This window comes from Roseovarius mucosus DSM 17069 (genome assembly GCF_000768555.3).
Lineage (GTDB): Bacteria > Pseudomonadota > Alphaproteobacteria > Rhodobacterales > Rhodobacteraceae > Roseovarius > Roseovarius mucosus.
In genome coordinates this window covers 112589-167737 of the sequence record NZ_KN293991.1, presented here as the reverse complement: position 1 = coordinate 167737, position 55149 = coordinate 112589, and the positions used below count along the sequence as shown (strand labels likewise).

The 55149-nt window shown below is 63.3% G+C and carries 55 protein-coding genes, 1 tRNA gene and 1 pseudogene (2 of these 57 only partly in view); 29 read left to right on the top strand and 28 right to left on the bottom strand.

What is annotated here, in order from left to right:
• The 5 genes and pseudogenes from hslO to ROSMUC_RS18515 form a co-directional block, all read left to right on the top strand.
• On the top strand, positions 1 to 670 hold the 3' portion of the coding sequence (gene hslO, locus ROSMUC_RS18535) for an Hsp33 family molecular chaperone HslO (RefSeq protein ID WP_037276140.1). The gene continues 329 nt to the left of window position 1, outside the view; only the last 670 of its 999 coding nucleotides appear in the window; the start codon falls outside the window, past its left edge; its stop codon occupies positions 668 to 670.
• Positions 645 to 1250 (top strand): CoA pyrophosphatase, encoded by a 606-nt coding sequence (locus ROSMUC_RS18530; RefSeq protein ID WP_102106027.1) that lies wholly within the window; start codon positions 645 to 647, stop codon positions 1248 to 1250. Before hslO ends, ROSMUC_RS18530 begins: the two co-directional genes overlap by 26 nt.
• Positions 1247 to 2393, top strand: a pseudogene (locus ROSMUC_RS18525) (CCA tRNA nucleotidyltransferase). Before ROSMUC_RS18530 ends, ROSMUC_RS18525 begins: the two are co-directional and overlap by 4 nt.
• A 42-nt stretch (positions 2394 to 2435) precedes the next feature.
• Positions 2436 to 3659, top strand: coding sequence for a class I SAM-dependent RNA methyltransferase (locus ROSMUC_RS18520; protein WP_037276137.1), 1224 nt, complete (start codon positions 2436 to 2438; stop codon positions 3657 to 3659).
• A gap of 74 nt (positions 3660 to 3733) precedes the next feature.
• Positions 3734 to 4237, top strand: a complete 504-nt coding sequence (locus ROSMUC_RS18515) for a L,D-transpeptidase family protein (protein WP_037276136.1) — start codon at positions 3734 to 3736, stop codon at positions 4235 to 4237.
• On the opposite strand, the gene dalA is transcribed toward ROSMUC_RS18515, so the two are convergent.
• Positions 4238 to 4750, bottom strand: coding sequence for a divisome-associated lipoprotein DalA (gene dalA, locus ROSMUC_RS18510; RefSeq protein WP_037276134.1), 513 nt, complete (start codon positions 4748 to 4750; stop codon positions 4238 to 4240).
• 171 nt (positions 4751 to 4921) lie between these two features.
• On the opposite strand from dalA, the gene ROSMUC_RS18505 reads away from it, so the two are divergent.
• Both ROSMUC_RS18505 and ROSMUC_RS18500 read left to right on the top strand, forming a co-directional pair.
• Entirely contained in the window at positions 4922 to 5524 is a 603-nt protein-coding gene (locus ROSMUC_RS18505) for a L,D-transpeptidase (RefSeq protein ID WP_037276133.1), read from the top strand.
• 144 nt (positions 5525 to 5668) lie between these two features.
• Positions 5669 to 5857 (top strand): hypothetical protein, encoded by a 189-nt coding sequence (locus tag ROSMUC_RS18500; protein WP_008282723.1) that lies wholly within the window; start codon positions 5669 to 5671, stop codon positions 5855 to 5857.
• 71 nt (positions 5858 to 5928) lie between these two features.
• On the opposite strand, the gene hemH is transcribed toward ROSMUC_RS18500, so the two are convergent.
• A complete protein-coding gene (gene hemH, locus ROSMUC_RS18495) occupies positions 5929 to 6993 on the bottom strand; it encodes a ferrochelatase (protein ID WP_037276129.1) in 1065 nt (354 codons plus the stop codon).
• 59 nt (positions 6994 to 7052) lie between these two features.
• Positions 7053 to 7871 (bottom strand): methyltransferase domain-containing protein, encoded by an 819-nt coding sequence (locus ROSMUC_RS18490; protein WP_037276125.1) that lies wholly within the window; start codon positions 7869 to 7871, stop codon positions 7053 to 7055.
• 14 nt (positions 7872 to 7885) lie between these two features.
• Here ROSMUC_RS18490 and ROSMUC_RS18485 point away from each other — a divergent pair, with 14 nt between their 5' ends.
• The 4 genes from ROSMUC_RS18485 to ROSMUC_RS18470 are packed head-to-tail and all read left to right on the top strand — an operon-like array spanning position 7886 to position 10190.
• Positions 7886 to 8617, top strand: a complete 732-nt coding sequence (locus ROSMUC_RS18485; RefSeq protein WP_245875236.1) for a ComF family protein — start codon at positions 7886 to 7888, stop codon at positions 8615 to 8617.
• 32 nt (positions 8618 to 8649) lie between these two features.
• Entirely contained in the window at positions 8650 to 8907 is a 258-nt protein-coding gene (gene grxC / locus ROSMUC_RS18480; protein WP_008282716.1) for a glutaredoxin 3, read from the top strand.
• 5 nt (positions 8908 to 8912) lie between these two features.
• Positions 8913 to 9743 (top strand): carbon-nitrogen hydrolase family protein, encoded by an 831-nt coding sequence (locus ROSMUC_RS18475; protein WP_037276846.1) that lies wholly within the window; start codon positions 8913 to 8915, stop codon positions 9741 to 9743.
• Complete coding sequence (locus ROSMUC_RS18470; protein ID WP_037276123.1) at positions 9744 to 10190, top strand: MarR family winged helix-turn-helix transcriptional regulator; 447 nt, start codon at positions 9744 to 9746, stop codon at positions 10188 to 10190.
• 171 nt (positions 10191 to 10361) lie between these two features.
• Here the strand turns inward: ROSMUC_RS18470 and ubiG are convergent, their stop codons facing one another.
• Complete coding sequence (gene ubiG, locus ROSMUC_RS18465) at positions 10362 to 11105, bottom strand: bifunctional 2-polyprenyl-6-hydroxyphenol methylase/3-demethylubiquinol 3-O-methyltransferase UbiG (RefSeq protein ID WP_037276844.1); 744 nt, start codon at positions 11103 to 11105, stop codon at positions 10362 to 10364.
• A gap of 48 nt (positions 11106 to 11153) precedes the next feature.
• Here ubiG and pip point away from each other — a divergent pair, with 48 nt between their 5' ends.
• Together pip and zapE are read left to right on the top strand one after the other, a co-directional pair.
• Positions 11154 to 12131, top strand: coding sequence for a prolyl aminopeptidase (gene pip, locus ROSMUC_RS18460; RefSeq protein ID WP_037276120.1), 978 nt, complete (start codon positions 11154 to 11156; stop codon positions 12129 to 12131).
• 4 nt (positions 12132 to 12135) lie between these two features.
• Positions 12136 to 13197 (top strand): cell division protein ZapE, encoded by a 1062-nt coding sequence (gene zapE / locus ROSMUC_RS18455; RefSeq protein WP_037276119.1) that lies wholly within the window; start codon positions 12136 to 12138, stop codon positions 13195 to 13197.
• Here the strand turns inward: zapE and ROSMUC_RS18450 are convergent.
• From ROSMUC_RS18450 to tsaD, 4 genes are read right to left on the bottom strand one after another with little or no spacing between them, the layout of a single operon-like run.
• Positions 13194 to 13613, bottom strand: coding sequence for an EVE domain-containing protein (locus ROSMUC_RS18450; protein WP_037276117.1), 420 nt, complete (start codon positions 13611 to 13613; stop codon positions 13194 to 13196). The genes zapE and ROSMUC_RS18450 overlap by 4 nt on opposite strands.
• On the bottom strand, positions 13613 to 13882 hold the full coding sequence (locus ROSMUC_RS18445; RefSeq protein WP_037276842.1) for a YciI family protein: 270 nt from the start codon (positions 13880 to 13882) through the stop codon (positions 13613 to 13615). Before ROSMUC_RS18445 ends, ROSMUC_RS18450 begins: the two co-directional genes overlap by 1 nt.
• Positions 13882 to 14838, bottom strand: coding sequence for an NAD(P)H-dependent glycerol-3-phosphate dehydrogenase (locus ROSMUC_RS18440; RefSeq protein WP_037276115.1), 957 nt, complete (start codon positions 14836 to 14838; stop codon positions 13882 to 13884). The genes ROSMUC_RS18445 and ROSMUC_RS18440 overlap by 1 nt, the downstream gene beginning before the upstream one ends.
• Positions 14835 to 15932, bottom strand: coding sequence for a tRNA (adenosine(37)-N6)-threonylcarbamoyltransferase complex transferase subunit TsaD (gene tsaD, locus ROSMUC_RS18435; RefSeq protein ID WP_037276840.1), 1098 nt, complete (start codon positions 15930 to 15932; stop codon positions 14835 to 14837). Before tsaD ends, ROSMUC_RS18440 begins: the two co-directional genes overlap by 4 nt.
• A gap of 73 nt (positions 15933 to 16005) precedes the next feature.
• Here tsaD and ROSMUC_RS18430 point away from each other — a divergent pair, with 73 nt between their 5' ends.
• From ROSMUC_RS18430 to ROSMUC_RS18415, 4 genes are all read left to right on the top strand, one after another.
• Positions 16006 to 16737, top strand: coding sequence for a uroporphyrinogen-III synthase (locus tag ROSMUC_RS18430; protein ID WP_037276113.1), 732 nt, complete (start codon positions 16006 to 16008; stop codon positions 16735 to 16737).
• 48 nt (positions 16738 to 16785) lie between these two features.
• Positions 16786 to 18003 carry a COG4223 family protein gene (locus ROSMUC_RS18425; protein WP_037276110.1) on the top strand — a complete coding sequence of 406 codons (1218 nt, stop codon included), beginning with the start codon at positions 16786 to 16788 and terminating at the stop codon, positions 18001 to 18003.
• A gap of 19 nt (positions 18004 to 18022) precedes the next feature.
• On the top strand, positions 18023 to 19495 hold the full coding sequence (locus ROSMUC_RS18420) for a heme biosynthesis protein HemY (RefSeq protein WP_037276108.1): 1473 nt from the start codon (positions 18023 to 18025) through the stop codon (positions 19493 to 19495).
• Positions 19496 to 19539: 44 nt separating this feature from the next.
• A tRNA-Thr gene (locus ROSMUC_RS18415) sits at positions 19540 to 19615 on the top strand.
• A gap of 96 nt (positions 19616 to 19711) precedes the next feature.
• Here the strand turns inward: ROSMUC_RS18415 and ROSMUC_RS18410 are convergent.
• The gene (locus tag ROSMUC_RS18410) at positions 19712 to 20779 is read right to left on the bottom strand and encodes an alpha/beta hydrolase (RefSeq protein ID WP_102106045.1); all 1068 of its coding nucleotides are present in this window, start codon (positions 20777 to 20779) and stop codon (positions 19712 to 19714) included.
• Between the two features lie 238 nt (positions 20780 to 21017).
• On the bottom strand, positions 21018 to 21482 hold the full coding sequence (locus tag ROSMUC_RS18405) for an FxsA family protein (RefSeq protein ID WP_037276104.1): 465 nt from the start codon (positions 21480 to 21482) through the stop codon (positions 21018 to 21020).
• Between the two features lie 109 nt (positions 21483 to 21591).
• Between ROSMUC_RS18405 and ROSMUC_RS18400 the strand changes: the two genes are divergently transcribed.
• The 3 genes from ROSMUC_RS18400 to ROSMUC_RS18390 are packed head-to-tail and all read left to right on the top strand — an operon-like array spanning position 21592 to position 23887.
• A complete protein-coding gene (locus ROSMUC_RS18400) occupies positions 21592 to 22251 on the top strand; it encodes a Tim44/TimA family putative adaptor protein (RefSeq protein WP_037276101.1) in 660 nt (219 codons plus the stop codon).
• On the top strand, positions 22248 to 23288 hold the full coding sequence (gene mltA, locus ROSMUC_RS18395) for a murein transglycosylase A (protein WP_037276091.1): 1041 nt from the start codon (positions 22248 to 22250) through the stop codon (positions 23286 to 23288). The genes ROSMUC_RS18400 and mltA overlap by 4 nt, the downstream gene beginning before the upstream one ends.
• On the top strand, positions 23285 to 23887 hold the full coding sequence (locus tag ROSMUC_RS18390; RefSeq protein WP_037276089.1) for a Smr/MutS family protein: 603 nt from the start codon (positions 23285 to 23287) through the stop codon (positions 23885 to 23887). Before mltA ends, ROSMUC_RS18390 begins: the two co-directional genes overlap by 4 nt.
• Positions 23888 to 23917: 30 nt before the next feature.
• On the opposite strand, the gene ROSMUC_RS18385 is transcribed toward ROSMUC_RS18390, so the two are convergent.
• On the bottom strand, positions 23918 to 24877 hold the full coding sequence (locus tag ROSMUC_RS18385; RefSeq protein WP_037276088.1) for an L-malyl-CoA/beta-methylmalyl-CoA lyase: 960 nt from the start codon (positions 24875 to 24877) through the stop codon (positions 23918 to 23920).
• Positions 24878 to 25129: 252 nt separating this feature from the next.
• Between ROSMUC_RS18385 and dgcN the strand changes: the two genes are divergently transcribed.
• The 5 genes from dgcN to ROSMUC_RS18360 all read left to right on the top strand — a co-directional run bounded on the left by dgcN (position 25130) and on the right by ROSMUC_RS18360 (position 29500).
• Positions 25130 to 26131, top strand: a complete 1002-nt coding sequence (gene dgcN / locus ROSMUC_RS18380; RefSeq protein ID WP_037276087.1) for an N-acetyltransferase DgcN — start codon at positions 25130 to 25132, stop codon at positions 26129 to 26131.
• 30 nt (positions 26132 to 26161) lie between these two features.
• Positions 26162 to 27127 carry an N-acetyl-D-Glu racemase DgcA gene (gene dgcA / locus ROSMUC_RS18375; protein WP_037276084.1) on the top strand — a complete coding sequence of 322 codons (966 nt, stop codon included), beginning with the start codon at positions 26162 to 26164 and terminating at the stop codon, positions 27125 to 27127.
• Positions 27128 to 27131: 4 nt separating this feature from the next.
• Positions 27132 to 27992: a D-amino-acid transaminase gene (locus ROSMUC_RS18370; RefSeq protein ID WP_037276838.1), complete on the top strand. Its 861-nt coding sequence runs from the start codon at positions 27132 to 27134 to the stop codon at positions 27990 to 27992.
• 96 nt (positions 27993 to 28088) lie between these two features.
• Complete coding sequence (locus tag ROSMUC_RS18365) at positions 28089 to 28580, top strand: VOC family protein (RefSeq protein WP_037276082.1); 492 nt, start codon at positions 28089 to 28091, stop codon at positions 28578 to 28580.
• Positions 28581 to 28636: 56 nt separating this feature from the next.
• A complete protein-coding gene (locus tag ROSMUC_RS18360) occupies positions 28637 to 29500 on the top strand; it encodes a branched-chain amino acid aminotransferase (RefSeq protein ID WP_037276079.1) in 864 nt (287 codons plus the stop codon).
• Here ROSMUC_RS18360 and ROSMUC_RS18355 read toward each other — a convergent pair.
• From ROSMUC_RS18355 to gyrB, 4 genes are all read right to left on the bottom strand, one after another.
• Complete coding sequence (locus ROSMUC_RS18355; protein ID WP_052115447.1) at positions 29485 to 30300, bottom strand: ABC transporter ATP-binding protein; 816 nt, start codon at positions 30298 to 30300, stop codon at positions 29485 to 29487. The two genes, ROSMUC_RS18360 and ROSMUC_RS18355, sit on opposite strands and share 16 nt — an antisense overlap.
• Positions 30297 to 31319 carry a FecCD family ABC transporter permease gene (locus ROSMUC_RS18350; RefSeq protein ID WP_102106025.1) on the bottom strand — a complete coding sequence of 341 codons (1023 nt, stop codon included), beginning with the start codon at positions 31317 to 31319 and terminating at the stop codon, positions 30297 to 30299. The genes ROSMUC_RS18355 and ROSMUC_RS18350 overlap by 4 nt, the downstream gene beginning before the upstream one ends.
• A complete protein-coding gene (locus tag ROSMUC_RS18345) occupies positions 31292 to 32320 on the bottom strand; it encodes an iron ABC transporter substrate-binding protein (RefSeq protein WP_037276077.1) in 1029 nt (342 codons plus the stop codon). The genes ROSMUC_RS18350 and ROSMUC_RS18345 overlap by 28 nt, the downstream gene beginning before the upstream one ends.
• 74 nt (positions 32321 to 32394) lie before the next feature.
• Positions 32395 to 34812 (bottom strand): DNA topoisomerase (ATP-hydrolyzing) subunit B, encoded by a 2418-nt coding sequence (gyrB, locus tag ROSMUC_RS18340; protein WP_037276076.1) that lies wholly within the window; start codon positions 34810 to 34812, stop codon positions 32395 to 32397.
• 131 nt (positions 34813 to 34943) lie between these two features.
• Here gyrB and ROSMUC_RS18335 point away from each other — a divergent pair, with 131 nt between their 5' ends.
• The 3 genes from ROSMUC_RS18335 to ROSMUC_RS18325 all read left to right on the top strand — a co-directional run bounded on the left by ROSMUC_RS18335 (position 34944) and on the right by ROSMUC_RS18325 (position 36795).
• Complete coding sequence (locus ROSMUC_RS18335) at positions 34944 to 36161, top strand: MFS transporter (protein WP_037276072.1); 1218 nt, start codon at positions 34944 to 34946, stop codon at positions 36159 to 36161.
• A 92-nt stretch (positions 36162 to 36253) separates the two neighbouring features.
• A complete protein-coding gene (locus tag ROSMUC_RS18330; RefSeq protein ID WP_037276069.1) occupies positions 36254 to 36499 on the top strand; it encodes a type II toxin-antitoxin system CcdA family antitoxin in 246 nt (81 codons plus the stop codon).
• On the top strand, positions 36499 to 36795 hold the full coding sequence (locus ROSMUC_RS18325) for a CcdB family protein (RefSeq protein WP_037276066.1): 297 nt from the start codon (positions 36499 to 36501) through the stop codon (positions 36793 to 36795). Before ROSMUC_RS18330 ends, ROSMUC_RS18325 begins: the two co-directional genes overlap by 1 nt.
• 11 nt (positions 36796 to 36806) lie before the next feature.
• Here the strand turns inward: ROSMUC_RS18325 and ROSMUC_RS18320 are convergent, their stop codons facing one another.
• From ROSMUC_RS18320 to ald, 4 genes are all read right to left on the bottom strand, one after another.
• Complete coding sequence (locus tag ROSMUC_RS18320) at positions 36807 to 38894, bottom strand: dipeptide ABC transporter ATP-binding protein (protein WP_037276832.1); 2088 nt, start codon at positions 38892 to 38894, stop codon at positions 36807 to 36809.
• A 56-nt stretch (positions 38895 to 38950) separates the two neighbouring features.
• Positions 38951 to 40135 (bottom strand): ABC transporter permease, encoded by a 1185-nt coding sequence (locus tag ROSMUC_RS18315; RefSeq protein WP_037276064.1) that lies wholly within the window; start codon positions 40133 to 40135, stop codon positions 38951 to 38953.
• Between the two features lie 15 nt (positions 40136 to 40150).
• Positions 40151 to 41197, bottom strand: a complete 1047-nt coding sequence (locus ROSMUC_RS18310) for an ABC transporter permease (RefSeq protein ID WP_037276062.1) — start codon at positions 41195 to 41197, stop codon at positions 40151 to 40153.
• Between the two features lie 122 nt (positions 41198 to 41319).
• On the bottom strand, positions 41320 to 42432 hold the full coding sequence (gene ald / locus ROSMUC_RS18305) for an alanine dehydrogenase (RefSeq protein WP_037276060.1): 1113 nt from the start codon (positions 42430 to 42432) through the stop codon (positions 41320 to 41322).
• A gap of 139 nt (positions 42433 to 42571) precedes the next feature.
• On the opposite strand from ald, the gene ROSMUC_RS18300 reads away from it, so the two are divergent.
• Positions 42572 to 43030 carry an Lrp/AsnC family transcriptional regulator gene (locus tag ROSMUC_RS18300; protein WP_037276058.1) on the top strand — a complete coding sequence of 153 codons (459 nt, stop codon included), beginning with the start codon at positions 42572 to 42574 and terminating at the stop codon, positions 43028 to 43030.
• Positions 43031 to 43034: 4 nt separating this feature from the next.
• Here the strand turns inward: ROSMUC_RS18300 and tdh are convergent, their stop codons facing one another.
• From tdh to ROSMUC_RS18255, 9 genes are all read right to left on the bottom strand, one after another.
• Entirely contained in the window at positions 43035 to 44057 is a 1023-nt protein-coding gene (gene tdh / locus ROSMUC_RS18295) for an L-threonine 3-dehydrogenase (protein ID WP_206018487.1), read from the bottom strand.
• Between the two features lie 11 nt (positions 44058 to 44068).
• Positions 44069 to 45262 carry a glycine C-acetyltransferase gene (kbl, locus tag ROSMUC_RS18290; protein ID WP_037276054.1) on the bottom strand — a complete coding sequence of 398 codons (1194 nt, stop codon included), beginning with the start codon at positions 45260 to 45262 and terminating at the stop codon, positions 44069 to 44071.
• Positions 45263 to 45345: 83 nt separating this feature from the next.
• Positions 45346 to 47346 carry a hydantoinase/oxoprolinase N-terminal domain-containing protein gene (locus tag ROSMUC_RS18285; protein ID WP_037276053.1) on the bottom strand — a complete coding sequence of 667 codons (2001 nt, stop codon included), beginning with the start codon at positions 47344 to 47346 and terminating at the stop codon, positions 45346 to 45348.
• A gap of 50 nt (positions 47347 to 47396) precedes the next feature.
• Positions 47397 to 48449, bottom strand: coding sequence for a tRNA epoxyqueuosine(34) reductase QueG (gene queG / locus ROSMUC_RS18280; protein WP_037276830.1), 1053 nt, complete (start codon positions 48447 to 48449; stop codon positions 47397 to 47399).
• A 36-nt stretch (positions 48450 to 48485) separates the two neighbouring features.
• On the bottom strand, positions 48486 to 49151 hold the full coding sequence (gene fzlA, locus ROSMUC_RS18275) for an FtsZ-binding protein FzlA (protein ID WP_037276049.1): 666 nt from the start codon (positions 49149 to 49151) through the stop codon (positions 48486 to 48488).
• A gap of 57 nt (positions 49152 to 49208) precedes the next feature.
• Positions 49209 to 49916, bottom strand: a complete 708-nt coding sequence (mtgA, locus tag ROSMUC_RS18270) for a monofunctional biosynthetic peptidoglycan transglycosylase (protein ID WP_037276046.1) — start codon at positions 49914 to 49916, stop codon at positions 49209 to 49211.
• A 111-nt stretch (positions 49917 to 50027) separates the two neighbouring features.
• Positions 50028 to 54560 (bottom strand): glutamate synthase large subunit, encoded by a 4533-nt coding sequence (gene gltB / locus ROSMUC_RS18265; protein ID WP_037276828.1) that lies wholly within the window; start codon positions 54558 to 54560, stop codon positions 50028 to 50030.
• A gap of 5 nt (positions 54561 to 54565) precedes the next feature.
• Complete coding sequence (locus ROSMUC_RS18260; RefSeq protein WP_037276042.1) at positions 54566 to 54991, bottom strand: GFA family protein; 426 nt, start codon at positions 54989 to 54991, stop codon at positions 54566 to 54568.
• A protein-coding gene (locus ROSMUC_RS18255) for a GFA family protein (protein ID WP_037276039.1) crosses the window boundary here: on the bottom strand, positions 54988 to 55149 show its 3' portion. Its footprint extends 261 nt past the window's final position; only the last 162 of its 423 coding nucleotides appear in the window; the start codon falls outside the window, past its right edge — the gene reads right to left on this strand; the stop codon is at positions 54988 to 54990. Before ROSMUC_RS18255 ends, ROSMUC_RS18260 begins: the two co-directional genes overlap by 4 nt.

Sequence of the window (55149 nt, the reverse complement as noted above, 5' to 3'; positions counted from 1 at the left end):
CTTGAGCCACGCGCGTCCCTTCGATCAGTTGGGCGAAGGGTATTTCGCGGTGATGCTGGATCAGGGGCAGGGCACGACGCCCTATCAGGGGATCACGCCCATCGCCGGAGAGGCGCTGCGCCACTGTGCCGAGGCGTATTTTGCCCAATCCGAGCAATTGCCGACGCGCTTTGCGCTGAGTTTCGGGAAATGGACCGAGGCGGGCGGCGTCGAACACTGGCGCGCGGGTGGTGTCATGTTGCAGCATATGCCCAAGGCGTCGCCCTTTGCCAATGACGGCGGATCGGGCGATGGTGGGCTCTTGCAGGCCGAGGATATTCTGGACGGCGACGATGCCGAGAATTGGAATCGTGCCAATGTCCTGCTCGATACGGTTGAGGATCTGGAGCTGATCGGGCCGTCGGTGGCTCCGACGGATTTGCTGGTGCGGCTGTTTCACGAAGAAGGGCCGCGCGTTTTCGATATGCAGGCGGTTCGGTTTGGCTGCACCTGTTCGGAGGAGCGCGTGCGCAGCAGCCTGTCGATCTATTCCGCGCGCGATATTGCGACCATGACGACGCAAGAGGGCCTTGTGACCGCCGATTGCCAGTTTTGCGGGGCACATTACCGGTTGGATCCGGCGACAGTCGGGTTTGAGGCCAAGGATGACGAGGCCGGGGGCGGTGACTGATCCGCTCGATCGGGTGCTGGCTGCGCTGCGGGCCGCGCGGGCGCCCTCGTCGGATTATGATCTCAATCCCGGTGTCGTCTTGCCCGAGGGGCGCAAGCTGCGGGCGGCGGCGGTGCTGATACCGGTGCGCGAGGGGCGCGTGATCCTGACCAAGCGGTCCTCGAAACTGCGGCATCATCCCGGGCAAATCGCCTTTCCGGGGGGCAAACAGGATGCGGGTGATCCCGATATTACCGCCACGGCGCTGCGCGAAGCGGAGGAGGAAATCGGGATCGACCGGCGCAACGTTGAGGTGTTGGGGTTTCTGCCCCGGCATGAGACTGTGACCGGCTTTGACGTGACGCCGGTTCTGGCGCGGTTGCATGGGCCGTTTCAGCCCCGTGCCGAGCAGGGCGAGGTCGATGAGGTCTTTGACGTGCCGCTGGCGCATGTGCTCGAGTTGGGCCGGTATAGGGTCGAGAAACGCCGCTGGCGTGGGGATTGGCGGCGCTATTATGCGGTGCCCTATGGCCCCTATTACATCTGGGGGGCAACGGCGCGAATCTTGCGCAATCTTGCGGATCTGGCGGGGCCGGAATGAAGGTTTCGGGCGCTTGGATCGAGGCCAAGGCGACGCAGGCGGTCTGTGCGATGCTGACCGGTGCGGGGTATCAGGCGCTGTTTGTCGGTGGCTGCGTGCGCAACGCGCTCTTGGGGGCGCCGGTGGGGGATATCGACATTGCCACTGATGCGCGGCCAGAAATGGTGGTGGAACTGGCCGAGGGGGCTGGGCTGAAGCCGGTGCCGACGGGGATCGAGCATGGCACGATTACGGTGGTTTCGGGTCACATTGGCCATGAGGTCACGACCTTTCGCAAGGATGTGCAGAGCTTTGGCCGGCATGCGGTGGTGGCCTTTGCCGACGATCTGCACACGGATGCCCGGCGGCGGGATTTTACCATGAACGCGCTTTATGCGCGGCCCGATGGCGATGTGGTCGATCCTTTGGGCGGGTTGGAGGATCTACGGGCGCGGCGGGTCCGGTTCATCGAGGATGCGGATCAGCGAATTCGCGAGGATTACCTGCGAATCCTGCGGTTTTTCCGATTTCACGCCTGGTATGGCGACCCCGAGGGGGGGGCTTGATGCCGAGGGGCTGGCGGCCTGTGCTGGCAATGTCGAGGGCTTGGCGCGCCTCTCGCGTGAACGCGTGGGGGCGGAGATGCGCAAGCTCTTGGGCGCGCCCGATCCGGCCCCTTCGGTGGCGGCGATGCAGGTGGCGGGGGTGTTACACGGGGTTTTGCCGGGGAGCGATGCGCGGGCCTTGGCCCTGTTGGTGTATCTGGAATCAGAGACAAACGCAGCCCCGGATGCGATTCTGCGGCTCGCCGCGCTGGGTGGCGAAGCGGTGGCAGAGCGGTTGCGCCTGTCGCGGGCCGAGGCGCGGCGGCTGGACCTCTTGCGCAGGGCGGCGGCGGAAACGACGCAGGCGGCGGAATTGGGGTATCGCCACGGCGTCGAAGAGGGGCGCGCGATCCTGTTGCTGCGTGCGGCGCTCTTGGAGATGCCCTGGAGTGCGCGCCTTGCCGAGGATCTGGACCAAGGGGCCAAGGCACGATTTCCGGTGACGGCGGCGGACCTGATGCCAGAGTACTCCGGCCCCGCGCTGGGCGAGCGGTTGCAGGCGTTGGAGCGGCGCTGGATCGAGTCGAATTTTACGCTGACGCGCGATGATCTGCTCTGAGCGGGCTTTCACCGCAGGGCGACGCAGGCTAAAGGCGCAGGCATGAGCGAACATGACATCATACGATTGGGGCATCAGGGCGACGGCATTGCCGAAGGGCCGGTTTATGCGCCCCTGACCCTGCCCGGCGAGCGGGTATCGGGCACGCTGAACGGTCAGACCCTGACCGACGTGCGCATCATCACGCCGTCCTCGGATCGGGTGAGTGCGCCCTGTCGGCATTTTCGGTCCTGCGGCGGCTGTCAGGTGCAACATGCGTCGGACGGGTTTGTCGCGGTCTGGAAAGTGGAGGTGGTGCGCGCGGCGCTGGCGGCACATGGCATCGCCGCTGAGTTCCTGCCAATCCATGTGTCGCCGCCGCAATCCCGGCGGCGGGCGGTCTTTGCCGCCAAACGCACGAAAAAGGGCGCGATGGCCGGGTTTCATGCGCGCGGCAGCGACGTGATCATCGAGGTGCCGGACTGTCATTTGCTGCATCCCGAGGTGTTGCGCGGGTTGAGCGTGGCCTGCGATCTGGCCGCGACGGGCACAAGCCGCAAGGCGGCGCTGGCGGTCAGCGTCACGCGGTCCCTTGTCGGGCTGGATGTGGCGGTGGCCGAGGGCAAACCGCTGGATGGGCCGCTGCGGATTGCACTGGCGGCGCTGGCCGAGCGGCATGATCTGGCGCGGCTGGCCTGGGGCGATGAGGTGGTGGTGACGCGGCGCGCGCCGGTGCAGGCCTTTGGTGCAGCGCGGGTGGTGCCGCCGCCGGGCGCGTTTCTGCAAGCGACACCAGAGGGCGAAGCGGCACTTTTGGCTGAAACAGAGACTATTCTTGCCGGGGCGCGGCGGATCGTCGATCTATTTTCCGGATGCGGCACCTTTGCCTTGCCTTTGGCGCAGCGGGCGCAGGTACATGCGGTCGAGGGCGAGGCCGCGATGCTGGCAGCGCTGGATGCCGGGCGGCGTGGGGTGGCGGGGCTGCATCCGCTGAGCACCGAGGTGCGGGATCTCTTTCGCCGCCCACTCTTGCCGGATGAGTTGGCGCGCTTCGATGCGGCGGTGATTGATCCGCCGCGTGCCGGGGCAGAGGCGCAGATTGCCGAGATTGCCCGCGCCAGCCTGCCGCGTCTGGCCTATGTGTCCTGCAATCCGGTGACATTTGCCCGCGATGCCAAGGTGTTGATCGGCGCGGGCTATGCGATGGGGCCGGTGCGGGTGGTCGATCAATTCCGCTGGTCGGCGCATGTGGAATTGGTGGCCGGTTTCACCCTGAACAAGGTGTGATCCTGACAAATCCCTCTACCACCATACCCCTGATTTGAGGTATGAAACGCGCGAGCAGCAAGTGGAAGACAACAATGATCTCCAACCGACGTTTCGTAATGCTGGCGGGGCTGAGTGCCCTTGTCGCATGTAGCAGGCAGGACTCCAAATTCCGGACATATCGTGGCCCCGAGGTGACGCGCATCATCGTGAACAAGGGCGAGCGCGAGATGTTCCTCTTGCACCATGATCGCCCGCTCAAGCGGTATCGGGTCGATCTTGGCTTTGCGCCGCAGGGCCACAAGCAGTTCGAGGGCGATGGGCGCACGCCGGAGGGCGAGTATCATATCGACCGGCGCAATCCCAACAGCGCGTTTCACCTGTCCTTGGGCATTTCGTATCCGAATGAGGCTGATATTGCCTATGCCAAGGCGCATGGCAAATCACCTGGCGGCGATATTTTCATTCATGGAGAGCCCAATGCGCTGGCCATGTTCAGCCCCGATTGGACGGCTGGCTGTATCTCGGTCAAGAATCGCGAGATGGAGGATGTCTATGCCATGGTCCGCGACGGGACGCCGATCACGCTTAATGCGTGATCACCCCCCAAGGATCATCGTCCACCAGATCTTGCCGCCGGGCTCCTGAAGCCAGGAAAAGCCCATCTTGCGCGCGTCGGGGTCGAGAATCACGCGGCGCGTGCCCTCTTCCTCCATCCAGGCGGCGAGGGTCTGAAGCTCTGTCTCATAGGTTTCCGAAATGGTTTCGCCCACGAGATGGCCGGAATAGCCGACGCGGCGCACCCGGTCGAGCGGCGAAGAGCCGTCTGAGCCAAAGTGCCAAGGGCGGTTTTGCACCGACATATCGCGGGAATGGGTGGCGGCGGCGGCCGTCAGGGCCGAATCAAGCGTAAGCGGCGCCTGACCGGCGGCCTGACGCAGGGAATTGACCGAATCGAGCATGCGGAACTGGATTTCCGAGGTCTCGCCAGCCTTGATTCGGTAGACGCGCGGCAGCGGTTTACCATCCGAGCCCAGTTGCGGCGGGGGCGGTGCGGCGCAGGCGGACAAAGCCAAAAGAGCCGAAACCAGCAGGATATAAAGACGCGCCATGATGCAGAACCACCCGAATATTGTTTCGATGTCTGCTTTAGCCCGGCTTGCGTTGCGATTCAAACCCACATGCGCAGAACCTTGCGCGCTGTGACTTTCTTGATTTGTGGCCGCAGGCTTGGCATCCTATAGGTCAAGGATCATCGGCTTGTCTGACTGGAGTTCTTCACCATGACCCATGACTCTCGGATTTCCTGGAACCGGCGCATGTTCTTGACTGGCGCTGCGGCGTTGATGGGGGCACCGGCGCTGGCGCAGAGCGTGGATGGCGCTGGTACCGTCGAGATGGAGCGCCCGCTGGAGGAAACGGTGCGGCGCAATATTTCCGGTTTCCGTATGCTGGATTGGCGCCCGTATTTCTCGAACCTGAACAACGGCGCCATTCTGGTCGATATCGATTCGCGCGCGGTGCATTTCTGGAGCGCGGACCAGTCTGTGTACAAGCTTTACCCGTCCTCTGTGCCGCTGACCGAGGATCTGACGCGGCGTGGGCGCACCGCGGTTGTGCAAAAGGTTGAGGGGCCAAGCTGGCGTCCGACGCCGTCGATGCTCAAGCGCAATCCGGAATGGCCCGCCTTTGTGCCGCCAGGGCCGGATAACCCGCTGGGCACCCATGCGCTCTATCTGAGCTGGACCTATTACCGGATTCACGGCACCCATGACACGCGCAAAATCGGGCGGCGGTCGTCGAATGGCTGTGTGGGGCTCTATAATGAGCACATCGCGGAATTGTTCTCTTTGACCAAAGTTGGCACGCAGGTGTTGCTAATTTGACGAAATATTGGCGATTTATGGAGCGAAGGACCCAAGATATAATTGCATTCGTTCCGGATTGCTGATTAGAAAATCTTACGAGGTTAAGTCTTGGGTGCTTGGCGTTGTCTTTTGCAGCGTCTTGCCAATATCTGGAGGATAATCATGAAGAAACTCGTTCTCGCTGCTGCCCTGAGCGCCGCTGCTTCGACCGCTTTCGCAGGCAACCTGTCGGAGCCCGTCATCGAGGCACCGGTTGTTGTTGAAGAAACCGCCGCAAGCTCGTCCGCCGCAGGCGTTTGGGTTCCGCTGGTTCTGCTGGCAATCGTCGCAGCTGTTATCGCTGCTGACTAAGCCCGGCAACGGCACCAAAAGAAAAGGCAGTGGGAAACCACTGCCTTTTTTTGTGTGTGCTTCGGCGTGGGTCAGTCGAGCCAACCCTTGAGGTTGTTTTCGACGATGGAGGACAGCGCCGTGATATGCGCGTCGTCGTCGTTGAGGCAGGGGATATAGGTGAAGTCTTCGCCGCCCGCTTCTTCAAAGCTCTCGCGAATTTCCTCGTTGATCTCTTCCAGCGTCTCAATGCAATCGGCGGAAAAGGCGGGGGCCATCACGGCGATACGTTTCTTGCAGTCTTCTCGGGCCAGGCGCGCGACCTCGTCCACGGTATAGGGCTTGAGCCATTCTTCGGGGCCAAAGACCGACTGGAAGGTCGTGGTGATCTCGGTATCGGCCCAGCCCAGCCGTTCCTTGAGCAGGCGGGTCGTTTTCTGGCACTGGCAGTGATAGGGATCACCCTGCATCAGATAGCGCTTCGGCATCCCGTGATAGGACACGACTAGGATTTCAGGCCGCTTTTCGACCTTCGCATAGGCGCGCTCGACCGATTGCGCGAGCGCCTCGATATAGAGCGGGTTCTCGAAATAGGGTTCGACCACGCGCGCGATGGGCTGCCATGTCTCATCCATCAGGGCGCGAAAGAACTGGTCGTTCGCGGTGGCCGATGTGGCCCCGGCGTAATGCGGATAGAGCGGGAAGAAGAGGATGCGGGTGCAGCCCGCCTCGACCATTTGGCGCACCTTGGATTTGGTCGAAGGATTGCCGTAGCGCATGCAGAAATCGACCATGACCTGATCGCCATAGCGTTCCTGCATCGCGGCGGCCATTTTGGTGGTCTGGTCTCGGGTGATGGTCATCAGGGGGCTTTCGCCCTTTTCCTCGTTCCAGATGGATTTATAGGCGTGCCCGCTGGTAAAGGGCCGCTTGGTCAGGATGATGAGCTGCAAGAGCGGTTGCCATTTCCACGGGCTGTAGTCGATCACCCGGCGGTCCGACAGGAACTCGTTGAGATAGCGGCGCATCGGCCAGTAGGAGTAGTGATCCGGCGTCCCGAGATTGGCCAAGAGCACGCCGGTTTTCGCGCGCGGCACCTTGGGGTGATCGGCGGCGGCATGTTCTGGGCGGGCGGCATCATGGCTGGCATCAAGCATGGCTTGGTCATTCCTGTGAGTTCCGGGACAGGGGTGACATATAGGCTGTGCCCGAAAGGTCAATCTTTGAGCGGGTTTTCCACCGCCCCAAGCGCATCGGCGAGCCGCGCGCTGGCTGATCCGGGGCGCAGCGGCTGGGGCTGGCTGGCGTCGGGGGACCAGCCGGTGAGGAAGATCATCTCGAACGTGGCGGGGATGCGCCCGTCGTTGGTGCCAAAGGCTTGTGCATATATGTCGCAGGCGCGGCGGAGCATACGCGGCCGGGTCAGAGTGCGGGGGCGTGCCGTCATGGCGTTGGATTCGCCCATGGCGCGCAGGTCGCGCATGAGGGCCAGAGGATCGGCATAGCTGGTGCGGAGCGGCATTGTGTCGGCCACCGGCAGGGTGAGGCCCGCGCGCTGCATCAACCCACCCAGATCGCGGATCTCGGCCATGGGCAGGACACGGGGCGAGAGGCCGCCGCGCACCTCTGCCTCGGCCTGCGCCAGCGCGCTGCGCAATTCATGAAGCGTGCCGCCACCAAAGAGCACCGCCAGCAACAGGCCATCGGGGCGCAACGCACGCCGCGCCTGAATGAGCTGGCCCACGGGATCATTGGCCCAATGCAGGCAGAGCGCGTGAACGACCAGATCATGCGCGCCCGGCTCCAGCGTCAGCACCTCATCATCCGGCACGATCCGCGCCTCAGGCAAGCGGGATTGCCAGAATTGCGGAAATCCCGTCACCACGGCGGGCGCAGTAAAGGATTTGTTAACCAGGCTCAGGCGATCCTCGACCTCATCGGCGGCGATCTCGTGCAGGAAAAGGGCCGGGGCGCGCTGGGCGCGCTGGCGGTTGCGACTGAGGGCGGCGCGGTCGGTGAGGGGCGTTTGAGTCATGGGGCAAGGATAGAGTGCTGGCAGAGGCTTTTCAAACGGCGGTTCGCCTGGTCTATCCGGCGCGGTGCACGCTCTGTGGCGCGGTGGTGGATAGCGATTTTGGTCTCTGTGGCCCGTGCTGGCGCGATACGCCGTTCATTTCCGGGCTTGTTTGCGACACTTGTGGTGTGCCCCTGCCCGGTGAGGTGCATGCCGGGGTGGAACACTGCGATGACTGTCTGCGCATGGCGCGGCCCTGGGCGCAGGGGCGCGCGGCGATGCGCTATCATGAAAACGGGCGCAAACTGGTGCTTATGTTGAAACATGGCGATCGGCATGATGTGGTGCGCCCAGCCGCGAAATGGATGGCGCGGGCGGCGCAGACCCTGTTGCGGCCCGATACGCTCATTGCGCCCATTCCGCTGCATTGGGGGCGGATGCTGTCGCGGCGGTTCAATCAATCGGCACTCCTCGCGCAGGGCCTGGCGCGCGAGACGGGTTTGCCCTGGTGCCCCGACCTGCTGACACGGCCGAAACGCACTCAGAGCCTGAAGGGTCTGAGCGTCGAGGCGCGGCACGCCATGTTGACCGATGCGATTCGGGTCACGGCGCGACATTTGGGATTGATTGCGGGCCGCCCCATTCTGATCGTGGACGATGTGATGACCTCGGGGGCCACGCTCTCTGTGGCGGCGCAGGCATGTATTTCAGCGGGTAGCGGCGATGTGAGCGTTGTGACACTGGCGCGCGCCGCCAAGGATGCCTAAGTTCGCGCCAGTGCGAACCGGGGATCCCAATCATGAAGCCAGTCGAAATCTATACATCACCGCTCTGCGGATTTTGCCATTCGGCCAAACGCCTGTTGCAGAAGAAGGGCGTCAATTTTTCGGAAATCAACGTGCTGGCCCAGCCTGCGCGCAAATCCGAGATGATGAAGCGCGCCAATGGCCGCCATACCGTGCCGCAGATCTTTATCGGCACCACCCATGTCGGCGGCTGTGATGATCTCTATGCGCTGGAACAGGCGGGCAAGCTTGACGCGCTGTTGCGCGGGTGATGGCGATGCGCGCGGCCCTTTTGCAGCTGAACAGCAGCGATGATCCAGAGGCCAATCTGGCGATCACGCTGGGCATGATGGACACGGCGATTGCGCAGGGGGCAGAGTTTATCCTGACCCCGGAGGTCACGAATTGTGTTTCGGGCAGCCGCGCGCATCAGAATTCCGTGCTGCATCCCGAAGAGAGCGATCCAACACTGGCGGGCTTGCGTGCGCGTGCGGCGGAGGCGGGTGTCTGGCTCTTGATCGGGTCGCTCGCGCTGAAAACCGATGATCCGGATGGGCGCTTTGCCAATCGGTCGTTCCTGATCGGGCCGGATGGCGGCATTGTCGCGCGCTATGACAAGATCCACATGTTCGATGTGGATGTCAGCCCCGAGGAAACCTATCGCGAATCGGATGGGTTTCGTCCCGGGGATCGGGCTGTTGTCGCCGATATGCCGCCGGGCAAGCTGGGGATGACGATCTGTTATGACGTGCGTTTCCCGCATCTGCACCGCGCCTTGGCACAGGCGGGGGCCACGATCCTGACCGTGCCAGCGGCGTTTTCCTATGTCACGGGTGCTGCGCATTGGGAGGTGCTGTTGCGCGCCCGTGCGATCGAGACCGGCTGTTTCGTGCTGGCCCCGGCACAGACCGGCACCCATGCCGCGACATCGGGCCGCACCCGTCAGACCCATGGGCACAGTATTGTTGTGGCACCATGGGGAGAGGTTCTTGCCGATGGCGGTGTCGAACCGGGCATCGTGATGGTTGATCTTGACCCCGATGCGGTGGCACAAGCGCGCAGGCGCGTGCCTTCGCTGCGCCATGACCGAGCGTTTGACGGGCCCTGAATGACCGATACGACCAGCAATTCCCTTGCCGTGGCGCTCTTCAGCGAAATTCTGACGAATGAGCAGTTGATCCGCAGCCGCCTGACACGGGTTTTGCCAAAAGGTATGGAAATCTCGCATTTCTCGGTGCTGAACCATCTGGCGCGGATCGGGGACGAACGCAGCCCGGCGCAATTGGCCAAAAGCTTTCACGTCACGCGCGGCGCGATGACCAATACGCTGAGCAAGCTGGAATGGGCGGGATATGTGCATATCCGCCCCGATTGGGACGATGCGCGGCGCAAGATGGTGGCGATCAGCCCCTCGGGCCGTCAGGCGCGCGATGCCGCGATGGCGGCGATCACGCCGATGGTGTCGGACCTCATCCGCGATCTGGGCGAAGACCGCGTGCGCGCCAGCCTGCCGGTGTTGCGCGAATTGCGGGCCAAGCTGGAGCCGGGGACGTGAATTCGTCTGCTACCCGCGCGGAACAAGGCGCGTAGCGCCGCCGCGCGGATCGCTGGGCCGTCCCGCGGCCTAGCGATTTCGAGAGGGAGCGCTTCACCGTGAAGTCATACGGACTTAACTGGCATCCATGGCCGTTGCTTCGCTAGCCCCCGGCCCAGCAACCCGCGCCGTTCAGCGCTTCACGCTGGCTGTCACGTAATTCACGCTCAGGTCCCGGTCCGACAGGCGCCAGCCCCAGGTGATCGGGTTGAACACGAAACCCTTGCGATCCACGGGTTCCAGCCCGGCGTTGCGCAAGAGATCATATAGCTCATCGGGCGTGATGAACTTGGCCCAGTCATGCGTGCCCTTGGGCAACCAACGCATGACATATTCCGCGCCCACGATGGCCATGGCATAGCTCTTGGGGTTGCGGTTGATGGTCGAGCAGACATGCAGCCCGCCCGGTTTCAAAAGCTGTTGGCAGGCGGTGAGATAGGTCAGCGGATCAGCCACATGCTCGACCACTTCCATGTTGAGCACGACGTCGAACTGTTCGCCCGCCGCGGCCAGATCCTCGGCCGTGGTGTGGCGATAGTCGATGTCGAGGCCGGATTGCGCGGCATGAACCTGCGCCACGGGGATGTTGCGAGGTGCGGCATCGGCGCCCACCACGGTCGCGCCCAGACGCGCCATCGGTTCGCTCAAAAGACCGCCACCGCAGCCGATATCGAGCAGGCGCAGCCCGGCAAAGGGGGCCGTGCCCCGCAGATCACGGTCGAATTCCGCTGCGATTTGCGCGGTGATATAATCCAGCCGACAGGGGTTGAGCATGTGCAGGGGCTTGAATTTCCCGTTGGGATCCCACCATTCCGCTGCCATCGCCTCGAACTTGGCAACCTCGGTGGGATCAATCGTGCTCTGAGCGGCTTGCATTCTGCTCTCCATATGCTCTTTTGGTCTCGCGGCTTATATAGGACATTCATGGACAAATTCTCAGGCCAAAAGAGCGCAGTGCAATATCTTCATCCCCCGGTCGAGCCGTTTGACCGGCAGATGCTGGATGTGGGCGACGGGCATAGCGTCTATATGGAGCAATCGGGCCGCCCCGATGGCCTGCCGGTGATCGTGCTGCATGGCGGGCCGGGGGGTGGGTGCAGCCCGGCGATGCGGCGCTATTTCGATCCGGCGGTCTATCGGATCATTCTCTTTGATCAGCGCGGTTGTGGCCGCTCGCGCCCGCATGCCAGCGTCGAGGCAAATACGACATGGCATCTGGTGGCCGACATAGAGCTGATTCGCCGGACCCTGGGCATCGAGCGTTGGATCGTGTTCGGTGGCAGTTGGGGGGCGACGCTTGCGCTGATTTATGCCCAGGCACATCCCACACCGGTGCAGCATCTGGTGCTGCGCGGTGTCTTCACCATGACAGAGGCGGAATTGCACTGGTTCTATGGCGGGGGGGCCGGGGCCTTTTGGCCGGAAACCTGGGCGCGGTTCGTCGCGTTGATCCCCGAAGACGAGCGGGATGACCTGATCGCGGCCTATCACCGGCGCCTCTTTTCCGGCAACCTGAGCGAGGAAGTCAGCCATGCCAAGGCATGGTCCGCCTGGGAAAATGCGCTGGCGACGGTGCATTCAACGGGCGTGGGTGGCGATAGCCCCGCCGATTACGCCCGCGCCTTTGCCCGGCTTGAGAATCACTATTTCACCCATCGCGGATTTCTGGATCACGATGGTCAGATCCTGGATGACATGCCCCGGATCGCCCATATTCCCGGCACTATCGTGCAGGGGCGGTATGACATGATCTGCCCCCCGGTGACGGCGCATCGGCTGGCGGAACGTTGGCCGGTGGCCGATCTGCGGATGATTCCCGTGGCGGGCCATGCCCTGTCAGAGCCGGGGATCAGCGCCGAATTGGTCAGCGTCATGCAAAAGCTGGCGCGCGGCAGTCGCTAGGCCGATGGAAACCCTGCCCGATCTTTATGCCCGCCTTGTGGCCGATGGCAAACTGACGCCCGATCCGGCGCAAGAGGCGCTCTTGCCGGAATTCGAGCGGATTCGGCTGGCTCTGGACGAGGCCCCGCGCAAGGGCTGGTTTCGCCGTGCGCCCGAGCCGCCCAAGGGCCTCTATATCTGGGGCGGGGTCGGGCGTGGCAAATCCATGCTGATGGATCTCTTTGTGAGCACGCTGGCGGTGCCCAATCGGCGGGTGCATTTCCATGCGTTCATGCAGGAAATCCATGCCGGTCTGCACGCCGCGCGCGCCCGCAACGAGGCGGATGCGTTGGCCCCTGTGGCGGCGGAGGTGGCCAACTCCGTGCGGCTTCTGGCCTTTGACGAGATGCAGATTTCCGACATCACCGACGCGATGATCGTGGGGCGGCTCTTTGAGGCGCTCTTTGCGGCGGGGGTCGTGGTGGTCACCACCTCGAACCGGGTGCCGGATGATCTCTATAAGAATGGGCTCAACCGGCAGCTTTTCCTGCCGTTCATCGATCTCTTGAAAGAGCGGATGATCATTCACGAAATGGTCAGCCCGACCGATTACCGACAGGATCGTCTGACCGGCAGCCCCAGCTATTTCACCCCCATAAATGCAGAGAGTCGGGCCGAAATAGAGACGATATGGCAGGATTTGACTCAAGGGCGCGGTGGGCCGCACACGATCATCGTCAACAAGCGGGCGGTCGAGATTCCGGCGTTTCACAATGGTGTGGCGCGGGCGACATTCTATGACCTCTGCGGCAATCCCCTGGGGCCGGCGGATTATCTGGCCTTGGCCGAGGCGGCGCGGGTGCTGATCCTCGAAAACATCCCGCAGATGGGGCGCAGCAATTTCAATGAGGCCAAGCGATTTGTGACGCTGATCGACGCGCTCTACGAGGCACGGGTGCGGCTGATTTGTTCGGCGGCGGCGGTGCCGGAATATCTCTATATCGAAGGTGAGGGATCGTTCGAGTTCGAGCGCACCGCCAGCCGGATGCGCGAAATGCAGTCCGAGGGCTGGGGGAAAGAGGCTTAGGCGGTGAGCCCCGCCATGCCGCAGATCACGCGCCATTCCTCTGCCGTGACCGGCTGCACCGAGAGGCGGGAATTTTTCACCAGCACCATATCGGCCAGACGCGGATCGCATTTGATGGTTTCCAGTGTCACGGGTGTCTTGGCGGTTTCAATCGCCTTGATGTCCACGCATTCCCAACGCGGATCGTCAGATTTGCTGTCGGGGTGGGCGGTGGCGATCACCTCGACCGTGCCGACTACGGATTTTTCGCTCTGGGAGTGGTAGAAAAAGCCGCGATCGCCCAAGGCCATCTCGCGCATGAAATTACGCGCCTGATAGTTGCGCACGCCGTCCCATTCTTCGCCTGCGTCACCCTTGGCCAACTGGTCCTGCCAGCCCCAGGTTGAGGGTTCGGATTTGAACAGCCAGTAGCGCATCAGATGACCTTTTTCCACGGAATGAGCTCGACATTGGCAAAAAGCCCGGCCTTGGCATAGGGATCACCTGCGGCCCAATCCTGTGCGGCCTGCATATCGGCCACGTCGAGGATGACGAGCGAGCCGATCATCTGGCCTGCGTCATCGAGCAGGGGACCGGCCTGAGAGACAACGCCGGTTTCCTTGAGATAGGCGACATGCGCGTCGCGCGTGTCGAGACGGGTTTGCAGGGCACCGGCTTTGTCGCGGGCAATCAGGGCAATCAGCATCATTCTTCCTTTAATGGACGTGAGAGCAGCATATCCATCGCCTGCGCCACGCGCAATTCGCCTGTGACAAGCGCGGTAACGGCATGGGTGATGGGCATATCAAGGCCCATCGCCTGCGCGCGGGCCAGCACGGCGCGGGCGGTGGCGGCGCCCTCGACCGTGATGGTGGGGTCAAAATCCGCGCCTTGGCCGATGCTGAGGCCGTAGCGGTAATTGCGCGATTGGTCAGAGCAGCAAGTCAGCGCCAAGTCGCCAAAGCCCGAGAGCCCCGCGAGCGTCTGGGGCTGCGCGCCGAGAGCGGCCGCGAGGCGGTTCATTTCGGCAAAGCCACGAGTCATCAGCGCGGCGCGCGCGCTCTCGCCCAGACCGGCGCCAATGGCGGCACCGCAGGCGATGGCGATCACGTTCTTGAGCGCGCCACCCAGTTCTGCGCCGAGGGTGTCGGTGGCGCGGTAGAGGCGCAGGGTGGGCGTGGTCAGGGCGCGTTGCAGCATCTGGCCGGTGGCCTCATCGGCACAGGCGAGCGTCAGCGCCGTGGGCAGGCCAAGCGCGATGTCGCGGGCAAAGCTGGGACCGGTAAGGATGGCAGGGGTCGCCGTGGGACAGACGCGCGCAATAAGGCCGGTGGGGCCAAGGCCGGTGGTCAGGTCCATGCCCTTGCAGCAGGCGACGAGCGGGCGATGGGCGAGGGCGTTGGCATGTTCTGAGAGAAAACCGCCCAGCGTCTGCATCGGCATGGCCAGAAGACAGGGGGTATCGCCCTTGGGCACGGGGCCGCTGGTAACGGTCACGCTGTCCGGCAGGGCGATGCCGGGCAGGCGGCGGGCATTCTCGCGGGTGGCTTGCATTTCTGCCGCATGCGCCGCGTCGCGCGCCCAGAGGGTCACGGGACCATTTTGCGCCAGAGTCACCGCAAGAGCGGTGCCGAATGCGCCTGCGCCACAGATGAGGATCATGCCTTGGCCCCTTTCTTGCCGCTGCCCAGCATGGCGGGGCTGGTTTGATCCAAGGGCCAGCGCGGGCGAGCGGCAAGCGTCATGTCATCGCAGTGCCCAAGCGCCAGAAGCTCTGCCCCGGCATAGGCGATCATCGCGGCATTGTCGGTGCAAAGCGCCAGCGGAGGCGCGACAAAGGCTGCGCCCATCTCGGCCGCAACAGTCTCTAATTCAGCGCGAATAGCGGTATTTGCGGCGACACCCCCGGCCACGGCGATCACCGGCGTGGCCGGTGCCTCTTGTAAATAGAGCGCCAGCGTGCGGCGGGTTTTCTCGGCCAGAACGTCGCGCACGGCGGCCTGAAACCCGGCGCAGAGATCGGCGCGGTCCTGCCGCGTCAGCCCGGATTTCGCGGTCACGATTTCATCGCGGGCGCGCAGGAGGGCGGTTTTTAGCCCGGAAAAGGACATATCGCAGCCGGGACGGTCCAGCAAAGGCCGGGGAAAGCGAAAGCGGGTGGGATCGCCTTGCATTGCCGCGCGTTCCACATTGGGACCGCCCGGTTGCGGCAGGCCCAAGAGGCGCGCGGTCTTGTCGAACGCCTCGCCGGGGGCGTCGTCGATGGTGCCGCCAAGGCGGGTGAAATCATCCGCACCGCGCACGATCAGGAACTGGCAATGCCCGCCAGAGACCAGCAGCATCAGATAGGGATAGGCCACGCCATGCGTCAGGCGCGGGGTCAGCGCATGACCGGCAAGATGGTTGACGCCAATCAGCGGCAGGCCCGCGCCCGCCGCAATCCCCTTGGCGCACATCACACCGGCGATCACCCCGCCAATGAGGCCTGGACCAGAGGTAACGGCCACCGCCCCCACGTCGCGCAGCGTCAGACGCGCCGCGTTCAGCGCCTCGCGCACGCAGACATCCAGTTTTTCCGCATGCGCGCGCGCCGCGATTTCCGGCACGACGCCGCCGAACTCGGCATGGAGCGCGGTTTGCCCATGCACGACAGAGGATAGAATTTCCGGGGTGCCATCCGCGCCAATGCGCAACACTGCAGCGGCGGTATCGTCGCAGCTGCTCTCAAGTCCTAGGAGGGTCAAAGGCTCTGTCATCGCGGCCATGCGTTGCGTGAAGGGTGCAAGGCAGGTAACACCGAATGAGGCAGGCAACAACTCTGGATGGGCCATGACCGTAACGATCCTGATTACCCGGCCCGAACCCGAGGCGCGTCGCATGGCCGTTGAGGTGCAAGCGCTGTGTGATGCGGTGGCTGTCGTGATCTCGCCGGTGATGCGGATCGCCTATGACGGGGTGCTGCCCGAGATGTCGGGCGAGGAGGTGCTGATCTTTACCTCGCGCCACGGGGTCGAGGGGTTTTGCCGCCTGAGCGCGCGGCGGGATTTCACCTGTTACGCGGTGGGCGATGCCACGGCAGAGGCGGCAGAGGCGCAAGGGATGCGCGCCATTTCCGCCGGGGGCGATGCCGAGGCGCTCTTGGCGCGGATCGCGGCGGAGGGGGGGCATGGGCCGTTTGTGCATCTGAGGGGCGCGCATGTGGCCGCGGATATCGCCGGGGCGCTCAGGGCGGCGGGGCATATGGCGCGCGATGCGGTGGTTTATGATCAGGTCGAGTCGGCGCTGAGTGCCGAGGCGCAGGCGCTCTTGGGGGGGGCGGAGCCGGTTATCCTGCCGCTGATGTCACCCCGGACCGCTCGGATCGTGCTGGGTCAGGCGGGGCCGATCACTGCCCCGCTCTACATCGCGGCCATAAGCCGCAAGGTGGCGGACAACGTGCCCGAGGGTGTGGCGCAGCGCGTGGATATTGCCGAAACGCCGGATTTGCCGGGGATGCTTGCGCTGGTGCAACATCAGGTGCAGATGGCCAAGCGGCTTGAGGGTGGAAAACGACCGCAGTAAGGTCAGGTTGACAGGGACGTGTGGTGAGATTCGAAAGGATGGCACAAGGTGGCTGACAAGAAGCAAGCTCCGAAGGAAGCGGTTGAGGCAGAAGCTCTGCCTGATGACAAGGCGCCGGAGGCGGAGCAAGCAACTGTCGTAGAGCCTGAGGAGTCAGAGCCAGAGCGCCCGGAGAGCAATGCGGCCGACGCCACAGAAGCCCCAGAGGAAACAGCACAAAGTGCTGAGGTCGAGGCACCTGCGCAAGCGGAGGCTGCCGAAGATCACACGCCGGAGGTGCCCGGCGCGCTCTATGTGGGCACCGATGCACCCGCGTCCGACTCCTCCGCCATGGTCAAAACCGAACAGGTGATTGTGCGCCAGGGCGGGTTCTGGTCGATGGTGCTGGGCGGTGTGGTGGCGGCAGGTGTGGGCGTTGCGGTGGCCCCCTATGTGCTGCCCCCGGCGTGGTTTGCGCCCGAAGAGAGCGGCGTTGAGGCGGCGCTGGCGGATCACGATGCGCGTTTGACTGCGCTGCGCACTGATTTGGACGGGCTGGAAAGCCCCCCCGATTTGAGCGGTGAGATCGACGGGCTGAGCCAGACAATGACCGCCCTCACCGGGCAGATTGCCGATCTGGAAGCGCGGATCGCGGCGCTTGAATCCCGCCCGGTGGCAGAGGGTGGTGGCGTGCCCGTGGCCGAAATCGAGCAGTTGCGCGCATCTCTTGCGGCGCAGGCGGCTGAGGTCGAGGCATTGCGCGCGGCGGCGGATGCGCAAGAGGCAGCAGCGCGCGACAGCGCCGTGGCCACGCTGCGCCGGGCCGCGCTGACACAGGTGCGAACCGCGCTTGACACGGGCAGCGACTTTGCCCCGGCGCTGAGCGAGCTGCGCGACACCGGCGCCGAGGTGCCCGAAGTGCTGGCCGAACAGGCCGAAACCGGTGTGCCGACCGAGGCCGCGTTGATCGAGACATTCCCCGAGGCGGCGCGCGCCGCGCTCGCCGCCGCCCGCGCCGAGAGCGGCGATGCGGTGGCCGGCGTCGGCGGCTTTCTCAAGAGCCAGCTCGGCATCCGCTCTCTCAGCCCGCAGGAGGGGGATGACCCCGATGCGGTGCTGTCGCGCGCCGAGGCGGCCCTGGCCGACGGTCGCCTGAGCGATGCGCTGACCGAGATCGAGACGTTGCCCGAGGCTGCGCGCGCGCCCCTTGCGGATTGGGTCGCTCTGGCCACGCGCCGACAAGAGGCGCTTGCCGCCGCAGCGGCCCTGGCCGAAAAAGTGAATTGAACGAGAAAAGGCGAGCGCCATGCTTTGGTCGATTATCAAGATAGCGGTTTTCATTGCCCTCGTGGCGGGCGTGACGCTGGGGGCGAGCTTTTTGCTCGAACTCGATGGCGGTGTGCGGATCGTGATGGCGGGGGTCGAGATCAATCTCACACCGATCAAGGCGGTGATCGCGTTGGGCGTGCTGGTCTTTGCCATCTGGCTTTTGATGAAACTGACTGGCCTTGTCGTCGCCTCGCTGCGGTTCATCAACGGCGATGAAACCGCGCTCTCGCGCTATTTTGACCGCAGCCGTCAGGACAAAGGCTATCGCGCGCTTTCCGAGGGGATGCTGGCGCTCGCCTCGGGCGAGGGTGACGTGGCCATGGCGCAGGCCGCCAAGGCCGAGAAATATCTGCGCAAGCCGGCGCTGACCAACCTCATCACCGCGCAGGCCGCCGAGATGGCAGGCAACGGGCGCAAGGCCGAAGAGGTTTACAAGCAGCTTCTGACCAATGAAAAAACCCGCTTTGTTGGCGTGCGCGGCATCTTGCGGCAAAAGCTGGCCCAGGGCGATACCGAGACCGCGCTGAAGCTGGCCAAGACGGCCTTCGCGCTCAAGCCGCGCCATGGCGAGGTGCAGGATACGCTGCTCGAGTTGCAGGCCAAGACCGCGGATTGGAAGGGCGCGCGTGCGACCCTGAATGCCAAGCTGAAATACGGCAGCCTGCCGCGCGATGTCCACAAGCGGCGCGATGCGGTGCTGGCCCTGTCCGAGGCACGCGACGTGCTTGACGAGGGCAAGACCATCGAGGCGCGCGAGGCCGCGATCGAGGCCAATCGCCTCTCGCCCGATCTCATTCCGGCGGCGGTGCTGGCGGCGCGCGGCTATCTCGACCAGGGCAACACGCGCAACGCGCTGCGGGTTATCAACAAGGCGTGGCTCGTGCATCCGCATCCCGATCTGGCGGCGGCCTTTGCCGCGATCGAGCCGAACGAGTCACCGCGCCAGCGGCTGAAACGCTTTGCCAAGCTCCTCAAGGTGCATCCCGATAACCGCGAAACCCGGTTGCTCGAGGCGGAATTGAATCTGGCGGCAGAGGATTTTCCCGCCGCGCGCCGCGCGCTGGGCACGCTGGCCGAGGTCGAGCCGGATGCGCGTGCTCTGACCATCATGGCGGCCATCGAGCGGGGCGAAGGCGCGCCCGATGCGGTGGTCAAGGGCTGGCTCGCACGGGCCCTCTCGGCACCGCGCGGGCCGCAATGGGTCTGTGACAAATGCCAGCATATCCATGCCGAATGGGCGCCCGCCTGCGAGAATTGCAATTCCTTCGACACGCTCAGCTGGCGCGCGCCACCCAACAGCCCAATTGCCACGCCGACGGGGCTGGAAATGCTGCCGCTCATCGTCGGGGCGCTGGACGAGCCCAAGCCTGAACCTGAACACGACGACCAAGACACCGTTCCGGATGCCGAAATCGTCGAGGAAGAAGCCTCAGCCAAGGGTGAAAAATAGGGCTTTTCCCCTGACATACGCGATGCTATAGCGCCGCCACCGGGGCCGCTGTAGCTCAGCTGGTAGAGCACGTCATTCGTAATGATGGGGTCGGGGGTTCGAGTCCCTTCAGCGGCACCACTTTCCTGTTCAAAATCATGATTAGAACGTGAGGCTGGAAAACTCTGCGTTTGTGTGGGTCACCCCGCTTATAGAGCAAACTTGGCCGTGACCGTGTCAGTTCCCAAGGATCATGATGGGTGTGTTGGCGAGAAGTTCCTGAAAGGTCGTGCTGCTGCCGGTTTTACCAAACCGACGGTTGGAGTTCAGTCCAGCGCCGATCAGTTGCACGACTTCGGGCGAGCCTGCAAACTTGGAGTGGCTGCCGGAGTTTGAATCGTCGATCTGCGAGAGGTCGATGACCGTCACGCCGAGCTTTTCCAGCAGCAGCGCATCTGCGGCCCCGACACGGGGCACGCCACCGGCAATGCGCCGCGACAGGCGCAGTGCGGCGTCATCCTTGGAAATCAGGAGAAACATGCGCTTCTTTATTGATGGGTGCAGGGCGGTAATTTGGGTGCGGAATAGGTCAATGTCGATGTCTGGCGCGGCCAGCACGATGTGATCTATGGGGATCCCTGTGCCAAGACGCCCTGCTACCTGCTGGCTCACAAGCCCTTCCATCGTGAGGAAGGTGCCCATTGAATGCGCAAAGACATCGATCCGTTCAGCGTTGGTTCGGTTCAGGGTTGCGGCCATTGTCCGGACTTGGGGCCGGGCGATAAGTGCGCTGTTCAAATCGTAGACATAGCGCGTTCCCTTGGCTGCCGAGGCCCATGTGAAGAGCACCGGCACCCCCTGGAATCCCGTGTCCTCCACGAATTGCGACAGGCGCAGCACGGCATCGCTGGCGGTGTTGTTGAAGCCGTGGACGAAGATCAGGAGCTTGCGGTTGCCCGGCGCGCGCTTGGCCAGCTCGCGGTTTATGCCCGCGATAAAGGCGTCGTCGGTGCTGTAGACGACGGGATTGACGACGGTGAATTCGCGGCGCGGGTCGGGCGGCAAGCGCTTTGGCCGCTCCAGCACACCCAATACATGCGTGGGCGGCACGGTGGCATCGACCGAGGCCATGCCCAGATCCGGCGCACGCTGCGATGAATAGAACGCGCCCGCCACTTCGGACGATCCTCGGGTCGACATGATGAAGATTCGATGCTTGGTCAGCTCTGCGACCGACTCGACCGGGACCTCTGCGTTGCGGATGCCGATGATCTGTGGTGCGGGCGAGCATGCGACCAGGGCCATCATGACAAGTGCTGAAATCCAGCGTCTGAAATGAATATGAGGCGTCATGACAACCCTCTCGAAAATCACGCCTGAAGTATCGTTAATCCAAACTAGCGCATTGCCCCCGAGGCACGGCGCCTGTCACGCAGCTTGCCCGCGCCCCACTTGCGGGTCAACAGATTTGAACAGGACGCGCCAACACCGCCATGATAGGCGCATGCCCTATGGCTGACCGTGTCGCGGGGGGCGTCGGGCGCTAATGCAGTCTGCGATTGGGGTCTTGGGGCGTGCGATCGGGCGTCACGTCCTCATAGTCGGTCTCGACCACATCGTCGCGGGCGGGGGGCGGGCGGCCGCCCATCTCGAAGCGCTGGACATGCACGCGCTGACGGATCTGCCGGAACACCGCGCGGCGCACCGGCGGCATCAAGAGCGCAAAGCCCAGCCCATCGGTAAAGAACCCCGGCGTGAGCAGCAGCGCGCCCGCAAAGAGGATCATCGCCCCATGCGCCAGAGGTTCCGACGGATCGTCGAGGTCCGAGAAGGAGCGGCGCAGGTTCGTCATCGCGACCGCCCCCTGCATCCGCAAGAGCCATGTGCCGATCACGGCGGTCAGCACGACAATGGCCAACGTGGGCCACAGGCCGATCAATCCGCCCACCTGAATGAACAGCGCGATTTCGATCAGCGGAACGGCGAGGAATGCCAGAAAAAGCCACATACGCGGCCCTCCTTTGTTTTATGACCCTTACGGTGGACTTGACCCTGTCCAGCCCCTACATAGGACTGAGCGCAGACGCTTACCATGCCCCGCACAACAAGAGGTGTCCATGAATTCGCCCATCTTGCAGTTACTGGTGCTCGCCGGTATCGCCATTTTCCTGATTTTGCGTCTCAAGAATGTTCTGGGCACGCGTGACGGGTTCGAGGGGCCGACGCGCAGCGCGCCCGCGCCCGACACCCGCCGCCGCCGCGAGTTCGAGGTGATCGAGGGGGGGCCGGACCATGACATCGTCGATCATGTGCCCGAGGATTCCGATGCTGCCGGAGCCTTGGCCGAGATGAAGCGGATCGAGCCGGACTTCAGCGTCACGACCTTTCTGCAAGGCGCGCGCGGGGCCTATGAGATGATCCTCATGGCCTTTGAGCGTGGCAAGCTGGACGAGGTGACACCGTTTCTGGACCGCGATGTCTACGAGACCTTTGCGCAGGTGGTCGATGCCCGGGAACAGCAGGGGTTGACGATCGAGGCGGAATTCATCGGCGTGCGGGAATTGGCGCTGGCGGATGCGCAGTTCGATAGCCAGACGCGGCGCGCGGAAATCTCTGTGCGTTACGTGGGCGAGCTGATTTCGGTCGTGCGCGACAGCAACGGCGAGATCGTCGAAGGGGCGCCGGGCCAGTCGAAACGTCAAAAGGATGTCTGGACCTATGAGCGGATCATGGGATCGGACGATCCCAACTGGCGGCTTGTTGCCACGGGCGAATGATCCGGGGGCTGTGGGGAATTGGTCTGGGGTTGTGGCTGGTGTGTGCGACACCGGCCGTGGCACAGGACGTGACCCACGAAATCCTGAGCTTTGACGATCTGAATGGATGGGCCGAGGATGATCACGCCGCGGCCCTTTCCGTTTTTCTCAACACCTGCCCCGATATGAAGGACCCCGATTGGCGGTCGCTCTGCGCTCTGGCGCAGCAGCGCCCCGATGCACGGGGATTTTTCGAACTGTTTTTTCGCCCCGTCATGGTGTCCGAGGGCAAGCCTGCGCTCTTTACCGGCTATTTCGAGCCAGAGTTGCATGGCGCGTTGCGCCCCAGCGGGCGCTATCGCTATCCGGTGTATCGCGAACCGCCCGAGGCGCGGTTGTCGAATCCCTGGCTCACCCGCCGCGAGATCGAGACCACCGATGTCATGCGCGGGCGCGGGCTCGAGATTGCCTGGGTCGATGATCCGGTTGAATTGTTTTTCCTGCAGATCCAAGGATCAGGGCGGATCAGGCTGGAGAATGGTCAGGTGATCCGCGTGGGCTATGCGGGGGCCAATGGCCATCCCTATCGCTCGATCGGGGTGGAACTGGTGCAGCGCGGGATTTATTCGGTGCATCAGGTGTCCGCCGAGGTGATCAAGAACTGGGTGCGGCGCAATCCCGAAGAGGGGCGCGAGCTGCTCTTTCACAACCCGTCCTATGTGTTCTTTCGCCGGATTGACGATGTGCCGGCCGAGCGTGGACCGCTGGGGGCAATGAACCGGTCGGTGACGACCCTGCGCACCGTGGCGGTCGATCCGGCCTTTGTGCCCTTGGGCGCACCGGTCTGGGTGGAGAAGGATGGCGATGGTCCGATCCGCCGCCTGATGGTGGCGCAGGATACCGGATCGGCGATCAAGGGCGCGCAGCGCGCCGATATTTTCTTTGGCACGGGCGATGCGGCGGGTCAGGCCGCGGGGCGTTTGCGCGATCCGGGGCGGATGGTGGTGCTGATGCCCATTCAACGCGCCTACGCCATGCTGCCGGAGCAGACGCCGTGAGCCGCCGGCGTGTCCGGCCCGAAGAGCTGGAACTCTGGCAACAGGTGGCGCGCACCGCACAACGCATCCGTCCCGAGGCCGCAGCGCGCGTGCCTGCGCCTGCGCCGCAGCCCGAACCGATGATCCGCAACCCGCGCAGCGCCCCGCCCACGCCCCGCATCGAGGATTTCCAGATCGGGCAGAAGGCAGCGGGCGCGCCTCCCGCGCATGATGTCTTGCCCGGCCTCTCCGAGCGGGTGGCCACAGCCCCCGTGCAGATGGACAAGAAGGCGTTTCACCGGATGAAGCGCGGCAAGCTGATCCCCGAGGCCAAGATCGACCTGCACGGCATGACCATGGACCGCGCGCATCCGGCACTGACCGGGTTTATCCTGCGGTCCCATGCGGCGGGGTTGCGGCTGGTGCTGGTGGTGACAGGCAAGGGCAAGGATCGCGACACCGGCGGGCCGATCCCGGTGCGGCACGGCGTGTTGCGCCACAACGTGCCGCAATGGCTGCGGATGCCGCCGCTGGCCGCGCTGGTTTTGCAGATCACCGAGGCGCATCTGAAACATGGCGGCGGCGGGGCCTATTACGTCTATCTGCGGCGGCAGAGATAAGGGCGGCCCACTGGACCGCCCTCTGTTGTTTTACTGACCTGCGATCATCTCGGATTGTTTGACGATCACTTCGGCCTGTTTGATCGAGGCGATATCGACAAGGCGACCCTTGTAGGTGGTGGCCCCTTCGCCGCGCGCCTTGGCCTCTTCCATCGCCTTCAGGATTTCGCGGGCCTCTTGCACGGCCGCTTCGGAGGGCGTGAAAATCTCGTTGGCAAGCGCGATCTGCTTGGGGTGAATCGCCCATTTGCCCACCATACCAAGTGTGGCCGAGCGCCGCGCCTGCGCGCGAAAACCCTCATCATCCGAGAAATCGCCAAAAGGGCCATCGACCGGCAAGAGCCCATGGGTACGGCAGGCGGCGACAATGGCGGTCTGTGCCCAATGCCACGGGTCGGACCAATAACGCTGGCCCTCGCGCAGCATATAGTAATCCTCTTGCGTGCCACCGATGCCGGTGGTCTGCATCCCCATTGAGGCCGCGAAATCTGCGGCACCCAGGCTCATCGCCTCAAGCCGGGGCGAGGCGGCGGCGATTTCCTCGACATGGGCGATACCAGCGGCGGATTCGATGATCACCTCAAAGGCGATCCGCTTTTTCCGGCCCTTCGCGGCCTCGATGGCGGTGACGAGCGCATCCACGGCATAGATATCCGCGCCGCAGCCAACCTTGGGGATCATGATCTGATCCAGCCGCTCGCCCGCGTTTTCGAGCAGGTCCACCACATCGCGATACCAGAACGGAGAATCGAGGCTGTTGATCCGCACCGAAAGGGTTTTTTTGCCCCAATCCACGGTATTGATCGCCTCGATGGTATTCTTGCGGGCGATGTCCTTGTCCGAGGGGGCAACGGAATCCTCAAGGTCGATATTCACCACATCCGCCGCCGAGGCCGCCATTTTTTCGAACAGTTTGGTGTTGGAACCGGGGCCAAAAAGCTGGCAGCGGTTCGGGCGGGCAGGGGCGGGCGGTTGCAGGCGAAAGCTCATGGGCGAGTGGCTCCGTTACATAAGGAAATTGCGGGATTATCGCGGCTGTGGTTATGAAATTGCGCGAGGCTCTGCAAGGCGGTTTTCCCGGCGCACCGGGTGCGTGAAGAAAAAGCATAGTGAAGAAAATTCGAATAACCGTCACATATGTCGAAGGAATATGTGGAAATTATATGGATTACATGAAATCAAACAGAAAATCACAAAGAATTCGTTGGAAACTGTCGCCAAGCTATAGCGAAAGGATGTGCCATGATCGAGACCCCCTATCTGTTGTTCCTGGGCGATGCGCCCGACATGCTGGCGGCCAAGGTCGCCATTGGCATCCGTGACTGGCGGCCCGACAATGCCTTGGGTCAATTCCGCCTGCCCGGTTGCGGTGCCGATCTGGGTCTGCCCGACATGACGCTGGCCGAGGCCAAGGCGGCAGGCGTCAAGACCGTGGTCATCGGCGTGGCCAATCGGGGCGGCATCATCAGCCAAGCCTGGAAAAAGGTGCTGGTGGCGGCGCTGGAAGAAGGGTTCGATCTGGCGGCAGGCCTGCACAACCTCTTGCGCGACGAGGCGGATCTGCGCGCGGTGGCCGAGGCGACAGGGCGCAAACTGCATGATGTGCGGGTGCCATCGGTGAAATATCCCATCGCGGATGGCAAGAAACGCACCGGCAAGCGCTGTTTGGCCGTGGGTACGGATTGCTCTGTGGGCAAGATGTATACCGCCATGGCGATGGAGCGCGAGATGATCGCCGCAGGCATGAAGGCCACATTCCGGGCGACCGGCCAGACCGGGATCCTCATCACCGGCGATGGCGTGCCGCTCGATGCGGTCGTCGCGGATTTCATGGCCGGTTCGGTGGAATGGCTGACGCCGGATAATGATCCCGACCACTGGGACCTGATCGAGGGGCAGGGCAGCCTCTTTCACGTGTCCTTTTCCGGGGTGACGATGGCGCTTATCCATGGCGGTCAGCCCGATGCGCTGATCCTGTGTCACGAGCCGACACGCGCTCATATGCGCGGCCTGCCCGACTACACGCCGCCCACGCTCGAGGCGTTGCGCGACATGGCGCTGCCCATCGCGCGGATCGCCAACCCCGCCTGTCAGGTGGTGGGCGTTTCGGTCAATACCCAGCATATGACCGAGGAAGACGCGCGCGCCTATCTGGCCCGTGTCGAGGCCGAGATGGGATTGCCCGCAACCGATCCCTATCGGTTCGGGTCCGCGCCGCTGGTGGCTGCCTTGGCCGCGATTTGAGTATTCAAAGAACGATGAAAGGGGACGGCCTTGCAGATTGATGTGACACGGGATGTGTTCCGACTGGCGCAGGTGTTCACCATAAGCCGGGGATCGCGGACCGAGGCCAAGGTCTTGACCGTGCGGATAACCGAGGGCGGCGTGACAGGCTGGGGCGAATGCGTGCCCTACGCCCGTTACGACGAAACACTCGAGAGCGTGACGGCGCAGATCGAGGGGCTGACGGGGACGGTGACGCGCGCCGCGCTCTATGATCTCTTGCCGGCTGGGGCGGCGCGCAACGCGGTGGATTGCGCGCTCTGGGATCTCGAGGCCAAGCGCGCGGGGTGCCGTGTCTGGGATCTGGCCGGGCTGCCCGCGCCGGGGCCCGAGATCACGGCCTATACGCTGTCGCTCGACACACCCGAGGCGATGCAGGCGCAGGCCGCGAAACACGCGCATCGCCCCTTGCTCAAGATCAAGCTGGGCACGCCGGATGACATGCCCCGGCTAGAGGCCGTCCGACGCGGCGCGCCACAGGCCAAGATCATCGTCGATGCCAATGAAGGGTGGAGTGCGGCGGTCTATGCCGATCTCGCCCCGCATCTGGTGCGGCTTGGCGTGGCGCTGGTCGAGCAACCGCTGCCCGCAGGCGCGGATGAGGCGCTGATCGGCATGGCGCGGCCCGTTCCGGTCTGTGCCGACGAATCCTGCCATGACCGCGCCAGCCTGCCCAAGCTCAAGGGCAAATACGATGTGGTCAACATCAAACTGGACAAGACCGGCGGTCTGACCGAGGCGCTGGCGCTGCGCGATGCCGCGCGCGCCGAGGGCTATGGAATCATGGTCGGCTGCATGGTCGGAAGCTCGCTTGCCATGGCGCCTGCGACGCTTGTAGCCCAAGGGGCGATGGTGACAGACCTTGACGGCCCGCTGCTTCTGGCCGAAGACCGCGAGAATGCTTTGATTTTCGATGCCGCGGGCGTGCATCCGCCACGGCCAGAACTATGGGGATGAGACCATGCGCACTGTCTATGTAAACGGCAAGTATCTGCCGGAAACCGAGGCCACCGTTTCGATTTTCGACCGGGGGTTTCTGATGGCTGACGGCGTTTACGAGGTGACAAGCGTGCTGGGCGGCAAGCTGATTGATTTCGGCGGGCATCTGGCGCGGCTGGAGCGGTCGCTGAATGAGCTCGACATGAAGAAACCGGCGGCATTCGACGATCTCTTGGAGATTCACCGCGAATTGGTCCGCGCCAACGACATCACCGATGGTCTGGTCTATCTTCAGGTCACGCGCGGCAGCGACGGCGACCGCGATTTCGTGTTCCCGAACGCCGAAACGACCGAGCCGACGCTGGTGCTCTTTACCCAGTCCAAGCCGGGCCTGGCAGAGAATCCGGTGGCCAAGACCGGGATCAAGGTCATCAGCATCGAGGATATTCGCTGGGGTCGGCGGGACATCAAGACGGTGCAGCTTCTCTATCCCTCGATGGGCAAGATGATGGCCAAGAAGGCCGGATGCGACGATGCCTGGATGGTCGAGGACGGTCATGTGACCGAAGGCACCAGCAACAACGCCTATATCGTCAAGGGCAACCGCATCATCACGCGGCAATTGTCCAACGACATCCTGCACGGGATCACCCGCGCCGCGGTGCTGCGCTTTGCCCGCGAGGCGCAGATGGAGGTCGAGGAACGCGCCTTCACGATTGACGAGGCCAAGGTGGCGGACGAGGCCTTTGTGACCTCGGCCAGCGCCTTTGTCATGCCGGTGGTCGAGATTGACGGCGCGACCTTGGGCGATGGCACGCCGGGGCGGGTTGCCGCGCGGTTGCGCGAAATCTATCTGGACGAGAGCCTGAAAGCGGCAGTTTGAGCCGCGCATTTCTGCACAGAAGCTGGGCAGAATCGGGGAATTGAGCGCGGGGGCGGTTGCGGCCATCTTGGGGAAAACCCAAGATTGGAGCCGCAAATGACCCCCGTTCACCCTGAGGCCCGTATCGGCCATGTGCATCTGAAAGTGGCCGATCTGGACCGCGCCATCGGATTTTATTCCGGTGTGCTCGGCTTTGAACTGCAACAGAGATTCGGCACCCGGGCGGCGTTCCTGTCGGCGGGGGGCTATCATCACCACCTTGGCCTGAATACCTGGGAGAGCCTTGGCGGCACGCCTGCACCCAGGGGGCACACGGGCCTCTATCACACCGCCTTTCTCTATCCCGACCGGGCGCAACTGGCCGATGCCCTGCGCCGGGTGATCCGGGCCGGAGTCACGATCGAGGGGGCTGCGGATCACGGGGTAAGTGAGGCGATTTATGTCAGTGACCCGGATGGCAATGGTGTGGAGCTCTACCGCGACCGTCCCGAATCCGAATGGCCACGGGATGCGGCGGGCAATCTGGCTATGGTCAATTATCCCATTGATTTGAAAGAGCTTTTGTCACACGCCCCGGCAGAGGGCTAGACGATCCGTCGCGCAGGGCCTAGGCTGCGCTCATCGTATCAGGAGAGGGCGCGCAGATGGCGACGGGCACGAATATTCGCACATATTTCAACGGGTCATGGCAGGCGGGCGACCCGGCGGTGATCCGGGCGGCGGACCATGGCGCATGGCTCGGCACGACGGTGTTTGACGGCGCGCGCTATGTCGATGGCATTGCCCCGGATCTGGCCAAGCATTGCGCCCGCGTCAATGCCTCGGCCCGTGCGCTGATGATCACGCCGACCGTCGAAGCGGCGGATATGGTCGAGATCGTCTGGGAGGGGTTGCGCGCCTATCCCAAGGAGGCGGCGGTGTATATCCGGCCGATGTATTGGGCGCTCGAAGGGGGCGACCTGGGGATCGTGCCCAAGGAGGGCGCCACCGGTTTCGCCATCAGCCTTGAGGAAATTCCGATGCCGCCAGAGGGGTTCAGCACGACGCTCTGCCGCACACGGTTTCGGCGTCCGGTGCTCGAGGATGCGGTGGTCAATGCCAAGGCGGGATGCCTTTATCCCAACAATGCACGGATGCTGAAAGAGGCGCGCGGGCGTGGCTTTGGCAATGCGCTGGTCGCGGATGCGCTGGGCAATGTGGCGGAAACCGCGACCGCCAATGTCTTTGCCGTCAAGGATGGCGCGGTGTTCACACCCATCCCCAATGGCACGTTTCTGGCCGGGATCACCCGCGCGCGGCATATCGAGAACCTGCGCCGCGCGGGGATCGAGGTGCATGAAACCGTGATGACCTTCGACGATTTTCACGCGGCGGACGAGGTGTTCCTGTCCGGCAACCTGATGAAGGTCACACCCGTCTCGGCCTTTGAGGACACGCAATACAAACCCGGCTCCATCACTGAAAAGGTGCGTCAACTCTATTGGGATTGGGCCTATTCCGCGAATTGAGGGGCGGTGGTGCGGGCGTGCCGCAGCGACGGCAGGCACACCTTGCGCCCCGATGACGTCGTCTCGACCGTGATGTCGATCCCGTAGACCGCGCTGAGCGTGGCGCTGGTCAGCGCCGCGTCGGCATCCCCTTGGGCAAAGATGCGCCCGTCCTTCATCACCACAACGCGGGCGCCCAGGGCAAAGGCCTGATCGGGATCATGGGTCGACAGGATGACACTGCGGCCCTCGCTGGCCGCTTCGGTCACGAGCGCGCGAATCTGTGCCAGAACCTGCGCCTGATTTCCGAAATCGAGACTGGCGGTGGGTTCGTCCATGACGATCAGGGGCGCCTCTTGGGCCAATGCGCGCGCAATCAGGACAAGCTGACGCTGGCCACCCGACAGCCGCGCGTAATCGCGATGCGCAAGCGCGCCGATGCCAAGCCGGTCCAGCGCATCGCGCGCCACCGCGCGATCCCGCGCCCCCGGTTGGCCAAAGAGCCCCAAACGCGCCGTGCGCCCCATCAGCACCACTTCGAGCGCCTCAAAGGGAAAGGGCGGCGCATGGGCCTGCGGGACATAGGCGACCTGACGGGCAATCTCAACGCGGGCCTGCGCCGTAAGCGGCTTGCCCCCCAACAGGACCGTGCCCGCGCGCGCCGGTAACAGGCCCAAAAGCGTGCGAAAGAGCGTGGTCTTGCCACAGCCGTTCGGCCCCAGCAGGCACAGGATCTCACCGGCCTGCACGTCCAGCCCGATCCCCGTGCCGACGACGGCCGCGCCATAGCCGATGCTCAGATCCCGCGCCCGCAGCATCATGACCAGCCCCGCCGCCCGCGCGCCAGCAACCAGACAAAGAAGGGCGCGCCGATCACGGCGGTCAGGATACCCAACGGCACCTCGGTCTGGGCCATCAGTCGCGCGGCAGTATCGACAATCAGAAGATAGGCCGCGCCGATCAGGACCGATGTGGGCAAGAGGCGGCCAAAGCCCGGCCCGACCAGCATCCGCGCGATGTGCGGGATGACAAGGCCGACCCAGCCCACGACCCCAGCGAGGGCTGTGACGCTCGCGGTGATGAGCGTGGCGGCCGCGATCACAAGGAACCGCGTGCGCCCAACCTCGACACCCAGCGCGCGGGCCTCTTCATCGCCGAGGCTGAGGACATTGATCCGCCAGCGCAACAGGACCAGTGGCACCAGCCCAAGCAGGACAAGCGGCAGGGCAGGGCGAATATCCTCGGTCGTGATCGCGGCGAGAGAACCCAGCAGCCAAAAGGTAATGGCTGGCAATTGGTCATAGGGATCGGCCATCACCTTGAGCAGCGAGGTGGCCGCCCCCGCCAATGCGCCGATCACGACCCCGATCAGCACCAATGTCAGCGTCCGGTCGGTATTGCGGACCAGCGCCGCGACGAGGGTGACAACCCCAACCGCAGCCATGCCCCCGACAAAGGCCGAGGCCTGAATCGCCGCCACCGGCAGCGACAGAAAGATCCCGGCCACGGCCCCAAGCCCGGCCCCGGCAGACACCCCGAGAATATCGGGCGAGACAAGCGGGTTGCGAAAGAGCGCCTGATAGCTGGCCCCGGCCGCCGCCAGCGCGGCCCCGACCAGAATGGCCGCCGCCACGCGCGGCAGGCGAATGTTCCAGACGACGATCTGTGCCTGACTGTCCCCGCGTCCCAAAAGAGCGGCGAGCGTTTCAGCAGGTGTCAGCGCATAGGGGCCCAGCATCAGGGCACCAAAGGCCAGGATCGCAACGCCAAGCGCCAGCGCCCCCGTCAAGGTCAACACCGGCTTTTGCCGGGTTAGTTCGGCGGTCGTCCCTCGGCCCATTCCAGCAGCCTTTCCAGTTCCGCATCGCTCAGATCGACATGGTAGTAGAGCTTGTAAAACGCGCGTGTTTCCGCGCGCAGATCGCCGCGCCAGTGGTCGGGATAGAGCAATCCCGCCATCCAGATCAGCCCCATCATCCGGTTGAGCGACGGAGGCCGGTCGATCCAGCCAAAGGGTGCGGTGGGCGACAGATGCACACGCCCGTTGCGCACGGCATCAATCCCCTGCCAGAGCGGGTTGTCAAAGACTTCGGCATGAAAATTCCGGTCCCAGGTCACGATGATCTCGGGGTTGGCGACCAGAACCTGCTCCATCGAGGCCTGAACCAGCCCACGCGTCGCACCCCCGTCATCCGCCACATTGCGCCCGCCGGCGCGTTCGATGATCTCGGTGTTGATCGAGCCTTTCATCCCGGTCTCAAGCCCTTCGGGCCCACGGGCAAGATAGACGCGCGGGCGGGTCTCTTGGGGCACATCCGCGAGCAGGGCGTCGATCCGGGCAAAGACGCTTTCGACATGGCTCGCCAGCGCTTCGGCCCGCTCGGGCACGCCCAGCGCCCCACCAAGGAGCCTCAGCGCCTCGGGCGTCTTCTCAAATCGTCCGTCGATCAGCAGATAGGGAATCCCCGTCTGTTCCTGCACACGGTTGGCAAGATCGACATAGGTGTCGCGTACCGAGCCGAAGTCGAGGATGAGATCAGGCTTGATCGCGAGCACACGTTCAAGGTTGGCCTCGCCGCCGCGCCCGGTGATCCGCCCGGTTTCGGGCAGATCGCGATAGGGTTCGGCGATATAGGCGCGCTCTTCCGGGCGCAGCGCCCTAGGCCAGCCGGTCAGGGCCTCGGGCTTGAGGATATAGACAAGGATCGCGGCAGGCGGGCCAGCGGCAAAGACGCTCCCAACCGTTTCGGGCACCTCAACCACGCGCCCCGCGCTGTCGGTGACGCTTCGGGCTTGGGCGGGCGCGGCCAAGAGCGACAGGATCAGCAGCAGGTATCGCATGTCAGTGGCCCTTTTGCTGCGCGGGTGCCCCAACCGAACCCATGGCACCCTGCGCGTGAGATAGGCGGTCTCCGTCAGAAATCCAGATTGGCGACGTTGAGCGCGTTGTCCTGAATGAACTCGCGGCGCGGCTCGACCACATCGCCCATCAGCTTGGTAAAGAGATCGTCAGCCTCGGCCACATCGTCGATCTTGACCTGAAGCAGCGTGCGCGCCTCGGGATCAAGCGTGGTTTCCCAGAGCTGATCGGGGTTCATTTCGCCCAGACCCTTGTAGCGTTGAAGGCTCAGCCCCTTTTCCCCTTCCTTGAGGATCGCATCCAACAGGTCGAGCGGCCCAAAGATGGCCTGCACCCGGTCCTTGCGGATCAGCGTGGCCCGCTCGCGGTAAATATCGCGGAGTTGCGTGGTCAGTTGCGCCAGTTTGCGCGCCTCACCTCCGCGCAGCACCGGACCATCCAGCGTGCGCATTTCCTCGACCCCGCGCACGATGCGCGACAGGCGCATCCCCTTGTCCTGCGTCGGGCGCCCCTGCCAACCACGCTCGTATTCGTTCGAGATCATGTCGAGCCGGCTTGCCACGGTATCGGCCACGCCTTGCAGGTCACTGTCCACGCGACCGGGCAGGAACGCCTCGGCAATCGCGGCCTGTTCTAGGATGTGGCGGGGATAATGCGTCGGAAACGCCTCGAGGATACGCCGCGCCTGCCGCGCCTCTTCGACCACGCGCACAAGGTCCGGACCGGCGATTTCCTCGCCCGAGCCAAGGCGCAGGGCGGCATCGGTGGTGCCTTGGGCGATCAGGTAATCCTCCAGCCCCATCTGGTCCTTGATATAGACCTCGGACTTGCCGCGCATCACCTTGTAGAGCGGCGGCTGCGCGATATAGAGGTATCCGCCCTCGATCAGTTCGGGCATCTGGCGGTAAAAGAACGTGAGCAGCAGCGTCCGGATATGCGCGCCGTCCACGTCGGCATCGGTCATGATGACAATCTTGTGGTAGCGCAGTTTCTTGATGTCGAATTCATCCCGGCCAATGCCGGTGCCCAGCGCCATCACCAGATTGCCGATCTCCTGGCTGCCCAGCATCCGGTCGAACCGCGCGCGCTCGACATTGAGGATCTTGCCCCGCAGGGGCAGCACCGCTTGGGTGCCCCGGTCACGGCCCGTCTGGGCAGAGCCGCCAGCGCTGTCACCCTCGACGAGGAACAGTTCGGTCTTGGAGGGGTCCTTGCTTGAGCAATCCTTGAGCTTGCCCGCCAAGAAATTCACATCCATCGGGTTCTTGCGGCGCGTCAGTTCGCGCGCCTTGCGCGCGGCCTCGCGGGCATGGGCGGCCTCGATGATCTTGCCGACGATCACCTTGGCGATCTGCGGATTTTCCTCGAACCATTCGGCCAGCTTTTCGCCCACCAACCCCTCGACCGCCGGGCGCACCTCGGAGCTGACCAGCTTGTCCTTGGTCTGGGACGAGAATTTGGGATCGGGCACCTTGACCGACAGAACACAGGTCAGGCCCTCGCGCGCGTCATCGCCGGTGAAGGTCACCTTTTCCTTCTTCGCGATGCCAGAGGTCTGGGCATAGGTGTTGATGGTCCGCGTCAATGCCCCGCGAAAGCCCGCCATATGGGTGCCGCCATCGCGCTGCGGGATGTTGTTGGTAAAGGGCAACACCGTTTCGTGATAGCTGTCATTCCACCACATCGCCACCTCGATGCCGATGTCGTCCCGCTCGCCGGTGATAAAGATCGGCTCGGGCATGGCGGGGGATTTGTGACGGTCGAGATACTTGACGAATTCCTTGACGCCACCCTCATAGAACAGTTCGGATTTGAGCGGCTCTGTCGGGCGCTCATCCGTCAGGATGATCCGCACCCCGGAATTGAGAAAGGCCAGTTCGCGCAGGCGCTTTTCCAGGGTCTCGAAACTGTATTCGAGATTGGAAAAGGTCTCGGTCGAGGCGAGAAAGCGCACCTCGGTGCCCTTGCGGCCGCCCGCGTCACCCACCACGCGCAGCGGCTCTACGGTAAAGCCGCCCTCGAAGCGGGCATAGTGTTCCTTGCCTCCCCGCCAGATGCGCAGCTCCAGCCACTCGGACAGGGCATTCACAACCGACACGCCCACCCCATGCAGACCGCCGGAAACCTTGTAGGAATTGCTGTCGAATTTGCCGCCTGCGTGCAGTTGGGTCATGATGACCTCTGCCGCAGAGACGCCTTCACCCTCGTGAATATCTACCGGAATGCCACGCCCGTTGTCGCTGACAGAAACAGAGGAATCCGCATGGATCGTGACGTTGACGGCATCGGCATGACCGGCCAGTGCCTCGTCAATGCCGTTGTCCACGACCTCATACACCATATGGTGCAGACCCGAGCCGTCATCGGTATCCCCGATATACATCCCAGGACGCTTGCGGACTGCCTCTAACCCCTTGAGAACTTTGATGGAATCGGCACCATATTCTTCGGGCGCGGCGGCGGGTTCGGACATGCGGATTTTCCTTCGGAAGTTTTGCCATTTTATACGAAGTCTGGGGGGGAATGTCACGTCATTCCCCCATATTTTGCGCCGCCTCTGCGGGCTCCTCTTTCCTTCAGCGGCGTTTCGCGCGAACAAGGCACATGCCGATTCTCGCCTTTCTCCGTGACAATGCGCCCTGGCTCACCGCCGGGGTTCTGCTGACCTTTCTCAGCAGCTTCGGGCAGACCTATTTCATCTCGATTTTCGCCGGTGAGATCCGCGACACCTTTGGTCTCAGCCACGGACAATGGGGCGGCATCTATATGCTGGGCACCACGGCGTCGGCGCTGGTGATGGTCTGGGCTGGGGGGCTGACCGATCACTTTCGGGTGCGCCGTCTGGCACCGCTGGTTCTGGTGCTCATGGTCGGCGCGTGCCTTTTCATGGCGGTCAACCCAATCTGGTGGCTGCTGCCGCTGGTGATCTTCGCGTTGCGGTTCACGGGGCAGGGCATGCTGAGCCATCTGGCGGTGGTTGCCATGGCGCGCTGGTTCGTGGCGGCGCGCGGCAAGGCGCTGTCCATCGCCACCTTGGGCTTTGCGCTGGGCGAGGCGTTCTTGCCGCTCATCTTCGTGTCACTCTTGACGGTCTATGACTGGCGCTTGCTCTGGGTGGCGGCGGCGCTTGTGGCCAGTTTGGGCATCCCGCTCTTGCTGGTGCTCCTGAGGCGAGAGCGCACTCCGCAAAGCTGGGCGGAAAGCAGCCAGTCGCTGGGCATGGACGCGCGCCACTGGACCCGCAAGGAAACGCTGCGACATTACCTCTTCTGGTTCATGGTGCCGGCGCTCTTGGGGCCTTCTGCCTTCAACACTGCGTTCTTTTTTCATCAGGTGCATATCGCCGAGGTCAAGGGCATCAGCCATGTGGCGTTGGTGGCGATGTTTCCGGTCTATACGGCGGTGGGCATCGGCGCGATGATCCTCTCGGGCTGGGCGCTCGACCGGCTGGGCACGGCACGGCTCTTGCCGTTCATGCAGCTGCCGATGGTTGCCGCCTTTCTGCTCTTTGCCCTATCGGATGGGCCGGGCCTATTGCTCTTGGGGTTCGTGTTTCTGGCGCTGACCACGGGGGCCAACAGCACGCTGCCCAATGCCTTCTGGGCGGAATTCTATGGCACCGCGCATCTCGGCAGTATCAAGGCCATGGCTGCCGCCGTCATGGTTCTGGGATCGGCCATCGGGCCGGGGCTGACCGGGCTTGGTATTGATCTGGGCCTTGGAATCGAGACGCAATTCGTGCTCATCGCGGGCTATTTCGTCTTTGCCAGCGTGATGATGACCGTGGGCGTGTTGCGCGCGCGCGGGGCGCTGACGCTCTAGCTTGCGCGCAGACCCTACTCCGTCGCGGCGCTTGTGCGTTGAATGGCACACTCAAGATGTGTATATCTGTGCATAGCAACGGAGAGTGAGACATGCCGCGATCCGCTCGGGAAAAGCAACGCACCAATATCACCGTTGACGCCGGTCTCTTGTCAGAGGCCCGCGCGTTGAACCTGAATGTGTCGTCCATCAGCGAAGCGGCCTTGGCCCGCGCCGTGCGGACAGAACAGGCGCGCGCTTGGACCGAAGAGAATGCCGAGGCGATCGAGGCCCGCCGCATCTGGAGCGCGGGCAATGCCCTGCCTCTTGCCGAGTACCAGGTCCTCAAGACCGACTGATGGCGCAGTTCCACGTTTACCGCCTGCCGAACAAGACGCTTGTTCTCGATGTGCAGACCGACCTGATCGACATCGGGACACGGATCGTTGCCCCTCTGATGCCGTTAAAGAGCGGGCCACCGCCTTTGACCCGTCTCGAGCCGATATTTGACCTCGACGGCGTGGCATATGTCCTGCATGTCGCGGAAATGGCGGCTGTCAGATCAAGCGCACTTTCCAGCCCCGCTATCGCTGATCTGACAGATCGTGACTATGAAATTCGCGGCGCGCTCGACATGGTTTTCTCGGGGTTCTGACCAAACAGACCCTATTCCGCCGCAACCGTGATCACCGGCTCCATCTGATCGAACATCTCTGGCGACAGGTGGCATTTCACCTGATGCCCCGGCACCAGTTCGCGCACGGGCGGCACTTCGCGTTCGCACAGGCCGCCCGGCACTTCTGATTTCCATCGGCACCGTGTCTGGAACGGGCATCCGGGCGGCGGATTCATGGCCGAGGGCACATCCCCCTCCAGCACGATATGCTTCTTGGTGATCCGCGTATCGGCAATCGGCACGGCCGAAAGCAGCGCCTCGGTATAGGGGTGATAGGGGGGGGCGAACACCTGATCTGTGGTGCCCAGTTCCACGACATGCCCCAGATACATCACCATCACCCGGTCGCTCAGATAACGCACGATGCTGAGGTCATGGGAAATGAACAGCAACGTCGTCTTTTGCTTGCGCTGAATCTCCATCAAGAGATCCGTCACCGCCGCCTGTACGCTCACGTCCAGGGCCGAGACCGGCTCGTCCGCCACCACGATCCGCGCGCCGCCCGCAAAGGCGCGGGCGATGCCTACGCGCTGTTTCTGCCCGCCCGATAGTTGCCGGGGCATGCGCTCTGCAAATTCACGCGGCAGTTTCACCAGATCAAGAAGGCGCAGCATTTCATCCCGCCGCGCCTGATCCGTGTCGCCAATGCCAAACACCTCAAGCGCGCGGATGATCTGGCGTCCCACGGTCATCGACGGGTTGAGCGTATCAAACGGGTTCTGAAACACCATCTGCACATCGGCGACGGTCTGCGTGTCACGCTTCTCGATGGGGGTCTGTTCGATATTGCGATTGTCCAGCAATATCTGCCCTTCGGTCGCGGTCTCGAGCCCCATCAACACCTTGGCGAATGTGGACTTGCCACAGCCCGACTCGCCCACGATTGCCAATGTCTCGCTCTCGCGCGCCTCGAAACTCAGGGTCTCATTGGCCTTGACCACCTTCTTGCCGCTGCTCCCACCAAAGAGCGCGTTGGCCGCCACCTCGTAATATTTCTTGAGATTCTCCATCTTGAGCACGACCTTGCCCGGCGCGGTCGCCGCGTGCTGCGCCATGGCCTCGATCGGGGCGTTCCAGTCAATCTCGGCAAACCGCAGGCAACGGGTGAAATGCCGGTCATCGCCCTTGATCCCCGCCATGGGAATATCGCCCATATCGCATACACCGGCCTGAAAGTAATCGCAGCGCGGTCCGAAATTGCAGCCCTCTGGGCGTTCATGCGGCAAGGGGAAATTGCCGGGAATGGCCTTCAACGGCCGCGTGTTCTTATCCGCGCCGGGCAGGGGAATGGACCGGAACAGCGCCTGCGTATAGGGATGCTGCATCTTGTCGAACACATCCTCGATACTGCCGGTTTCGACCGCCTCGCCGGAATACATCACGCAAATGCGGTCGCAGGTCTCAAGCACAAGCCCCAGATTGTGACTTATGAACAGCATAGAGGTGCCGTATTTCTTGCCCAGATCCTTGACCAGTTCCACCACTGCCGCCTCGACCGTCACGTCAAGCGCGGTCGTCGGTTCATCCAGGATCAGCAGCGACGGCTTAGACATCAAGGCCATGGCGATCACGATCCGCTGCTGCTGCCCACCGCTCAATTGATGCGGATAGCTGCGCATGATCCGCTCGGGATCCGGCAGCTTCACATCGCGCACCACCTCCAGCGCGCGCGCCCAAGCTTCGGATTCTGAAATGCCCTCGTGGATCATCGGCACTTCGATCAACTGCTTGCCGATCCGCATGGCCGGGTTCAGGCTTGCCATTGGTTCCTGATAGATCATCGCGATTTCGTTGCCGCGAATGTCGCGCAACTCTGCGGCACTCATCTGCCCCAGATCGCGGCCTTTGAATCGCACGGACCCGCCCACGATGCGCCCGTTCACGCCCAGATCCTGCATCACCCCCAGCGCCACGGTGGATTTGCCGCAGCCGGATTCCCCCACCAACCCCACCGCCTCGCCGGGCTGCACCGTCACGGAAAAATCCATCACCGCCGGAATTTCGCGCAGCCGGGTGAAAAAGGAAATCGACAGGTTCTCGATCTCGAGGATCGGCCCGTCATAGTCCAGCTTGGCCATGTCCATCTCCCTATTCACCGGGGCGCTGCCGCCCTCTTTCAGCGTTTTTCAAATACTCAATCCCGCAGGCTTTCTTCGCGCAGACCATCGGCCAAGAGGTTGAGGCCGAGCACCAGCGACAAGAGCGCAAAGGCAGGCGGAAGTGCCGGATGCAGATACATCGTCAGCAATTTGCGCCCGTCATTGATCGTGCTGCCCCAATCCGGGCTCTCGGGGCTGAGGCCCAGACCAAAGAACCCGAGCGTGCCCAAAAGGATCGTCGTATAGCCAATGCGCAGACAGAAATCGACCAAGAGCGGCCCGCGCGCATTGGGCAGGATTTCCCACAGCATGATGTACCAAGGCCGCTCGCCCCGCGTCTGCGCCGCCGCCACGTAATCGCGTGTCTTGATGTCCATGGTCAGGCCGCGCACGATGCGAAACACCGTGGGCGAATTGACGAAGACCACCGCCACGAACACCACCAAGAGGTTGGGCGGAAAGCTGACCAGCCCCAGCGGATCGGCATCCCAGGCAATCCCCAGATACAGCCACAGCCCGATTACCAGCGTGATCCCCACATAGACATTCCGCCGCGACGGTTGCGTGTGATAGCGCGAGTTCCACAACAGCAGCAGAAACACGATGGGAAAGAGAAAGAGCACCGCCGCCATATAGACGGGTATCCCTGTCTGCACGATTTCCGGCGTGACCAGCAGGTAAAAGAGCAGGATCACCGGAAAGGCGAGAATGAGATTGGCCAGAAAGGACAAGAGCGTATCCAGCCGCCCGCCATAATAGCCCGCAGGCAGGCCCAGCGTGATCCCCACCATGAAAGAGAACATGCTGGCAAAGGGCGCGATCTTGATCACTTCCCATGCGCCCGCCACCATCCGGCTGAATACATCCCGGCCCAGATTGTCGCCGCCCAAGAGGTAATAGGGATAGGCCCCCGGATCAGGTGTGCCCATCATCTGTGTAAACGGCGTGCCCGGCCCCTTGTTCTTCATCGTGGCGGATTGTGACAGCACATCATGGGTCAGGATCATGTCGAACGCCCCGCCAAAGATGCCGGTGAAGACCCAGAACATCACCATGGCAAAGCCGACCATCCCAATGGGGCTATCAAACAGCTTGCCATAGAGGCCCAGACGCCGCTTGAACGCGATCGACACCGCAAAGGTCACGATCAGCGCGATCCAGACCGGCAGGAACAGCCCCAGCATGCGAAGGGCAATCTCGCTCCAGCTCAGTGGTTCCATGGCCTCGATACCCCCTTAGCGCACGCTGATGCGCGGATTGAGAAAGACATAGCCGATGTCCGAAATCAGCTGTGTCACCAGAACCACCACAACCGAAATCACCGACACCCCCAAGAGCAACTCGATGTCGTTGTTGCCCGCCGCCTGCACCAGCGTCCAGCCAAAGCCCTTGTAGTTGAAGAGGGTTTCGACAATCACCACCCCGTTCAAAAGCCAGGGAAATTGCAGCATGATCACCGTAAAGGGCGCAATCAGCGCGTTGCGCAGCGCGTGTTTCATCACGATATTGGGAAAACTCACGCCCTTGAGGCGCGCGGTGCGGATATATTGCGCGGTCATCACCTCGGCCATGCTGGCCCGTGTCATCCGCGCGATATAGCCCATACCATAGAGCGCGATGGTCAGCACCGGCAGAAAGAAATTCTCGAACGTCGGGTTGTCCATCGCCGCCGTTGCCGTACCCTTGAACCATTTGAGGCCAACCGCCGTGCTGGCAAACACCGCGATGAAAAGCACGCCCGAGACATATTCCGGCGTGGCCGTGGTGGTGATGGCAAAGGTCGAGAGTGTGCGGTCGGTGCGCGACCCCTCACGCATCCCCGCCAGTATCCCGAGGATCAGCGCCGATGGCACCATCAGCACCATCACCCAGAACATGAGCCTGCCGGTCAGCGCCAGCTTGTCGCTCAGGATCTTGCCCACATCCTCGCGGAACACTGTGGAATAGCCCCAGTCGCCTTGCAGGATGCCGCAGAACCGGGGCGCGTCCTCGGGGGCGATGTCGGGCGTGATACACTGACCGCGTGTGACCCCGTCTCGGTCCTCGATCACGAAACCCGGCACCACACCCAGCCATTGACCGTATTTCACCGTCATCGGCTGCAAATAGCCATTGCGACCGAGGTAGCTCGCCACTTCCTCGTCGCTCATGCGGAAATCGCCTTGGGTCTTGGCCAGTTTTTCCAGATTGGGATACAGGTTCGTCAGGAAAAAGACGATAAACGTCAGGCAGAGCGCCGTCAGGATCATAACCCCGACGCGGCGCAGGATGAACATGGCCATGGCCGCCCCCTGTTGGCGTTTTTCCTGACGCTAGTCGAGAGGGCGCGGGCGGTCCAGCATCATTTGCGACACCGCCTTGTCAGAAAACGCCCCCGGACCGTTCAGACCGGGGGCGCAATTCCTCAAACCAGCGATTTGGGGTCGACCGTCGCCATCCCCAGCGCCTCGCCAACGGCGGCATAGGTCAACTGACCGGCATGCACATTCAGCCCGTTCAGCAGATGGGCATCATCGGCACAGGCCTGTTTCCAGCCTTTGTCGGCCAGCGCCAGCATGAAGGGCATCGTGGCATTGCCCAGCGCCAGCGTCGAGGTGCGCGCAACCGCGCCCGGCATGTTCGCCACGCAGTAATGCATGATCCCGTCGACCTCATAGATGGGGTCCTGATGCGTTGTGGCGCGCGAGGTCTCGAAGCATCCGCCCTGGTCGATCGCCACGTCCACCAGCACCGAACCCGGCTTCATCATGCCGAATTGGTCGCGCCGCACCAGCTTGGGGGCGGCCGCACCGGGGATCAGCACCGCGCCAATCACCATATCCGCCAGCGGCAGCAATTCTTCCAGCAACCCGGCCGAAGAATAGCCGGTCTTGAACGTGCCACCAAACACGTCATCGAGATAGCGCAGACGCGGCAGTGAGCGATCCAGCACGGTCACATCCGCGCCCATGCCCGCCGCGATCTTGGCGGCATGGGTGCCCACGACACCGCCGCCGATCACGATCACGCGCGCCGGGCCGACACCGGGCACGCCGCCCATCAGCACGCCGCGCCCGCCATTGGCCTTTTGCAACGTCCAGGCGCCGACCTGCGGTGCCAGGCGTCCGGCAACTTCAGACATCGGCGCGAGCAAAGGCAGGCCGCCCGCGCGATCCGTCACTGTCTCATAGGCGATGCAGGTGGCCCCAGAGGCCAACAGATCCTTGGTCTGTTCCGGGTCCGGTGCCAGATGCAGATAGGTGAACAGAACCTGCCCCTCGCGCAGCATCTTGCGCTCGACGGCCTGCGGTTCCTTGACCTTCACCACCATGTCGGCTTGCGCGAAAATCTCTTGGGCGGTGCCAACGATCTTGGCCCCGGCCGCCTGATAGGCCGCATCGTCAAACCCGGCCCCAAGGCCTGCGCCGGATTGGATCAGAACTTCGTGGCCATGGCCCACGGCCTCTTTTGCGGCAATAGGCGTGATGCCCACGCGGAATTCCTGCGGCTTGATTTCTGTCGGACATCCGATTCTCATGGTAAACTCCTCCCTGCGAGATTTGGCGCGGAGTCTGCACCGGAACGCACGCAAGGAGATTGAAATTTTGCTCGCCTTTCACGGTATTCTGTGAATATCCTTCGGGAATTGTGTGATTAGTTGGAAAGGTCTTGCGTGAATGTCCCTTGATCCGACAGATCGTCGCTTGTTGCATGTTCTTCAGCGGCGTGGCCGTATTTCCAATGCCGACCTCGCCGAAGAGGTCAATCTCTCCGCCTCCGCCTGCCACCGCCGCGTGCAGCGGCTCGAATCCGAGGGGTATATCAAGGGCTATGTCGCCTTGCTCGACGCGCGCAAGATGGGCGTTCCCGCCACGATCTTTGTCGAGATTACCCTCACCACGCAGGCCGACGAGGTGCTCGACGCCTTTGAAAAGGCGGTCTCGCGGGTGCCGGACGTGCTCGAATGCCATCTCACCGCCGGCACCGCCGATTACATTCTCAAGGTCGTGGCCGAGGATACCGAGGATTTCGCGCGTATCCACCGGCAATACCTGACCCGGCTGCCCGGCGTGGCCAAGATGCAATCGAGCTTTGCCCTGCGCACCGTGTTCAAAACCACGGCGCTGCCGCTCTGATCCCTCACCAATCCATCACCACCTTGCCGGAGTTGCCCGAAATCATCGCGGCAAAGCCCTGCTCGAAATCGTCGATCCCGATCCGGTGCGTGATCAGCCCCGATACATCCAACCCCGATTGCACCAGCGCGATCATCTTGTACCAGGTCTCGAACATCTCGCGGCCATAGATGCCCTTGATATGTAGCATCTTGAAGATCACCGCGTTCCAATCCACCGCGAATTCCGTTGGCGCAATCCCCAGCAGCGCCAGCTTGCCGCCGTTGTTCATCCGCGCGATCATCTGCTGCATCGCGGGGGCGGCGCCCGACATTTCCAGCCCCACGTCAAAGCCTTCGGTCATGCCGATTTCAGCCATCACATCGCGCAGCTGCTGATTGCCCACATCCACCACATGCTGCACCCCCATGCGCCGCGCCAGATCCAGACGATAGGGATTTATATCGGTGATCACCACCTTGCGCGCACCGACCTTTTGCGCAACCAGCGCGCCCATGATGCCGATGGGTCCGGCCCCCGTGACCAGCACATCCTCGCCCACCAGATCGAAACTCAGCGCGGTATGCACCGCATTGCCAAAGGGATCGAAAATCGCCGCGATTTCATCGGGAATATCCGCCGGGATCGGCACCACGTTCATCTCGGGAATACACACATATTCCGCGAAGGAACCGGGCCGGTGCACGCCCACGCCCTTGGTGTTACGGCACAGATGCCCCCGCCCTGCGCGACAGTTCCGACAGGTGCCGCAGACGATATGCCCCTCGCCGCTCACCCGCTGACCGATCTTGTATTTCACCGCCGCAGGCCCGGTATCGACGATCTCGCCAACGAATTCATGGCCCACCACCATCGGCACCGGCACGGTTTTCGCGCTGAACTCGTCCCATTTCCAGATATGCACATCGGTGCCGCAAATGGCGGATTTCTTCACCTTGATCAGCACATCCGTCGGCCCCACCTCGGGCACCGGCACATACTCCATCCATAGGCCCGGCTCTGCCTTGGCCTTGACCAGTGCCTTCATTTCGTTCTGCATCAGATCACCCCCAATTCGCGGCCCACGGTGCCAAAGGCATCAATCGCCCGGTCCAGCATCTCGCGGCTCAGCCCGGCACTCATTTGCGTTCTGATCCGGTCCTGCCCCTTGGGAACAACCGGAAAACTGAAGGCGGTCACATAGACACCCCGCGCGTTCAGCCGTGCCGCCATCTCTTGCGCCAGTTTCGGATCGCGCAGCATGACCGGAATGATCGCATGTTCTCCGGGCAAAAGCTCGAACCCGAGCGCGCTCATCTTCTCGCGGAAATGCCGCGCATTCTCCCACAGCTGCGCGCGCCGTTCCGCGCCGTCCTCCAGCATGTCAAAGACCTTGAGCGAGGCCCCCGCAATCACCGGCGCCAGCGTGTTCGAGAACAGATAGGGCCGCGAGCGTTGCCGCAGCCAATCCACCACTCGCGCGCTTGCCGCCGTATAGCCGCCCGAGGCGCCACCCAGCGCCTTGCCCAGCGTGCCGGTCAGAATATCCACCCGGTCCATCACCCCGAACCGCTCCGGAGTGCCGCGCCCGGTCGGTCCGACAAACCCGGTGGCATGGCAGTCATCCACCATAACCATCGCATCATAACGCGCGGCCAGATCGCAAATCTCGTCCAGTGGCGCGTAATAGCCATCCATCGAGAACACGCCATCCGTGGCGACCATCCGATGCCGCGCGCCCTGCGCCTCCTTCAGACAGCGCTCCAGATCGGCCATGTCCCGATTGGCATAGCGATAGCGCTCCGCCTTGCACAGCCGCACGCCGTCGATGATGCTCGCATGGTTGAGCGCGTCCGAAATGATCGCATCCTCTGGCCCCAGCAGGGTCTCGAAGAGGCCGGCATTGGCATCAAACGCCGCCGCATAGAGGATCGCATCCTCCTTGCCCAGAAACCCGGCGATCCGTGCCTCCAGCGCCTTGTGCTCCTCCTGCGTGCCGCAGATGAACCGCACCGAGGCCATGCCGAACCCGTAGCGATCAAGCGCGTCATGCGCCGCCGCGATCACCTCCGGGTTACCCGCCAGCCCAAGATAGTTGTTCGCACAGAGGTTCACCACCGCGCGCCCATCCGCCAGCCGCACCTCGCCCGCCTGCATCGAGGCGATCACCCGCTCGCTCTTGTAGAGTCCTTCGGCGCGCAACCCCTCCAGCCGCCCCGCCATGTCCGCCTCAAACCGATCCGCCGCGCTCATCGTCCCCTCCCATTCATCTGGCCGTCAAATACCTCGGGGGGAGTCGCCCCTCGGGCGACGGGGGGCAGCGCCCCCCAATCCCGTCAGACGGCGATACGTGGCCGCCCACTCGCCTCTACCACGATTTCCGCCTCCAGAAACACCCGTCGCGCTTCGGCCTGCGCTTCCTTGACCTCCCGTCGCGCGGTGACATGAATATCGACCGCCCCTGCCGCTTCGGCCTCGGCTTGCGCCTCGGCGCGCAGGACCGTCTCCAGCGCCGTCATCGCCGCGTCAGAGGCGGCATAGTCCTGCGGCCCGCTCTCCAGATGCACGCGGTACTTGCCCTCGGACGGCGATGTCACCGTGCCGCCGCGCCGGATCGTGACCCGGCCCACCACCGCGCCGATCGCATTGGCCACGCCGCCATGCGCGGGCAGGATCATCTCGCATCCCAGCCGCGCCCCCACCGCGCCGTAATAGCTGGCCGCCGAGGCCCCCAGCCCGATCACCGGCACCGCCAGCCCGCTTTCGATCCGCACCAGACCGCGATGCCCATCAAGGCCCCGCTGCATCAGAACATGCTCTGCCAGGGTCGCGGGCGAGAGGCCGAAATCCATCTCTTCCTCGGCAAAAGCAGTCTCTAACAAGGCCAAACTTGTCTGATGTGTCAACCGATCCACAATCATCCGTGCCAACTGCTCCGGCCCCTCGGCCAGCCGGTTGCCCGATCCCGTCCTCTTGCGTGCCACCAGTTCCAGCGCCATGCGCGCGGCCTCGGCATCCCAACTGTCCAATCCGCCCAAGACGTGGCTTGCATCCGACGGCGTGATGCCCGCAACCTGCACCAGCCCGCGCCGCACCAACCGCGTCAGCGCCGCACCATCCATCCGGGTCTTGAGCACCTTGCCCACAGGGCGCACATCGTCACCAATCCGGCCCAACAGCGCCTCTTCACGCTCGCCAAGGCCCCCGGCCTCGATCCCCGGCACCGCACGAACGAACCTTGCGTCATGCTCTCCGGGCGCTGTCGCGCGCAGCTGTTCCTCCAGCACGGCGCGCACCGCCGCGCCGGCCTCCGCCGCCATCAGGCTCACCGGCACCACACGACGCGGCCCAAGGGTCACGCCCCCTTCCAGCCCCTCGTCGCGCACATGCACCTCGCTGTCGCCGCCCAGGCCAAAGGTCCGCATCGCGACCGCCTCGACCATGGTGCGCCACGCGCCCACGCGCGCCCCCTCGGGGTCGATCGCCGGTCGCCCCTCGCGCAGCACGGCGACATCGGTCGTCGTGCCGCCAATATCGGACACCAGCGCATGTTCCGCCCCGGTCAGCCAGCGCGCGCCCACAATGCTTGCCGCAGGACCGCTCAGGATCGTCTCGATGGGCCGTTCCCGCGCCTGATCCGCGCTGATCAACGCCCCGTCGCCCCGCACCACCATCAGCGGTGCATGGATGCCCAACTCGCCCAGCTTGCCTTCGGCCCGGTCAATCAGCCGCGCAATCATCCCGATCAGCCGCGCATTGAGCAGCGCGGTCAGCGCCCGTTTCGGCCCGTTGAGCTTGGCCGACAGGTGATGCGACAGGCTCACGGGCCGCCCCGTGACCGCACGTATCATTTCGGCCGCCGCCAGTTCATGCGCCGGATTGCGCGTGGCAAAGAGCGAGGCCACCGCATAGGCCTCTGCCCCTGTTCCAGTCTCTAACCAAGCCAAAAGCGTATCTTTGTCCAGTGGCTGTGCCTCGCCCCCGGCATGGTTGTGACCGCCCGTCAGGACAATCGCCGGGTCACCGCCCAGCGCCTCGGCCAGACCATGCGTCTGCAAATCCGCCGCGCGAAACCCGATATAGACGAGGCCTGCGCGCCCGCCTTGCCCCTCGACCAGCGCGTTGGTGGCCAAGGTGGTCGAGAGCGAGGCAAGTCCGATCTCGGCCACATCCGCCCCGCTCTCGCGCAGGACCGCCTCAACCGCCTCTCCGATCCCGATCGCCAGATCGTGCCGTGTCGTCAGCGCCTTGGCGCTTGCGATTACCTCGCGCTCATCCCGGATCAGCACGGCATCGGTATAGGTGCCACCCGTGTCCACGCCCAACAACAATGCCATCTGCCTGCCCTCTTTGCCTGCCAGGCTAGGGGTGTAGCGGGTTTTGCCGCCTATTCCAGCCCGTTTGCGTCACGATCCAGTCGCAGTACGGCCCAGCGCGCCGCATCCGCCACCGCCGCATCGGGATCGTCGCAATGGCCCTGCGCCACACGGCGCAGCGATCCGTCGCCGGAATTGCCAATCGCATAGAGCACGTTGCGCAGGAACCGGTCGCGCCCGATCCGCTTGATGGGGCTTCCGGAAAATCGCTCGCGAAACGCCGTATCGTCGAGCGCGGCCAGGTCCGCCAGCCGCGGCGCCAGCAGGTCGTCGCGCGCGTGATACTTCACCTCGCGCGCAGCCACGGCAAACTTGTTCCACGGACAGACCGCCAGACAATCGTCACAGCCATAGATCCGGTTGCCCAGACCGGGGCGCAATTCCTCGTCCACCGGGCCTTTGTGCTCGATCGTCAGATAGGAAATGCAGCGCCGCGCGTCCAACTGATAGGGTGCCGGAAACGCCCTGGTCGGACAGACATCCAGACACGCGCGGCACGAACCGCAATGATCCACTTCCGCCGGATCAGTCTCTATTTCGAGGGTCGTGAACACCGATCCGATAAAGAACCAGCTTCCCAGATTACGGCTCACCAGATTGGTATGCTTGCCCTGCCATCCCAGCCCCGCTGCCTGTCCAAGCGGCTTTTCGGGCACGGGGGCGGTGTCCACAAACACCTTCACCTCGCCGCCGCCTGCCTCGATCAGCCAGCGCGCCAGCCGCTTCAATCGCTTCTTGACCGTGTCGTGATAGTCTCTGTTACGGGCATAAACCGAGATATTGCCGCAATCCGGCCGCTTCAGCCCGGCCAGGGGATCTTCCTCAGGCGTATAGCTTTCGCCCAGCATGATCACCGTGCGCGCCTCGGGCCAGAGCAGGTCAGGCGCGCCGCGCCACGCGCTGCGCTCCGCCAACCAGCCCATCTGCCCGTGATAGCCCCGCCCGAGAAAGGCCGCCAAACGCTCCGGCACATGCCCCACATCCCAAGGACGACACAAACGACAGGCGTCAAACCCTTCGGCCTTCGCCTGCGCAATCAGTCTCTGTTTCAGCCCAATAGTCATCTGGCGCAACATACCTCTGGGGCAGCGCCCCCCGATCTAGAAATCCAGATCGGCATAATGCGCGGGCGGTGGGAATCCCGGCACCTGATCCGCCAGAATCCCCCGGAACGCCGGGCGCGACTTGATCTTGGCGTACCAATCCTTGACCGCCTCGCTGCGTGTCCAATCCACGTCGCTGATGTAGTCCAGTGCGCTCAGATGCGCGGCGGCGGCGAAATCCGCCAGCGTCATCACATCTCCGGCCAACCAGCGCCGGTGATCCAACAGCCATGCCATGTAATCGAGGTGATACTTGATCGCCTTTGCCCCGTCCTTGACATTGCGGCTGTCGGGAAAGCCCAGTTTCATCACCTTCTTGTTCACCCGCTCGTACACCAGCTTGGCTGTCACGTCGCGGTGGAACTTGTCATCGAACCATCCCACCAGCCGCCGCACCTCGTAGCGGGCATCGGTGCCCTTGGGCATCAGGGATGGTTCGGGATATTTCTCTTCCAGATATTCGCAGATCGCCGCGCTCTCCGACATGGTCTTGCCGTCGATCCGCAGCACCGGCACCTTGCCTGCCGGGTTGCGGCGCAGGAAATCGGGGTCCTGCTCCCAATAGCGCTCTTCTACCAGCTCGCACTCGATCCGCTTTTCCGCCAGACTTAGCCGCACCTTGCGGCAAAAGGGCGAGAGCGGGACATGATAGAGCTTGGCCATTGACGATTACCTGTGGTCTCGGGGGTCGCCCCTCAATGCCCCCTTTGGCCGTGATTTTCAATCCTCGAAACAGGCCGCGCGCCCATCTCGGTCAATCGTTGCCGCCCCGTCGAGGATTCCGGCGGCCCGATTGCGCAACGCCTTTGTTGGTTTTGACGCCGAACGCCCCTTGGGATCGGGCAGTACTGCCGCCAGCCGCGCCGCTTGCACCGCGCTCAGATCGGCGGCACTCACGCCGAAATAGTGCTGTGCTGCGGCCTCGATCCCGAAAACCCCCTCATCGAACTCCGCCACGTTGAGATAAACCTCGACGATCCGCCGCTTTGGCCAGAGCGTTTCCAGCGCTGGTGTCAGGCTCGCCTCCAGCGCCTTGCGTGCCCAGTTGCGCCCGTGCCAGAGATAGACATTCTTGATCACCTGCTGACTGAGGGTCGAGGCTCCGCGCCCAGACCCTTCGGCAATCGCGGTGCGAATGGCGGCCATGTCAAAGCCCCAGTGCTGGCAGAAATTGGCATCCTCCGCCGCGACCAATGACCGGGCCATCACCGGCGCGATCCGCGTCATTGGCACCCAGTCGTGCGCGATCCGCCCCAGCCGCCGCTCTTCCTGACCCATGTAATAGGTCTTGGGCGGCGCAACCTCGCGATGCAGGGCGATCACTCCCAGCACGATCAGCACCGCAACAATGCCCCACCGCATCAGCCATGCGGTCGGGGTCCATCGGGGCCTTGCCCGGGAGGGGGCGGATTTGCGCGCGCGTGCCATGGCCCAGCTATAGCGCTCCCTGCGCCTGGGCAAAACACCTTTGGCGCAGGCTGTTTTCTTCTTGGCGAAAATACTCCGGGGGTCCGGGGGCGGTGCCCCCGGATTTCGTCTCTATTCCGCCGGAATCGCCTCTGGCGTCATGCCAAGAGGGTGGCTCAGCTTGTTGAGCATCTCCTTGGGGCAAAGCTGGATGAAATGCGCCCGCTCCCGGTCCCAGTATTGCAGGATATCCTGCCCACGGCGGCTTCCGGTTTCGGCGACATGCCGCTCGATCAGGCCTTTCAACTCGGCCTCCCAATGCGGCTCTGTCACGGCACAACTGACCAGGGTTTCACCATTGACCAGCGTCGGCGCCCGGCCTTGCGGATCATAGAGATAGGCCATGCCGCCGGTCATACCCGCGCCGAAATTGGCGCCGATGTCGCCGAGGATCACCGCCACACCGCCGGTCATGTATTCGCAGCCGTTGCTGCCACAGCCCTCAATGACCACCTTGGCACCCGAATTACGCACGGCAAACCGCTCGCCCGCGCGCCCGGCAGCAAAGAGATAGCCGTCGGTTGCACCATAGAGCACGGTATTGCCGATGATCGTGTTCTCGGCCGCGACCAGCGGGCTCGCCATGGATGGGCGCACCACGATGGTCCCGCCCGACAGGCCCTTGCCGACATAGTCGTTGGCATCGCCCGACACCTCGATCTTGAGGCCGGGGGCCGCAAAGGCGCCCAGCGATTGCCCCGCACTCCCCGTCAGTTTGACCGTCAGGTGATCCGGTTGCAGGCTGTTGCGCATCCCGAACTTGCGTACGATATGGCTGGATACCCGCGTGCCCACCGTCCGATGCGTGTTCTGCACCGCATAATGCAGCTGCATCTTTTCACCATCGTTCAGGAACCGCTGCGCGTCGCGCACGATTTCGGCGTCCAGCGTATCGGGCACCTCGTTGCGCGGCTTGAGCCGGTCATAGCGCTGATGCTGCGCCCCATCGACGGTGATCAGCATCGGGTTGAGGTCTAGATCATCCAGATGCGCCGACCCGCGGCTGACCTGCGTCAGCAAATCCGCCCGCCCGATCACCTCATCGAGGCTGCGCGCACCGATAGAGGCCAGGATTTCCCGCACCTCCTGCGCGTAGAAGGTGATGAGGTTGACCACCTTGTCGGCATTGCCGGTGAACTTGGCGCGCAGCGCCTCATCCTGCGTGCAGACACCGACGGGGCAGGTGTTCGACTGGCACTGACGCACCATGATACAGCCCATGGCAATGAGTGCGGCGGTGCCGATACCATATTCCTCGGCCCCCATCATTGCCGCCATGACGATGTCGCGCCCGGTGCGCAGCCCACCATCGGTGCGCAGCGTGATCCGCTCGCGCAGATTGTTCATGCTCAGCACCTGATGCGCCTCGGTCAGCCCCATTTCCCAAGGCAGGCCGGCATATTTGATGCTCGTTGCCGGGCTCGCGCCGGTGCCGCCGTTATGGCCGGAAATCAGGATCACATCCGCCTTGGCCTTGGCCACCCCGGCGGCAATCGTGCCGACACCCGATTGCGCCACCAGTTTGACGCAAACCTTCACGTTCGGGTTGATCTGCTTGAGGTCATAGATGAGCTGTGCCAGATCCTCGATACTATAGATATCGTGATGCGGCGGCGGCGAAATCAGCGTGACGCCCTCGGTCGAATGGCGCAGCCGTGCAATCAGCTTCGTCACCTTCATCCCCGGCAACTGCCCGCCCTCGCCAGGCTTGGCGCCCTGGGCGACCTTGATTTCCAGCTCCTCGCAATGGTTGAGGTATTCCGCCGTCACGCCAAAGCGGCCCGAGGCCACCTGCTTGATCTTGGCCGACGGGTTGTCGCCATTGGCCTCCGGCGTGAAATGCGCCGGGTCTTCGCCGCCCTCGCCACTGTCGGAACGTGCGCCGATCCGGTTCATCGCCACATTGAGCGTTTTATGCGCCTCGGGGCTGAGCGCCCCCAGCGACATGCCCGGCGTGACAAAGCGCTTGCGGATCGCGGTCACGCTCTCGACCTCTTCGATCGGGATCGCCTTGCCCAGCGGCTTGATCGCCATCAGGTCGCGCAGATGAATGGGCGGATTGGCCTGCATCGCAGCGCTGTAGCGTTTCCAGAGCTCATAGCTCGCCTTGTTGCAGGCGGTTTGCAGGATATGCATCGTCTGCGCGCCCCAGGCATGGGTTTCGCCCGATTTCCGCGCCTTGTAGAACCCGCCGATGGGCAGAATATCCTGCGTCCCGCGCCAGCCTTTGCTGTGCACCTCTTCCAGCTTGGCCTGAATCCCCGACACACCGATGCCGCTGATGCGGCTGGTCAGACCGGGGAAATATTCCGCGCACATGGCGCGGCTCAGGCCCACGGCCTCGAAATTCAGACCGCCGCGATACGAGGAAATCACTGAAATCCCCATCTTCGACATGATCTTCAACAGGCCCTGATCAATTGCCGCGCGATAACGCGCGACCGCCTCGGTCAGGCTGCCGTCAATCAGGCCGCGCGCAATGCGGTCGGCGATGCTGTCCTCGGCCAGATAGGCGTTGACCACTGTCGCCCCCGCCCCGATGAGCACCGCAAAGTAATGCGGGTCGATACATTCGGCGGACCGCACGTTCAGGCTCGAAAAGGTGCGCAATCCCTTGCGGGTCAGGTGGCTATGCACTGCGCTCGTCGCCAGAATCATCGGCATGCCGATGCGGTTTTCGTTCTGGTATTGATCGGTCAGGATCAGGTGCCCGGTGCCCGAACGGATGGCATCCTCTGCCTCGGCGCGGATACGCTCCAGCCCCTCTTGCAGCGCGTTCTTGCCGGGCGCAAAGGTGCAGTCGATCTCGGTCACATCGGCGTTGAACTGCTTGATCATCTCGGCCCATTGGGCGTTGCCCACGAACGGGCTTTCGAGCACCAGAATCTCGGTCTGCGCGCTCGATTCATCCAGCACGTTCTTGAGGTTCCCGAACCGCGTCTTGAGGCTCATCACCCGGTATTCGCGCAGGCTGTCGATGGGCGGGTTCGTCACCTGGCTGAAATTCTGTCGGAAAAAATGGCTCAGCGGGCGATACTGCTTGGACAGAACGGCACTCGGCGTGTCGTCGCCCATGCTTGCCACGGCTTCTTTGCCATCCTCGGCCATGGGGGCCAGAATCTGCTCCAGTTCCTCGATGCTGTAACCGGCGGCAATCTGGCGCTTGCGCAATTCCGCCCCGGTATAGAGCGGCGCTTCGCTCACACCCGAGAGCGCGTCGTCCAGTTCGTTGATCTTGCCGACCCACTCGCCAAAGGGCTGTGCATCCGCCAGCCGGTTCTTGATCTCGGCATCGTGATAGAGCTTGCCCTCGGTCATATCCACGGCCAGCATCTGACCGGGCCCAAGCGCGCCCTTTTCCTTGACGGTGCGTTCGTCAATCGGCACCATCCCGGCCTCGGACCCGGCAATCACCAGCCCGTCGCCCGTCACCACATAGCGCATCGGGCGCAGGCCGTTGCGGTCAAGCCCGGCGCAGACCCAGCGCCCATCGGTCATCGCCAGCGCGGCCGGGCCATCCCACGGCTCCATCACCGAGTTGCAATAGGAATACATATCGCGCCACGACTGCGGCAGCTCCTCGGCCTGCTTCGACCAGGATTCCGGCACCAGCATGGTCTTGGCCATGGGTGCCGACCGCCCGGCGCGTACCAGCACCTCGAACACGGCATCCAGCGCCGCGCTGTCGCTTGATCCTTGCGGGATGATCGGTTTGATATCCTCGGCCAGATCGCCAAAGGCCCCGCTTGCCATGCGGATTTCATGGCTCTTCATCCAGTTGGTATTGCCCTTGAGCGTGTTGATCTCGCCATTATGCGCCAGCATGCGGAACGGCTGTGCCAGCCACCATTGCGGGAAGGTGTTGGTCGAATAGCGCTGGTGATAGATCGCAAAGGCGCTCTTGAACCGCTCGTCCATGAGGTCCGGGTAGAACACCGCCACCTGCTCGGCCAGCATCATGCCCTTGTAGATGATGCTGCGGCAGCTCAGGCTTGCCATGTAGAATCCCATGATTCCGGCCGCTTGCACCGCCTTTTCGATGCGGCGGCGGATAACGTAGAGTTCCCGCTCAAAGGATTCCTCGTCCAGCCCCTTGGCATCGGAAATCAGGATCTGCTCGATCTCGGGGCGGGTCGCATTGGCCTTCTCGCCCAGACAGGAAATATCCACCGGCACATGCCGCCAGCCATAGATCGTATGGCCCATGCGCAGCACTTCGGTTTCCACGATGGTCCGGCACTGTTCCTGCGCGCCAAAATTGGTGCGCGGCAAGAACACCTGTCCCACGGCAACCAACCGGCTCTCGTTCGGCTCATGCCCGGTGCGGCGAATCTGATCGTAAAAGAACGACACCGGAATCTGCAGGTGAATACCCGCCCCGTCACCGGTCTTGCCATCGGCATCGACAGCACCCCGGTGCCAGATCGCCTTGAGCGCGTTGATACCCGCCTCGACCACTTTGCGGCTCGGCTTGCCATCAATCGACACCACCAGACCGACGCCGCAAGAGGAATGTTCCTCTTCTTCGGCATACATCCCGTTCTCAGCCATCCAAGTGCGCTTGGCTGCCTCGCGTGCCGCCCAATTGCTATCGAAGTTTGACATCGCGATCACTCCTCATTCGGCGCAAACAGCGCTTCGGTTTCTTCTGTCGTCAGTTTCCGGTGCTCACCGGCCAGTTTGTATCCCTGCGGGCACTTGTCGGCATAGAATTCGAGCGTCATCTCGCCACCCGCGGCGTCCTCGAACAATCCTGCCGACGGGTGGCGCACACCATCCGCAACCGTCCCGTACCAAAGCGTCGATCCGCAGGTTTGACAAAACCCACGCTCCGCCCATGCCGACGACGGAAAAGAGGTGTACGGGCCGGTGGCCTCGACGCTGCCGGGTAGAGTGGACACCGAAATGAACATGCCACTGGTGTGCTTGCGGCACATTTCACAGTGACAGGCCCGCAGGTTGGGCGCTTCGACCAAGGCGCTCACTGTCACCGCGCCACACAGGCACCTGCCTTCGATCCGTTTGGTCCCGCTCATTTCTCACCCCCCACATGCCGTTCCGCCGCCTCATACTCGGCCTGCGTCATGCGTCGATGCCCGCCAGACAGCGTGACAGAGACAAATGCCTGATCCACGTAGATCTCATGCGACAGGCTCAGGTCCCGCGCATCGTCGAACAATCCCGGCATCAATTC

Coding starts and splice junctions, on each gene's coding strand:
- tsaD (WP_037276840.1), bottom strand. CDS start 15,932: ATGACAGAGCCTTTGACCCTCCTAGGACTTGAGAGCAGCTGCGACGAT.
- ROSMUC_RS18315 (WP_037276064.1), bottom strand. CDS start 40,135: ATGGAACCACTGAGCTGGAGCGAGATTGCCCTTCGCATGCTGGGGCTG.
- ROSMUC_RS18325 (WP_037276066.1), top strand. CDS start 36,499: ATGGCGCAGTTCCACGTTTACCGCCTGCCGAACAAGACGCTTGTTCTC.
- ubiG (WP_037276844.1), bottom strand. CDS start 11,105: ATGCAAGCCGCTCAGAGCACGATTGATCCCACCGAGGTTGCCAAGTTC.
- ROSMUC_RS18310 (WP_037276062.1), bottom strand. CDS start 41,197: ATGGCCATGTTCATCCTGCGCCGCGTCGGGGTTATGATCCTGACGGCG.
- ROSMUC_RS18530 (WP_102106027.1), top strand. CDS start 645: ATGACGAGGCCGGGGGCGGTGACTGATCCGCTCGATCGGGTGCTGGCT.
- ROSMUC_RS18440 (WP_037276115.1), bottom strand. CDS start 14,838: ATGATCCTCATCTGTGGCGCAGGCGCATTCGGCACCGCTCTTGCGGTG.
- ROSMUC_RS18335 (WP_037276072.1), top strand. CDS start 34,944: ATGCCGATTCTCGCCTTTCTCCGTGACAATGCGCCCTGGCTCACCGCC.
- ROSMUC_RS18405 (WP_037276104.1), bottom strand. CDS start 21,482: ATGTGGCTTTTTCTGGCATTCCTCGCCGTTCCGCTGATCGAAATCGCG.
- ROSMUC_RS18365 (WP_037276082.1), top strand. CDS start 28,089: ATGACCCCCGTTCACCCTGAGGCCCGTATCGGCCATGTGCATCTGAAA.
- queG (WP_037276830.1), bottom strand. CDS start 48,449: ATGACTATTGGGCTGAAACAGAGACTGATTGCGCAGGCGAAGGCCGAA.
- ROSMUC_RS18475 (WP_037276846.1), top strand. CDS start 8,913: ATGCGCGCGGCCCTTTTGCAGCTGAACAGCAGCGATGATCCAGAGGCC.
- ROSMUC_RS18505 (WP_037276133.1), top strand. CDS start 4,922: ATGACCCATGACTCTCGGATTTCCTGGAACCGGCGCATGTTCTTGACT.
- zapE (WP_037276119.1), top strand. CDS start 12,136: ATGGAAACCCTGCCCGATCTTTATGCCCGCCTTGTGGCCGATGGCAAA.
- ROSMUC_RS18350 (WP_102106025.1), bottom strand. CDS start 31,319: ATGGGCCGAGGGACGACCGCCGAACTAACCCGGCAAAAGCCGGTGTTG.
- gyrB (WP_037276076.1), bottom strand. CDS start 34,812: ATGTCCGAACCCGCCGCCGCGCCCGAAGAATATGGTGCCGATTCCATC.
- ROSMUC_RS18320 (WP_037276832.1), bottom strand. CDS start 38,894: ATGGCCAAGCTGGACTATGACGGGCCGATCCTCGAGATCGAGAACCTG.
- ROSMUC_RS18515 (WP_037276136.1), top strand. CDS start 3,734: ATGATCTCCAACCGACGTTTCGTAATGCTGGCGGGGCTGAGTGCCCTT.
- pip (WP_037276120.1), top strand. CDS start 11,154: ATGGACAAATTCTCAGGCCAAAAGAGCGCAGTGCAATATCTTCATCCC.
- ROSMUC_RS18420 (WP_037276108.1), top strand. CDS start 18,023: ATGCTTTGGTCGATTATCAAGATAGCGGTTTTCATTGCCCTCGTGGCG.
- ROSMUC_RS18470 (WP_037276123.1), top strand. CDS start 9,744: ATGACCGATACGACCAGCAATTCCCTTGCCGTGGCGCTCTTCAGCGAA.
- ROSMUC_RS18370 (WP_037276838.1), top strand. CDS start 27,132: ATGCGCACTGTCTATGTAAACGGCAAGTATCTGCCGGAAACCGAGGCC.
- ROSMUC_RS18400 (WP_037276101.1), top strand. CDS start 21,592: ATGAATTCGCCCATCTTGCAGTTACTGGTGCTCGCCGGTATCGCCATT.
- ROSMUC_RS18430 (WP_037276113.1), top strand. CDS start 16,006: ATGACCGTAACGATCCTGATTACCCGGCCCGAACCCGAGGCGCGTCGC.
- ROSMUC_RS18445 (WP_037276842.1), bottom strand. CDS start 13,882: ATGCTGATTGCCCTGATTGCCCGCGACAAAGCCGGTGCCCTGCAAACC.
- ROSMUC_RS18450 (WP_037276117.1), bottom strand. CDS start 13,613: ATGCGCTACTGGCTGTTCAAATCCGAACCCTCAACCTGGGGCTGGCAG.
- ROSMUC_RS18300 (WP_037276058.1), top strand. CDS start 42,572: ATGTCCCTTGATCCGACAGATCGTCGCTTGTTGCATGTTCTTCAGCGG.
- ROSMUC_RS18410 (WP_102106045.1), bottom strand. CDS start 20,779: ATGGCCCTGGTCGCATGCTCGCCCGCACCACAGATCATCGGCATCCGC.
- ROSMUC_RS18360 (WP_037276079.1), top strand. CDS start 28,637: ATGGCGACGGGCACGAATATTCGCACATATTTCAACGGGTCATGGCAG.
- ROSMUC_RS18345 (WP_037276077.1), bottom strand. CDS start 32,320: ATGCGATACCTGCTGCTGATCCTGTCGCTCTTGGCCGCGCCCGCCCAA.
- tdh (WP_206018487.1), bottom strand. CDS start 44,057: ATGAAGGCACTGGTCAAGGCCAAGGCAGAGCCGGGCCTATGGATGGAG.
- dalA (WP_037276134.1), bottom strand. CDS start 4,750: ATGGCGCGTCTTTATATCCTGCTGGTTTCGGCTCTTTTGGCTTTGTCC.
- ROSMUC_RS18260 (WP_037276042.1), bottom strand. CDS start 54,991: ATGAGCGGGACCAAACGGATCGAAGGCAGGTGCCTGTGTGGCGCGGTG.
- ROSMUC_RS18285 (WP_037276053.1), bottom strand. CDS start 47,346: ATGGCATTGTTGTTGGGCGTGGACACGGGTGGCACCTATACCGATGCC.
- ROSMUC_RS18385 (WP_037276088.1), bottom strand. CDS start 24,877: ATGAGCTTTCGCCTGCAACCGCCCGCCCCTGCCCGCCCGAACCGCTGC.
- fzlA (WP_037276049.1), bottom strand. CDS start 49,151: ATGGCCAAGCTCTATCATGTCCCGCTCTCGCCCTTTTGCCGCAAGGTG.
- ROSMUC_RS18330 (WP_037276069.1), top strand. CDS start 36,254: ATGCCGCGATCCGCTCGGGAAAAGCAACGCACCAATATCACCGTTGAC.
- mtgA (WP_037276046.1), bottom strand. CDS start 49,916: ATGGCACGCGCGCGCAAATCCGCCCCCTCCCGGGCAAGGCCCCGATGG.
- ROSMUC_RS18520 (WP_037276137.1), top strand. CDS start 2,436: ATGAGCGAACATGACATCATACGATTGGGGCATCAGGGCGACGGCATT.
- grxC (WP_008282716.1), top strand. CDS start 8,650: ATGAAGCCAGTCGAAATCTATACATCACCGCTCTGCGGATTTTGCCAT.
- mltA (WP_037276091.1), top strand. CDS start 22,248: ATGATCCGGGGGCTGTGGGGAATTGGTCTGGGGTTGTGGCTGGTGTGT.
- kbl (WP_037276054.1), bottom strand. CDS start 45,262: ATGAGCGCGGCGGATCGGTTTGAGGCGGACATGGCGGGGCGGCTGGAG.
- ROSMUC_RS18500 (WP_008282723.1), top strand. CDS start 5,669: ATGAAGAAACTCGTTCTCGCTGCTGCCCTGAGCGCCGCTGCTTCGACC.
- dgcN (WP_037276087.1), top strand. CDS start 25,130: ATGATCGAGACCCCCTATCTGTTGTTCCTGGGCGATGCGCCCGACATG.
- hemH (WP_037276129.1), bottom strand. CDS start 6,993: ATGCTTGATGCCAGCCATGATGCCGCCCGCCCAGAACATGCCGCCGCC.
- ROSMUC_RS18355 (WP_052115447.1), bottom strand. CDS start 30,300: ATGATGCTGCGGGCGCGGGATCTGAGCATCGGCTATGGCGCGGCCGTC.
- ald (WP_037276060.1), bottom strand. CDS start 42,432: ATGAGAATCGGATGTCCGACAGAAATCAAGCCGCAGGAATTCCGCGTG.
- ROSMUC_RS18490 (WP_037276125.1), bottom strand. CDS start 7,871: ATGACTCAAACGCCCCTCACCGACCGCGCCGCCCTCAGTCGCAACCGC.
- gltB (WP_037276828.1), bottom strand. CDS start 54,560: ATGTCAAACTTCGATAGCAATTGGGCGGCACGCGAGGCAGCCAAGCGC.